Here is a 56,047-nt window from a genome sequence, read left to right on the forward strand (position 1 = left end):
ACCCACGAACACCGGTAGCTTCCCGATGATCAGGTTCCCCGACGAGCCGTGACCCACCAGGGGGCGTGCGGTCGCACGGCCCCAGGGGTCCACGGGGCCGCGGGACCCCGGCTCGTCACGGAGGCGCGGGGCCCTGGGACGTCACGGGGCGGCAGGGCCCGGGGTGGCGTCAGATGCTGACGCCCTCGGACCGAAGGAAGCTGGCCGGGTTGACCGAGGAGCCGTAGTTCGGGGTCGTACGGATCTCGAAGTGCAGGTGCGGGCCGGACGAGTTGCCGGTGTTGCCGGAACGGGCGATGAGCTGGCCGGTCTTCACCTTCGACCCCACCTTGACATCGATCTTCGACAGGTGGGCGTACTGGGAGTACGTGCCGTTCCCGTGCTTGATCACGACGGCGTTTCCGTAGGCCGGGCCGTCACCGCCGCCGTTGGGGCCGGCCTTCACGACGGTGCCACCGTGGACGGCCTTGACCGGGGTGCCGACCGGCACGGCGAAGTCCTGGCCGGAGTGCTTGTTCGTCCACATCGAGCCGCCCTGGTTGAAGCTGGCGGTCAGCTTGTAGCCGGTGACGGGCTTGACCCAGTCCACGGCCTTCTTCGCCGCGGCCTTCTTGGCGGCGGCCTTCTTCGCCGCGGCGGCCTTGGCGGCAGCCGCCTTCTTCGCGGCGACGGCCTTGGCCTGCGCCGCCTTCGCCTGGGCGGCGCCCTTCGCGAGGGTCTCGGCCTGCGCGGCGACGGCGGCGGAGGTGCTGACGGTGAGCGGGGCCACCCGCGGCTCGGCCACGGCGGCCGACGCACCTGCACCGACCACGGCCGCGGCCCCGATGCCGGCGGCGGCGAGGGCGACGACGGCGGTACGGGCGGAATGCTTGGCACGCTGCGACATACGGGGGAACCTCCGGGCTCGGGTGACTCGGGCAAGAAGCGGCCCGGCGCGAGGGGTGCGCCGGGCGTCTGGTCATCCTTGGTACCGGCTTCTCCCGGCCTGCCCCAAACGCCCCATCTACGAAAGCCGGCCGTAGCCGAGGCCCTGTGACGGGGACACTTGACGGCCGACGCCTACGCCATCCACACCTCCCCAAAAGCGCCTAAAAGGTGCACTCACCCCACTGTCCGAAGGCAGGCGGCCCCCGCATACCCCCCAAGTCACGGAACCACCGCGACACCGGCGCACGGTCTACGCGCGCAGACCCTCCGATGTCCGCAGCAAACAGCCCACAGCACATCGATCCTTCACTATTGCCGCTAGTACGTCCGAAATGCCCTGTGCGGCTTGTCACGCGACGCGGGCTTCTGGATCACCGTCCGGAGGGTGTCCGACCGCGTGGCCGGAAGCCGCTCCGCCGACTTCGCGCTCCGGTTACCGTCCGGCCATGACCGACAGCACCGACATAGAACTGGCCGACGCCATCGCTTCCGTTCGCGACCAGGTCCTGGAGGCCGCGCTGCGCGCGACCGGGCAGCCGGTGTCCTTCGAGCTGGGCCCGATCGAGATGGAGTTCGCCGTCGAGCTCCGCAGGGAGGTCACGGATGGGAAGAAGGTCACGGCGAGGGTGGTGGAGGCTGCCGGGGAGGGCGCCCGCGCCACGGGCGGCACTCACCGGGTGTCCTTCACCCTGAAGCCGCAGGACGCACGGACGGGCCGGCCGTGGAAGGTCGGCATCGAGGACCCGGTGGTGGACGTGGACGACTTCGGCACGTCCGGGTGCCATTGACCGCGGGATCCCGCCCTCACCCGTGGGGCGCTCGCCGTACCGGGGTCAGGCACGGCAGGCAGCGGGGTGCCTCCGACGCGGAACCCCGGGCCCTGACGGCGTTCCCCGCCGGCACGGCTGTCCGCGGCTCCGGCCTTCGCGGGGGACGGCCTCGCCTGCGAGCGGCCCCCTCTCCCGCAGCCGGCATCGTGAGCGGGCCCCCGCCGGACGCGGCCACCAGGGTGCACCACGGGGCCCCGACGGCACCGGCTCGCGAGGTGGACGCCCGCAGAACAGACGAGCCCACGATGGGGCTCGCGGCCCGCCCGGACGCCCACGGGGGAGAGCCCTAGCGGACCGTGCGGGCGCCGGGAGGACGCACCAGCCGCGCGCGGGCCCTGGACGCGGAGTGCCGCAGGGCGCGGATCCGTCATCAACGCAGGTCGGACGGTGCCGACGAGACGGCCAGGGCGACCGCCGGCGGTCGCCCTGACAGGGAACGGGTGTGCAGCACCCGGCGTGGCCCGACGCGTCCACGGCAAGCGCGTGCAGGTGACCGCCGGGCCCCTGCTGCCCCCCACCGGGCCGGCGGACATGGGGACGGCCCGGCGCACCCGGGCCCGTACGTGCTGCCGCCCCGCCACGGGGGACGCCCCCCGTCGGGACACACGGGACGACTCATCCATCCGGCCGGTGCGCTCAGCCGACCGCGCACACGAACGTTCGCGTACAGGGGGCTCCCGCGCGTTCGCGGACCGCTGGGGCGCCCGTTCGGGCGGGAAGCGCGCTCCCGCGGTCCTGCGGCACAGGGCGTGCCTTGCGGGCGCCTCAGCGGTGGGCCGGCTCTGCAGCGCCGCCCGGTCCTGAGTGAGGCGGATGCGCCGCGGACGCGAGGGCGCCCCCTCGGACCGGGATCCGGTCCGAGGGGGCGCCCTCGGTCAGTCACGCCCAGCGCAGCGGCTACGCGTCCTTCGACAGGTTCGGCCCCGGTCCGCCGGCCGCCTCGATGGGCGGAACGTCCGGGAGCGCGGACTTCTCCTCGCCGCGGAAGGTGAACTTCTTCTCCTCACCCTCGCCCTCGGTGTCCACGACCACGATGTGACCGGGGCGCAGCTCGCCGAAGAGGATCTTCTCCGACAGGATGTCCTCGATCTCGCGCTGGATCGTGCGGCGCAGCGGACGCGCGCCCAGCACCGGGTCGTAGCCGCGCTTGGCCAGGAGGATCTTCGCGTCCTGGCTGAGCTCGATGCCCATGTCGCGGTCCTTCAGCCGCTCATCCACCTTGGCGATCATCAGGTCGACGATCTGGATGATGTCGTCCTGGCTGAGCTGGTGGAAGACGACGGTGTCGTCGACACGGTTCAGGAACTCGGGGCGGAAGTGCTGCTTCAGCTCCTCGTTGACCTTGGCCTTCATCCGCTCGTACCCGGTCTTGACGTCACCCTGGGCGGCGAAGCCCAGGTTGAAGCCCTTGGAGATGTCCCGGGTGCCGAGGTTGGTCGTCATGATGATGACCGTGTTCTTGAAGTCGACGACCCTGCCCTGGGAGTCGGTCAGACGACCGTCCTCAAGGATCTGGAGCAGCGAGTTGAAGATGTCCGGGTGGGCCTTCTCGACCTCGTCGAAGAGGACGACCGAGAACGGCTTGCGGCGGACCTTCTCCGTCAGCTGGCCGCCCTCCTCGTAGCCCACGTATCCGGGCGGGGAGCCGAACAGCCGCGAGACGGTGTGCTTCTCGCTGAACTCCGACATGTCGAGGGAGATCATCGCGTCCTCGTCGCCGAAGAGGAACTCGGCGAGCGTCTTGGACAGTTCGGTCTTACCGACACCGGACGGACCGGCGAAGATGAACGAACCACCGGGACGCTTCGGGTCCTTGAGGCCGGCCCGCGTGCGGCGGATGGCCTGCGACAGGGCCTTGATGGCGTCTTCCTGGCCGATGACGCGCTTGTGGAGCTCGTCCTCCATGCGGAGCAGACGGGAGGACTCCTCCTCCGTCAGCTTGAAGACGGGGATGCCGGTGGCGGTCGCGAGGACCTCGGCGATCAGCTCGCCGTCGACCTCGGCGACGACGTCCATGTCGCCGGCCTTCCACTCCTTCTCCCGCTTGGCCTTCGCGGCGAGGAGCTGCTTCTCCTTGTCACGGAGGGACGCGGCCTTCTCGAAGTCCTGCGCGTCGATCGCGGACTCCTTGTCGCGGCGGACGCCCGCGATCTTCTCGTCGAACTCGCGGAGGTCCGGCGGCGCGGTCATCCGGCGGATGCGCATCCGGGAGCCGGCCTCGTCGATCAGGTCGATCGCCTTGTCGGGCAGGAAGCGGTCCGAGATGTACCGGTCGGCCAGGGTGGCCGCCTGCACGAGGGCCTCGTCGGTGATGGAGACCCGGTGGTGGGCCTCGTACCGGTCGCGCAGGCCCTTGAGGATCTCGATGGTGTGCGGCAGCGACGGCTCCGCGACCTGGATCGGCTGGAAGCGGCGCTCGAGGGCCGCGTCCTTCTCCAGGTACTTGCGGTACTCGTCGAGCGTCGTGGCGCCGATGGTCTGGAGCTCACCGCGGGCGAGCATCGGCTTCAGGATGGACGCCGCGTCGATGGCGCCCTCGGCGGCACCCGCACCCACGAGGGTGTGGAGCTCGTCGATGAAGAGAATGATGTCGCCGCGGGTGCGGATCTCCTTGAGCACCTTCTTCAGGCGCTCCTCGAAGTCACCGCGGTACCGGGAGCCGGCGACGAGCGCGCCCAGGTCGAGGGTGTAGAGGTGCTTGTCCTTGAGGGTCTCGGGCACCTCGCCCTTGACGATGGCCTGCGCCAGGCCCTCGACGACCGCCGTCTTGCCGACGCCGGGCTCGCCGATGAGCACGGGGTTGTTCTTGGTGCGGCGGGACAGCACCTGCATGACCCGCTCGATCTCCTTCTCTCGCCCGATGACGGGGTCGAGCTTGGACTCGCGAGCGGCCTGGGTGAGGTTCCGGCCGAACTGGTCGAGCACGAGCGACGTCGAGGGCGTGCCCTCGGCGGGACCGCCGGCTGTGGCGGTCTCCTTGCCCGTGGAGTAGCCGGAGAGCAGCTGGATGACCTGCTGCCGCACCCGGTTGAGATCGGCGCCCAGCTTCACGAGGACCTGGGCGGCGACGCCCTCGCCCTCGCGGATCAGGCCGAGCAGGATGTGCTCGGTGCCGATGTAGTTGTGGCCGAGCTGAAGGGCCTCGCGGAGCGACAGCTCCAGGACCTTCTTGGCACGGGGCGTGAAGGGGATGTGCCCGGACGGGGCCTGCTGGCCCTGGCCGATGATCTCCTCCACCTGCTGGCGGACCGCCTCAAGCGAAATGCCGAGGCTCTCCAGGGCCTTTGCGGCGACACCTTCACCCTCGTGGATCAGGCCCAGGAGGATGTGCTCGGTGCCGATGTAGTTGTGGTTGAGCATCCGGGCTTCTTCCTGAGCCAGGACGACAACCCGCCGCGCGCGGTCGGTGAACCTCTCGAACATCGTTAATCGCTCCTCAGAGCGGTCAGGCAGTAAGGGGTCGGTCCCCTCCCTGTCCTTCCGCAGCTTAGTCCCGCAAGCGGGGACCGCTCATTCCAACTGCCGACACCCTCGATGGCCTCCTGACCCCGAACGCCGACAACTGCTCCAACCCGATGGTGCGAGACGATGTTCCCGCAGGCCAGGCAGATACCCGGACCCGCAGTACGCCGATGGCGAACGGAAAGCCGTCCGCCGGTGCGTGTCGCCCCTCCCCACTAGGAATGTCTTACCCGTAAGCAGGGACAGTCCATGCGGCACACCCCCGTCGCCTCAGCTACGGGCGAACATCCTTGCGTCGCCGCATCCGTCCGCCTCTCGCACCTTGATCACTATGCGCGATGAGTCTCACACCGTGCGTAACTCGCACGGTGTGGCGGCAGTTCCCCCGACATGGCCTTCACCATCCCCGCGCCCCGCCCGGCCGCCGAGGCGCTTCCCGCCCCGGACGCCGGGGAGGTCGCGCACTGGTACGAGACCCGGTTGGGCTGGGCCACGGTCCCGGCGCCTGCTGTGTGCCCGGCGCCGCAGGAGCCCGCGGTCCGCGGCAACTGCCGGGGCCGCCCTGCCCGGAGCGCCGGTACGGACGGCTCGACAGGTGCTCACTGCCCGCCCTGCTCCGCTTGCGGCCCGTGCTCGACCCGGGAGCTCGCCGCGATGGGCCACGGCACCGCGGATCCCCGCGCCGCCGGAGGACGTTGCGGGGCAGTCGACCGCCACGGCACCCCGACGGGCGCCGGCACCGCGGCGGCAGCCGCGGTGTGGCTGGCGACCGGGCTGCGCTTCGACGCCCTGGACCTGCCTGCCGCAGCCGGCCTGGCGACACTGGCCCGCCTCCCCGGCCTCCGCGGTCCGGTCGCGCTCTCGGGCTGCCGGAACCGCATCCGGCTGCTCGTGGCCGCGGGCAGCGCCGAGGAACTGCCCGGACTGCTCGACTGGCTGGAGTGGAGCGGCGTCAGCCTGGACCTGGCCGCATGGGGAGCGGGCGGTCGCATGCCCGCGCCGACTCCCCCTGGGTGGAACGGTTCGGCTGCGCCCGGCGCCGCCGTGTGGCTGCGGGCGCCCGCGCCGGGGCACGAGGTGGAACCCACGCTTGCGGGGATGCCCGCCCTCTCGGGGCGCCCCTCACCCGGCGCGTACGGCTCCGAAGGCCCCGGACTCGTGCGGCTGGTCGCCGTGGCGGCGGCGGAATGCCACCGGCATCGGCTGCTCGCCGCGCGCGCCCGGTGCCGGGAAGGCACTCAGCGGTTGGCGTCCTCGTAGGCCTGCTTGATCTCCGCCGGCACGCGGCCGCGGTCGTTCACGTTGTAACCGTTCTCCTTGGCCCACGCGCGGATCTTCGCCGTGTCCGGGCTGCCCGCGGAGGTGGCGCGACCCTTGCCGCGGGCGCCGGCGGAACGGCCGCCGGTACGCCGGCCGCTCTTCGTGTACGGCTCCAGCAGGCCGCGCAGCTTGTCCGCGTTGGCGGTGGTGAGGTCGATCTCGTAGGTCTTGCCGTCCAGAGCGAACGTCACCGTCTCGTCCGCCTCGCCACCGTCGAGGTCGTCGACAAGAAGGACCTGAACCTTCTGTGCCACCGGATTTCCTTTCATCGAAAAAGCAGTACGCGGAAAGGAAACCGCTTTTCCTCGAAAAACACAAACCCCCGGAGCAGGTTCAGATGCCTGGCGGAGCGGGAAACATACGCGATTCGGACATAGGGATCGCGAGGGGCGGAAGGATCACAGGTGCAGAAGCATCCGACTGTTACCCAAGGTGTTCGGCTTCACCCGTTCGAGACCGAGGAACTCGGCGACGCCCTCGTCATAGGAACGGAGGAGCTCGGCGTAGACATCTCCGGCGACGGGGGTCTCGCCGATCTCGACGAAGCCGTACTTCGCGAAGAAGTCCACTTCGAAGGTCAGGCAGAATACCCGGCGCACCCCGAGCCAACGGGCGGTGTGCAGCAACTTGTCCAGCACCTGATGGCCGATGCCGGCGCCCTTGAAGTCGGGATCGACGGCAAGGGTGCGCACTTCGGCGAGATCTTCCCACATCACGTGGAGTGCTCCGCAACCGACGACGGCCCCGTCCTCGTCCCGTTCCGCGACCCAGAACTCCTGGATGTCCTCGTAAAGGGTCACCGTGGCTTTGTCGAGAAGGATGCCGCGGGACACGTACGGGTCGACGAGCCTCCGCACGGCGGGCACGTCTGAGGTCCGCGCCCTGCGGACGGTGACGGCTTTCGCAGGGGACGGTGAGCGCCCGGCGTCCGCGTTCCGTCCGGCACCGGCCCCGCCTGCGGTCGGAGAGAGCGGGGAATGCGGAGGACGCAGAGGACGCGAAGGACGCGGAGAAGGCGGCGGGGAGGGCTCGGAGGTCGTGGCGGCCCCGGTGGACTCCGCAGGCCCTGCGGCGCCCACCGCCTCGCCAGGCTCCGCCGGATGTACGGGCTCCGCGGCACCGGCGGGCCCCGCGGGCTGCACGGGCTCCTCCGCCTCCCCGGGGGGCTTGGGGCGGGCGGGCCGTACGGGCTCTTCGCTGCCCTCGTGCTGGGCGGGCTTCTCGGGTCCTGCGGGCACTGCGCCTGCTTCTGCGGGTTCTGCGGGGTGCACCGGCCTGCGCACCGGGTTGCCGGGGGGCGTCGGTCCGGAGGAGGCGGGCGGTGTGGGCGACGACATGGCTGGGAACGCTATCGCCCGCCGCCGGAGCCGCTGCCGGCGGCCTCACCGGTGCCGTCTGAGCCGCCGGGGCCTTCGGGGCCGCCAGAGTCTTCGGGGCCCTGGTGCGGGGCGGCGGGAGGCCGCGCGGGCTCCGCTGTTCCCACAGCGCGGTCGGGCTCTCCCCCGAGGCCGGGTTCGTCCGCCTGGGAGGGTTCTTCCTGGCCGGGCTCTGCTCCGTGGTCGTGCGCCACTCCGCGACCGGCCGAAGCGCGACCCCGCTGTTCCGGTGCATTGCGTTCCCCGCCGGGTTCCTTGCCGCGTACGCCTCCGTGCTCCGGCTGTTCCGGGGCTCCCTGTTCTCCGGCGTCTTCCCGGAGCTCTTCGGCGGGCTCCTCCGGCTCGCCTTCCGTCGCCGCTTCCGGCCCGCCTTCCCTGCCGTCCCGGGGCTTCCCTTCGGAACTGCTTCCCCCGCCGTTCCCCCCGGGCTGCGGAGGCTCTTGCGCAGCGCCTTCTCCCTGTACTTCCGACCGAGCCGGAACACTTCCTTCCGGGGCTTCTTCCTGCGGGTCGCGCTGCACGATGCGGATGGCGTCGTTCAGTGCTTCCCGCTGCTCCGGCGACATCATCCCGAAGAAGGCGACGAGGGCGGCGGCCGGGTTGTCGCTCTGCGCCCACGCCTCGTTCATCAGTGCGGCCGAGTACGCGGCCCGCGTGGAGACGGCCGTATATCGATAGGCGCGCCCGACGACTTCCCTGCGCACCCAGCCCTTCTGATGGAGATTGTCCAGGACGGTCATGACCGTGGTGTAGGCGATGGACCGTTCCTTGTGCAGATCCTCCAGCACTTCCCGCACGGTGACGGGCCGGTTCCATTGCCAGACGCGCGTCATGACGGCGTCTTCGAGTTCTCCCAATTGACGGGGCACACAGCCACCATAGTGGGAGCTTCACGTACGAACACCCATTGACGTAACAAAAAGGGCGTACAGCGGCGAATGCCGCTGTACGCCCTTCATGTGAGTCCCTACGGAGGGAGCGCCTCAGGCCCTCCCCGCCTCCGCGGAACCGTCCGCCTGTCGCGCCGCCTCGGCGCGTGCGAACGCGGCGTCCACAGCCGCGTCCTCCTTGGCCTTGTTGGGGCCGCCCTGGCTCTTCACGATCGTGACGATGACGGCGGTGAAGAAGACGGCCATCACCACGGGCGGCAGCAGCGCGGATACGTAGTCCATGCCCTCCAGAGTAGCTACCCGGCGGCCCGCTTCTCCGGCGGGGGCGCGCTGGGCGCTGGGCGGCGGCGCGGCGGGAACACCTCGGACGGCTTGGGCACCGGCCGCTGGGCGGGTGCCGGGGACGAGGGCTTCGGCGGCTGCGGCTGCGCCGGCCTCCTGGGCTGCTCCTCCCCGTCGCCACGACCGCCCTGGAGCACGTACAGCCGGGTGCGCGGGTTCGTCGGAGCGGGGATGGACGGGGCAGCCGGGAGCACCTGCCGGCCGGCCAGTCGGGCGCGCACGGACCGCTCGGCCAGAGTCTGGCAGCGGGCGAGCAGCGCGGCACCGCCGGGCCTGCCCCGCAGGCTGCGCAGGGCGGCCAGATCCTCCGGGACCGGGTCGTACCCGGCGGCCAGGGCGTCGGCGAGGAGGTCGAGGTAGCCGGTCGCGGCGCCGGGCAGGGAAGCCCGGTAGCGGACCAGGTCGGCCCGGACGAAGTCCCGCAACCTCAGGCCCTCGCGGGTGGCCTCGTCCACGGCGGCGGCAAGGTGCAGGCAGTCCCGGACATCCTCGTCGTCGAGCGGGGTCGGGTGGAGGGCGTGGCCCAGGGCGCAGCGCAGGACGCGCAGCTCGTCCGCGCTGAACGCAAGGCCGCCTCGTGATCCGTGTGGCGTGGGCATAATCCGACAATAAGGGCTTGTTGCCTGGTTTGCCCGTAGTGGGCGGGTGGCGCGGCGTGCCGCGCGGCCCGCCGCCACGGGCCGGGCTCGACAGTCACCGGAGCGGGGAGCACCGCAGTGCGGGCCCGGCGGCGGGCAGCGTCACGGGAACGGGGCGCGGCACGCGGAACGGCGGCGCGTACCGTACGAGGCGCCGCCGGTCACATGCGGGACACGTTGCGCTCGTACACCAGGCGCAGGCCGATCAGGGTGAGCCACGGCTCGTGCTCGTCGATGAGCCGGGACTCCCCCAGCACCATGGGCGCGAGCCCGCCGGTCGCGATGACGGTGACCTGGGACGGGTCGCCGCCGGGGCCGACGAGTTCCTGCCGCATGCGCTGGACGACCCCGTCGACCTGGCCCGCGAAGCCGTAGATGATGCCCGACTGCATCGCCTCGACGGTGTTCTTGCCGATCACTCCGCGGGGCCGGGTCACCTCGATCTTGCGGAGCTGTGCGCCGCGGACGCCGAGGGCCTCGACGGAGATCTCGATGCCGGGGGCGATCACCCCGCCCACGTACTCGCCGCGCGTGCTGACCGCGTCGAACGTCGTCGCCGTGCCGAAGTCGACGACGATCGCCGGGCCGCCGTACAGCTCGACCGCTGCGGCCGAGTTGATGATCCGGTCCGCGCCGACCTCCTTGGGGTGGTCCGTGAGGACCGGCACGCCCGTCTTGATGCCGGGCTCGACCAGCACCGCCGGCACGTCGCCGTAGTAGCGCCGGGTCACGTCCCGCAGCTCGTGCAGGACGGACGGGACCGTGGAGCAGATCGCGATGCCGTCGATGCCGTCACCGAGCTCCTCCCCGAGGAGGGGGTGCATGCCCATCAGTCCCTGGAGCAGGACGGCGAGCTCGTCGGCGGTGCGGCGGGCGTCCGTGGAGATCCGCCAGTGCTCGACGATCTCCTCGCCGTCGAACAGACCGAGCACGGTGTGGGTGTTCCCGACGTCGATGGTGAGCAGCATCGGTCAGCTCCGGGCCTCTCGCAGGTCGAGGCCGATGTCGAGGATCGGGGACGAGTGGGTCAGGGCGCCCACCGCGAGGTAGTCGACGCCGGTGGCGGCGTAGGCGGCGGCGTTCTCCAGTGTGAGGCGGCCCGAGGACTCCAGGACGGCCCGACCGGCGACGAGACCGACGGCCTCCTGCGTCTCCAGGGGCGTGAAGTTGTCCAGGAGGATCAGGTCCGCGCCGGCCTCCAGGACCTCGCGGACCTGGTGCAGGGTGTCCACCTCCACCTCGATCGGCACGTCGGGGAACTGCTCCCGCACCGCCTTGAACGCCTGGGCGACGCCGCCCGCCGCGATCACGTGGTTGTCCTTGACGAGGGCCGCGTCGGACAGCGACATGCGGTGGTTGACCCCGCCGCCGCAGCGCACCGCGTACTTCTCCAGGGCGCGCAGGCCCGGAGTGGTCTTGCGGGTGTCGCGGACCTTCGCCTTGTAGCCCTCCAGCGCGTCCGCCCACGCGCGCGTGGCGGTGGCGATGCCGGACAGGCGGCACATGATGTTGAGCGCGCTGCGCTCGCCGGTCAGCAGGTCGCGGGTGCGGGCCGTGACGGACAGCAGCTTCTGCCCGGCCGCCACGCGGTCGCCGTCGGCGACGTGCCGCTCCACCTCGAACTCGTGGGTGCAGACGATGGACAGCACCGCCTCCGCGATGTGGATGCCGGCGACGACCCCGGCCTCGCGGGCGGTGAAGTCCGCCGTGGCGACGGCGTCCTCGGGCACGGTCGCGACCGTCGTGACGTCGACGCCGCCGTCCAGGTCCTCCTCGACGGCCCGGTACGCCACGTCCTCGACGAGTACGGGGTCGAGCCCGGCCTCCGCGAGCAGCGCGGCCAGCACGGGGTCGAGCCCGCACTCGTACACCTCGCCTTCGCCGCCCGCCGCGCAGCCGCAACCGTCGCCGCAGCCGCCCGCGTCGGCGGCGGCGGTGGCACCGATGCTGATGAGGGGCACGTCCACAGGCTGCGGGCGTTCTTCGGGCGTACTCATGGTCAGGGCTCCCTGGGGGCGTCGGCGGGGGTTGCCGGGGCTTCAGCCGCTTCGGCGGCTGCGGCGGGTTCTGTCACTGCGGGGGTGGATGGCGCTCCGGAGGCTTCCGGGGTTCCGGGTGCTTCCGGCGCGTCGGCGGCTTCCGGGATTTCGGAGGCTTCCGGCGCCCACGCGGCGGCGGGGGCCGCCGGGGCTGTGCGGGCTGCTGCTGCTCCAGGCGCGCGGGCGGCACCCGGAGCGGGCACGGCCGCGTCCGTCGGGGGGAAGTCGTGCGTGGCGGTGGCCCGGACGTCCAGGCTCCGGTCCGGCTCCAGCCGTACGACGAGGTGGCGGCGCCACGCGGTGTCGTCGCGGTCGGGGTGGTCCTCCCGCCAGTGGCAGCCGCGGGTCTCCTCACGGCGGCGGGCGGCGGCAACCAGGACCCGCGCGACGCACAGCAGGTTGGTGGTCTCCCAGGACTCGACGCCCGGGACGCCGGCCTTGTGCTCACCGGAGCCCGAGTCGCCCGCGGCCTCACCGTGGATGGCGTCCAGCTCCTCGGCGGCCGCGGCCAGACTGGCGGCGGAACGCAGCACTCCGGCGCCCGCGGTCATCACGTGCTGGATACGGGTCCGGCTGGACGGGGCGAGCAGCGGCAACGCCAGGGGCGCGGGGTGCGGGACGGGCTCGCCGGCCCGTCCCCGGTGCGCCACGATGTCGTCGGCGATGCGCTCGGCGAAGACGAGCCCTTCGAGGAGGCTGTTGGAGGCGAGGCGGTTGGCCCCGTGCACGCCGGTGCAGGCCACCTCTCCGCACGCGTAGAGGCCCGGCACGGTGGTCCGTCCCCGGAGGTCGGTGCGGACACCGCCGGAGGCGTAGTGCGCGGCGGGTGCCACCGGGATGGGCTCCGTCACCGGGTCGTACCCGTGGGTGCGGCAGGCGGCGAGGATGGTGGGGAAGCGGGACTCCCACATGGCGGCGCCGAAGTGCCGGGCGTCCAGGTACATGTGGTCGACGCCCTGCTCCCGCATGCGCCGCATGATGCCCTTGGCGACGATGTCACGCGGGGCCAGCTCGGCCAGCTCGTGCTGCCCGACCATGAAGCGGACGCCGTCCGCGTCGACGAGGTGGGCGCCCTCGCCCCGCACCGCCTCGGAGACCAGCGGCTGCTGGCCCTCGGCGTCCCGTCCGAGGAAGAGGACGGTGGGGTGGAACTGGACGAACTCCACGTCGCTGACCTCCGCCCCGGCGCGCAGGGCGAGCGCGACGCCGTCGCCGGTGGAGACCGCGGGGTTGGTGGTCGCGGAGAAGACCTGGCCCATGCCGCCGGTGGCCAGGACGACGGCCGGGGCGTGGACGGCTCCCACGCCGTCGTGCTGGCCCTCGCCCATGACGTGCAGGGTGACGCCCGCGGTGCGGCCGTCGGCGTCGGTGAGCAGGTCGAGCACGAGGGCGTTCTCGATGGTCCGTACGCCCCGGTCGCGCACGGCGTCGACGAGGGCGCGGGATATCTCCGCGCCGGTGGCATCGCCGCCCGCGTGGGCGATACGGCGCCGGTGATGGCCGCCTTCACGAGTGAGCTCGATGGTGCCGGAGTCGTCCTTGTCGAAGCGGGCGCCGGTGGCGATCAGCCGCCGCACGGCGTCCGGGCCCTCGGTCACCAGGGCGCGCACGGCTTCCTCGTCGCACAGGCCCGCGCCCGCGACCAGCGTGTCGTCCATGTGCTGACCGGGGGTGTCGCCCTCGCCGAGGGCGGCGGCGATGCCGCCCTGGGCCCAACGGGTCGAACCGTCGTCGAGCCGCGCCTTGGTGACGACGACCGTACGGAGCCCGGCGGCCGTGCAGCGCAGGGCGGCGGTCAGCCCGGCCACACCGGAACCGACGACGACCACGTCCGCGTCGATGGCCCAGCCCGGCGCGGGGGCCTGGAGGCGTATACCGGTACCGGTCATGCGGAGGCTCCGTGGTCGGTGGGGGCGGTGGGATCGACGGGCCCGTCGGGGTCCGTGTGACCCGTCGCGGCTGCGGCGACCGGGGCGGTGGGGCCCACGGGGTCTGAGGCACCGGTGGCGGGCGGGCCGGACCGGGCAGTCGCGGCGCTGCTGGATTCGGCGGGCGTGGTGCGGGCCGGGGCGGTGCCCGGGCCGAAGGTGAGCGGGAGGTTGTCGATGAGCCGCGTGGTGCCGACACGGGCGGCGACCGCAAGGATCGCCTCGCCGGTGTGGTCGTCCCGCACCTCCGTGAAGTCCGACGGGTCCACGAGCGCCAGGTAGTCCAGCCGGAGCGGCGGATCCGCCTGGGCCGCCTCGTCCAGGACCACCCGGGCGGCGGCACGCACCGCATGGGCGCCTCCGCCGGCCACGTGCGCGGCCTGCGCCACCGCGTGGGCGTCGGCGGCTGCACGGGACTCGCCCAGCCGGGACAGCGCGTCGGCGCGGCTCTGCGTGGCGGGCGCCGAGGCGGCACGAGCGCGGAGGGCCTCCTGAGCGGCCAGCCGGTCGCGGGCCGCGAACAACGCGGCCGACAACGCGAGAGCGGTGCGCCGCTCAGTGGACGACAGGTAGCGGTTGCGGCTCGACAGCGCGAGGCCGTCGTCCTCCCGCACGGTCGGCACGCCGACGATCTCGACGGGGAAGTTCAGGTCCCGCACCATCCGGCGGATCAGCGCCAGCTGCTGGGCGTCCTTCTGTCCGAAGAACGCCACGTCGGGGCGGGTGAGGTGGAGCAGCCTGGCCACGACGGGGAGCATCCCGTCGAAGTGCCCCGGCCTGGACGCGCCCTCAAGGCGCTCCCCCATAGGGCCCGCAGCGATGCGGACCTGCGGCTCCCCGCCGGGGTAGACCTCGTCGACGGACGGCGCGAAGACCGCGTCGGCGCCGGCCGCGGCGGCGACCTGCATGTCGGCGTCGAGGGTGCGCGGGTAGCGGTCCAGGTCCTCACCCGCGCCGAACTGCAGCGGGTTGACGAACACCGTGGTGACGACGACACCGTCGTGCCCGACGTGACCGCGGGCGGTGCGCACGAGAGCGGCGTGGCCCGCGTGCAGGGCGCCCATGGTCATCACCACCGCTGCCCGGCGGCCCGCGGCACGGCCCGTGCGGTCCGCCTCGCCGCTGCGCTCCAGGAACGCGTCCAGCTCCTGCCGGGTGCGGACGAGGGCCAGGTCCGCGCGATCAGCGCTCCGGCCTCCGGCGTCGTTCGCGGGCGCGGCTTCTGGCGAGGGCGCGGCTTCGTTCGAGGGCGCGGCTTGGGGCGAGGCCGAGTGGGAGGAGCCGGTCCGGGCCGGCGTTGCGGGGCCGGTCGCAGCACTGGTCGGGGCCGCGTTCGACGAGCCGGCCGGGGGCGAGGCAGAGTTCGCAGCCTGGGTGCGGGGCGGCGTCGCGGCGCCGGGGGCGGCTTCCGGCGAGGCCGCGTTCACGCCACCCGTCTCGGGCGCCGTCGCGGCGCCGGGAGCACCGGCTGCCTTCGTTGCCCCAACGGTTCCCGCCGCCTGGGTCCGGCGGGTGCTGTCCGTGCCTCCGTGCGGCGTAGCGGTCCCGCCTGCGGACGTCCCGTGAGAGGACGTCCCGGTTCCGTGGGAGGACGTCTGGCTCATCGGCTGCTGTCTCCTTCCGCACCGTCGTCCCCGCCTCCGGCGTGGCCGGCGCCGGCGTTCTGGTCGGCGGCGAGGACACCGAGAAGGTCCTCGGCCAGCTCGGGCTTGAGCAGGCCGTGCGCGAGCGCGCGATCGGCGGTCGTCCGGGCCATCGCGAGATAGCCCGCGACGGTGCCGGGCGCGTGCTTGCGCAGCTCCGCCACGTGCGCGGCCACCGTCCCGGCGTCACCCCGAGCGACGGGGCCGGTCAGGGCGGCGTCCCCGGACCGCAGCGCGTTGTCGAGCGCGGCGCCCAGCAGGGGGCCCAGCATCCGGTCGGGCGCCGCGACACCGGCAGTGCGCAGCAGCTCCATCGACTGCGCCACCAGGGTGACGAGGTGGTTGGCCCCCAGGGCCAGGGCCGCGTGGTAGAGCGGCCGGGCCTCCTCGGCGATCCACTCGGGCTCGCCGCCCATCTCGATGACGAGTGCCTCGGCGGCCAGCCGAAGCTCCTCCGGGGCGGTGACGCCGAAGGAGCACCCGGCCAGCCGGTCGACGTCGACACGGGTCCCGGTGAACGTCATCGCCGGATGCAGGGCCAGCGGCAGCCCTCCGGCGCGCCGTGCCGGGTCGAGCACCGCGGCCCCGAACCGCCCCGATGTGTGAACGAGCAGCTGCCCGGGCCGCACGGCCCCGGTCTCCGCCAGCCCCGCGACAAGTCCGGGCAGTACGTCGTCCGGCACGGTCAGCAACACCAGCTCGGCCCGCTCCAGGACCTGCGCCGGCGGTACGACGGGCACTCCCGGCAGCAGCTCCGCAGCGCGCCGCCGCGACGCGTCGGACACACCCGACACGGCGACGGGCCGGTGCCCGGCCAGTTGCAGCGACGCGGCCAGGGCGGGGCCGACCCTGCCTGCGCCGACGACGCCGACGGTGAGCCGGGCGGGGCGGGGTTCTGGTGGTGGATTCACGGGGCGACGGCCTTCCGTTCCAGTCCGCGGCGGGTACCGGACGATTTCTCGTCATGCTACGCCAGCGTTTCGCGTGTCTTCCGCGCTGTCCACAGGCGATGGCACCCGGTCTGATAATCGCGTGCCCCTGTGGAAACGGCACGGCGATGATTCCCGCATGACTGGTGCAATGGCGGAGGGCTCGAAGCCGGAGGACGACGTGCGGCCCGGCGGCGGCCGGCACGAGGAGCGCGGCCGCGGTCCCGTGGAACACGGGGGCGCGGAGCAGGAGGGGGGAGGTGAGAGCCAGGGCGACGACCCGCGGCGCAGGCTGGCGGCGTGGCGGGGTGCCGGCCGGGCGCTGTCGCGGAAACCGGGTGAGAGGACGCTGCGGGAGCGGCTGACGGAGCTGGCGCACGACGGCGAGGAGGTGTACGACCTGGGCGGGTCCGTCGACCTGTACGGGGACGGGATCGTCGCGGAGTTGGAGCGGCGGGTGGCGGAGCTGCTCGGCTTCCCGGCGGCGGTGTTCTTCCCGACGGGAACGATGGCGCAGCAGGTGGCGCTGCGGTGCTGGGCCGGCCGGAGCGGTAACCCGGTGGTGGCGCTGCACCCGATGGCGCATCCGGAGGTGCACGAGCGGGACGCACTGAGCGTGGTGAGCGGGCTTCGCACGGTGCATCCGACCCGAGAGCCGCGGGTGCCGACGGCGAAGGAGGTGCGGGGCCTCGACGAACCGTTCGGCACGCTGATGCTGGAGCTGCCGCTGCGGGACGCGGGTTTCGTCCTGCCGGACTGGGACGAGTTGGTGGAGGTGGTGGAGGCCGCACGGGAGCGGGATGCGCTGGTGCACTTCGACGGTGCACGGCTGTGGGAGACCACGACCCACTTCGGACGGGGACTGAGCGAGATCGCGGGGCTCGCGGACAGCGTGTACGTGTCGTTCTACAAGTCGCTGGGCGGACTGTCCGGGGCGGCGCTGGTGGGGCCCGAGTCGTTCGTGGACGAGGCGCGGGCGTGGCGGCACCGCTACGGCGGCTCGGTGTTCCAGCAGCACCCGGCGGTGCTGGCCGCGCTCGTGGGACTGGCACGGGAGCTGCCCCGGCTGCCGGAGTACGTCGCGCGGGCCGCGGTGGTGGCGGAGGCACTGCGCGAGGGCCTGGAGGCCGGCGGGGCGCCGTGGCTCCGGCTTCAGCCGGAGCGGCCGCACACCCACGAGTTCTGCGTGTGGCTGCCGTACCCGCCGGATGTCCTGTCGGAGGCGGCGCTGCGTCAGTCGGAGCAGACGGGGGTGACGCTGTTCCACCGCTGGTTCGGCGGCGGCCCCGCCGGCCCGCCCGGCGTCGCCTTCACCGAGGTGTCGGTGACGGCACCGGGCCTGGAGTGGACGACGGACGACGTGAAGGGGGCTGCGGAGAGGTTCATGGGGTTCGTGCGGGAGGTGACGCAGAGAGGAGTGGCCCAGGAGGTATGACCGCCGACTCGCCTTGCGGCGGGTCTGGCAGCTTCGGACATCAGCTCGGCGGCTCGTCGGAGCAGCGGTGTGGTGGTGCGGCGGCCTCGCTGGGGCGGCGCCGGTGAGGCGGCGGACACGGCGAGAGCCGTGGGCGTGCGGCGGACACGGCGAGGCGGCCACGGTGGTACAGGGGTCTGCCCCTGCATCGCCCGTCCGCGGCGGGCGGTGCAGGGGAGACGGCGGCCTGCTGGCCTGACCGCTGCTCTGCTGTTCAACGAGCGGGTCCGTTCAGCTGATCAGGAGCGGCAGGATCCAGGCCCAGCTTGCTCCGGCATGAGTCGACGGCCCGAGCGGCGCTGGCAGTCACGGCGTCGCGATCTGGCGCGACCATGTGAAGCTCACGTGCCCTCCTCTGAGCTTCGGCCATCCACGGCGCCAGCGGGTCCTCTCGAAGGATGCGCTCGAAGTGATCGCGGGCCGTGTCCGGATCCCCGGCCAGGGCGGCTGCGATCCCCGAGTCGAAGCTGTCCCAGAGGAGTCCCCGCCGCACCGGCCTGGATGTCAGGTATCGGGCGACCTCTGGCAGAGCCGGGAACTTCTCCCTCAGCGCGGTCACGCTCGCAACCGCCTGTCGGCCGAGTTCGACTGCCAGTGGCGTGAACTGGTCCTCGGTGCGGAACCGCTCGGGGCTGACTCGGACTGCGTCCGCGTGAAAGGCCAGGTGGTCCACGTCGTGCCACAGCCACATCGCACCGACGTGCAGACCGCTGCCGGCAGTACGTGGCGGGGGGAACTCCACAACCCCGAGCCACCACCCGTGATCATCAATCCACAGCCGCGACCGCCCACGCTGGGCAAGGCCGAGCGGCTTCAGGACCTCTCGTGCCACCGAGTTGATGATCCGGGGCACCGGACTGAGATCTGCCATGTCCGGCATTGTCGACCGTCCTACCGACACTCCCGCCGGTACTGAGCGTCATCCTTCTACGGAAAGTGGACCAGAACCGGTTCTGGCAGACAAAGCCAGTTGGTCGTTGGTCAGTGGTTGGTTCTGGCGGTGCTGTGTCCGATGGTCATGCGGTCATGCGGTCGGGCAGAGGGGCGGAGAGGTGGTCGAGCTGAGGAGCGGGGATTGACGGAGATCGTCAAGCGGGCGGAAGGGGCGAAGGGAGGTACCGCAGGATGAGTACGTGAGCGTGACCATAGACATCACGGGCCTGCCGGCAGAGCGCATCGTGTTCGCCCTCTCCCCGCTGGCGGAGCTGGCCGCCGCCCTGCACGCGTTGGCAGAGCCGGCCCATCACCCGGGGCTGCACGGATGGGCGACGGCCACCGCGTCAGGGTTGAAGCCGGACCTGGCCGACCGGCTCCACGAGGCGAACTTCCTGTGGACGGGTTCGCTGTCGGACGTGTTCTTGCCGTACGCCGGTCTCCGCGGCGGAGACGGGCAGCCCGGTACCACGCTCGCGGAGGAGCTGGACCTGCTGGACCGGCTCGACGAGGAGCGGTTCGTCGCGGCCGCCCTGGAGTTCAGCTGCTCCGTGGCCCGGGTCACGGACGAGGTGTGTCGGCCGGCCCGCGCGCTGGAGCTGGCTGCAGGACGGGGACCACGGCAGCTGGAGTTCACCCGTCGGCTGCTGGATGATCCGAGTGGCGTGCGGGCGTGGCTGCGGCGGCTGTTCGAGGACTGCGACGAGGCGTTCTTCGCGGACACGTGGCGCCGCGTCCAGCCGACACTGGCCGCCGACGCCCGGGAGAAGAGCGCGCTGCTGCGCCGCACGGGGGTGGACGAGGCGGTGCGGGCGGTGTCACCGGCGGTGGCGGTCGCCGAGGAAGACGGGCGCCGACGGATCCGCGTGGACAAGATGGCGCAGGGCCACACCTCGGCCGTGGACTCCGAGCTCGGGCCCGGGGTGCTGTTCGTGCCGTCCCGGTTCGGCTGGCCGCACCTGCTGGTGCTGCACGCGCCGCGCTGGCGACCCGTCGTGCACTACCCGGTCGGGGTGCCGGGGGTGCCCGGCGCCGCTTCCGTGGAGCTGCTGCAGCGGCGCATGGAGGCGCTGGCCCACCCCCTGCGGATGCGGCTGTGCCGACAGTTGGCGCGCGGTTCGTACACGACGAGCGAGCTGGCCGGCATCTACGGGATCACGTCCCCGGAGGTGTCCCGGCACCTGTCGGTGCTGAAGAAGGCGGACCTCGTGACGGTCCGGCGCCGCGGCCGCTACGTGCTCCACCAGCTCGACGTGGCGGCGGTCGCCCGCATCGGCGGGGACTTCCTGGAAACCGTCCTGCGGTGACCTCGGGCCGAGGACCGGCACGGCTTCACCGACCGCGGCCGGCCGAGGAGCAGCCCGCGCGGCCGCACGGAGCGCTCCCCCGGCTTGCGGTCCCTGCCCCTTCGACCGCCAGGGTCGCCGGGGCCGTCCGGCCACGCCCGACCACACCGCACACCCACGCCGCACGTGCCCAAGGGCGTCTCAAGGACCCCTGTGCAGGGCCTCGCCGAAACCGCCCCCGACGACGCCGAGCCACCGGCACCCGGCCCCGGCCGCCGGTGCCCGCCGCCCAACGCGGTACCGCCGACCGTCGCCCCGGCCCGCAAGCCCCGGCCTCGCACCTCAGGGCCCCGGCCCATCCCCACGCGCCGCAGCGGCACCTCGCCGCCCGCCACCGCCCACGCCGCCGGTCACACAGGTACCGCACCCTGCACCCCACACCCCCGCTCGTACGCGGTCTGCGTCTTGCCGCCGCCGCAGGGGCCGTTGAGCCAGATCAGCATGTCAGGGCCGGGGGCCGCCGCCCGCGCGGACCAGGCCGGTCTCGTAGGCGAGGACGACGACCTGCACCCGGTCGCGCAGCTCCAGCTTGGTGAGGATGCGCCCCACATGGGTCTTGACAGTGGCCTCGGACAGGACGAGCCGCGCGGCGATCTCGCCGTTCGACAGCCCTTGGGCCACCAGCAGCATGACCTCACGTTCGCGGTCCGTGAGCCGGTCCAGCGCCCTGTGCTGCGGCTGCCCGCTGCCGGCGGTCGGCAGCATCGACGAGAAGCGGTCCAGCAGCCGCCGCGTCGTCGACGGCGCCACGACCGCGTCCCCGCTGTGCACGGCCCGGATGGCGGCCAGCAGCTCGTGGGGCGGCACGTCTTTGAGCATGAAGCCGCTCGCGCCGGCCTTCAGCCCGGAGAACGCGTACTCGTCCAGGTCGAACGTCGTGAGGATGAGTACGCGCGGGGCGCCCGGCGCCGAGCAGATGCGGCGGGTGGTCTCCACGCCGTCCAGCTTCGGCATGCGGACGTCCATGAGGACCACGTCGACCGGTGTGGACCGCAGCACCTGCAAGGCCTCCACGCCGTCGCCCGCCTCCGCGACGACCTCCATGTCCGGTTGGGCGGCGAGCACCATGCGGAAGCCGGTACGGAGCAGCACCTGGTCGTCGACCAGCATCAGACGGATCGTCATGGGGTCTCATTCCTCGAGGGGTCGGGGCGTGGCGCACGGGGGTGCTCACGGGGCGGGCTTCAGGGGCAGCAGGGCGCTGATCCGGAACCCGCCGCCCGGGCGGGGCCCCGCGTCGAGCGTGCCGCCCACCATGCCGACGCGTTCGCGCATACCGATGAGGCCGTGGCCGCTGCCGTCAGCACCGCCGTCCTCGTACATCTCCTGGGCCGCGCCGCGGCCGTCGTCCTCGACGAGCAGGCCGAGCCCGTCGTCGAAGTACATCAGCCGGACGCTGGCGCCGGCGTCGGGGCCGCCGTGCTTGCGGGTGTTGGTGAGCGCCTCCTGCACGATGCGGTAGGCGGTGAGCTCGACGCCGCTCGGCAGGGGCCTGGGGCTGCCCTCGACCTTGAAGTCGACGGGGAGCCCCGCGGTGCGGACCTGCTCCACCAGGTCCTCGATCTGCCCGACGTCGGGCTGCGGCACGTACTCGCCGGCCTCCTCGTGCTCGCCGGTGCGCAGGATGCCGAGCAGCCTGCGCATCTCCGCGAGGGCCTGCCGACCGGTGGAGGAGATGGTCTCCAGGGCCTGCCGGGCCTGGTCGGGTGCGGCGTCCATGACGTACGCGGCGCCGTCGGCCTGCACGACCATGACGGACACGTTGTGGGCGACGACGTCGTGGAGTTCCCGGGCGATGCGGGCCCGCTCGGCGGCGACGGCGACCTTGGCCTGGGCTTCCCGTTCCCGTTCCAGTCGGGCCGCCCGCTCCTCCAGCTGCGCGAAGTACGCGCGCCGGGTGCGCATCGAGTCGCCGAGCACCCAGGCCAGCACGAACGGCACGGTCATGAACACGGTGAACGCCACCACGCCGAGCGGCGACAGGTCCGGGCCCGGCCAGCGCAGCCCCGCCAGCGGCGCGGCCACCACCCCGCCGGCCAGCGCGAACCGCGAGGCCCAGCGCGGCCCGTCGTCGGCGGCCACCGTGTAGATGATGACGAGCATCGCGAAGTCGGCCGGGTTGACATGCACGTCGAGGGCGAGCTGCGCGACCCCCACGGCCGCCGTGAGGAGCAGCATCTGCCGGGGGGCCCGGCGGCGCAGTGCCACGACGAGGCAGAGCAGCAGCACGATGACGACGTTGACTGCGAGGTTCCCCGACATGCCGGACATGGACACCGCGGCGAGGCCGAGGAGCATCACGGCCCAGAAGCTGTCGACGCCCGTCGGGTGCCGGCGAAGGAAGTCGTAGAGGCGCTGCACGTAACCCAGCGTAGGGAAGGCGGACAGGTGCCCGGGTCAACCGGGAGTGCGATCCAGGGGAAACCGCCCTACTCCCCAAGGTGGACACTGGGCGCGTGACGGATGAGACGGACGCGACACCGGACCCGGGCCGGGACCCCGCACCCGACGGTGCACCGCTTCCCAGCCCGTGCCCGGACCCCGCACCCGACGGTGCACCAGTGCCCACCCCGAGCCCCGACAGCTCACCGGCCCCACTCCCGCACCGCCTGCACCAGGGGACATCAGCCCCACCCCGGCACCCTGCACCGCACGGGGCGTCGGGCCGGGCCGGGGCCTGGCGCGGGTGGCGCGAGGCCGCTGGAGCCGCGCTGTACGGGCCCGGCGGCTTCTATCTGCGTCCCGAGGGCCCCGCGGGCCACTTCCGTACGTCCGTGCACGCCTCTCCCCTCTTCTCCTCCGCCGTCGCCCGGCTCCTGGAGCGCACGGCGCGGGAGCTCGGCACGGACGAGGTCGCGTTCGTCGACATGGGCGCGGGCCGGGGCGAGCTGGTGGCGGGGGTGCTGGCGGCCGTGCCGGCGGGGCTGCGGGTGCGGGCGTACGCCGTGGAGCGGGCGGCCCGCCCGGAGGGGCTGGACCCGCGGGTGGAATGGACGGACGCCCCGCCTAAGGGGGTGCGGGGGCTGCTGTTCGCCAACGAGTGGCTGGACAACGTGCCCGTCGACGTCGCCCAGGCCGACGCGTCCGGCACCGCGCGCCGCGTCGACGTGCGGGAGGACGGCAGCGAGCGGCTGGGAGCGCCGGTGACGGGGGCGGACGCCCGGTGGCTGGAGCGCTGGTGGCCGTTGCGCGAGCCGGGGACGCGGGCCGAGATCGGGTGGCCCCGCGACGAGGCGTGGGCGGCCGCCGTCGGCACGCTGGCCGCCGGGCTCGCGGTCGCCGTGGACTACGCCCACCGGGCGGAGGCGCGGCCTCCGTACGGGACGCTGACCGGGTTCCGGGAGGGACGTGAGGTGGCGCCGGTGCCGGACGGCAGCTGCGACATCACCGCGCACGTGGCGCTGGACGCGTGCGCGGCGGCGGCCGCGGTCCCCGGGGCGGCGGCCGAGCTGACCAGCCAGCGGGAGGCCCTGCACCGGCTGGGCGTGTCGGGTGGGCGCCCGCCGCTGGCCCTCGCCTCCCGTGACCCGGCCGGCTACGTCCGGGCGCTGGCCGCCGCCGGAGAGGCCGCCGAGCTGACCGCCCGCGGCGGGCTGGGCGACTTCACCTGGCTGCTCCAGCGGGTGCCGGGAGGGGGATACTGTCCGGCATGACGCAGACGCAGGCCCCTCGGCCCAGGGAGACCACGGTCGGCATCGGAGGTGCCGCCGAGAGCACCGACATGGTGTTGAACATCGGCCCCCAGCACCCGTCCACGCACGGGGTGCTGCGGCTGCGCCTGGTCCTGGACGGCGAGCTGATCCAGCACGCCGAGCCGGTGGTCGGCTACATGCACCGGGGTGCGGAGAAGCTGTTCGAGGCCCGTGACTACCGGCAGATCGTGATGCTGGCCAACCGGCACGACTGGCTGTCGGCGTTCTCGAACGAGCTGGGCGTCGTCATGGCCGTCGAGCGGATGCTCGGCATGGAGGTCCCGGAACGGGCCGTGTGGCTGCGGACGCTGCTGGCGGAGCTGAACCGGGTCCTGAACCACCTGATGTTCCTGGGCTCCTATCCGCTGGAGCTGGGCGGCATCACGCCGATCTTCCACGCCTTCCGGGAACGGGAGGAGCTCCAGCATGTGATGGAGGAGGTCTCCGGCGGCCGGATGCACTACATGTTCAACCGGGTGGGCGGGCTGAAGGAGGACCTTCCGGCGGGCTGGCTCGGCCGCGCCCGCGAGGCCGTCGCCTCCGTCTCCTCCCGGATGGACGTGTACGACCGGCTGGTCCTCGGCAACGAGATCTTCCGGGGCCGCACGCGGGGCGTGGGCGTCCTGTCGGGGGAGCTGGCCCACGCGTACGGGGTGAGCGGGCCGATCGCGCGGGCGTCCGGCGTCGACTTCGACCTGCGGCGCGACGAGCCGTACCTCGCGTACGGGGAGCTGGCGGACGTCCTGAAGGTGGTCACCCGGCAGGAGGGCGACTGCCTGGCGCGGTTCGAGTGCCTGCTGGAGCAGACGCACAACGCGCTGGAGCTGGCCGCGGCCTGCCTGGACCGGCTCGCGGAGCTGCCGCCGGGACCGGTGAACCAGCGGCTGCCGAAGGTGCTGAAGGCACCCGAGGGCCACACGTACGCCTGGACCGAGAACCCCCTCGGCATCAACGGCTACTACCTGGTGTCGAAGGGCGAGAAGACGCCCTACCGGCTGAAGCTGCGCTCGGCGTCGTACAACAACGTCCAGGTGCTGACCGAGCTGCTGCCGGGCACGCTGGTGTCGGACATGGTCGCGATCCTGGGCTCGTTCTTCTTCGTCGTGGGCGACATCGACAAGTGAGGGCCGGGGCGCACGGCGCCCCGGCCCTCACAGCGGCCGCGTCCCCGCCCGTCAGGAGCTGACGGCGTTCCGCAGGCCCATCACGTCGATCTGCTCCGTCTCGTCGTGCGCGGTGAGGTCGATGACCTCACCGACGGCGTGGTCGGCGCCGCGCGGCCTGACCGGCTGCGGCCGGCCCTCCGGCCGCTCCTCGCCCCGGGGCTCCGCCGGGTCCTCCGCCCGCGCCCCAGCCGGGTCCTCCGCCCGGGTCTCCGCCGGCTCCTCCGCCTGGTTCTCCGCCTCGGCGAGCGCCTCCTCGCCCACGACGTCGGCCAGGTCCTCCTGCTGCACCGCCTCGATGGCGGGGGCGGGCTGCTTCGCCGTGAGCTGCTTGCCGCCGCCCTGCTTGCGCAGCGCCTTCTCGCCTTCCATGCCGAAGAAGTCGAAGCTGCCCTCGGGGCGGGGCGCCGGGCGGCGCTGCGGCGTCGGCGGCACGATGGCAGCCGCCGCGGGCACGTGCCGCATCGCGGACGCGGCCGAGGCCGAGGAACCGGGAGCCTTGCGCAGCGCCGCCTCCGCGATACGGCGGGCCTCCTGCGCGGCGGCGTTGCGGGTGAGGTTCTGCAGGGCCCGGGCCGCGCGCAGGTAGTCGCCGGGCGTGGGCGCGGTGGTCGCGACGACGAGTTCGGCGCCGGTGGCCCCGGCCGCCGCCCCCGGCTCGGCGGAGCCGGGGACCGCGTCTGCGTCGCCGGTGGTTCCGAGAGCCAGTTGGCGGCGGCCTTCGAGAGCGCTGGCCCGCTCGGTCTCCGCGGTGGCGTAGCGGCGCAGCAGTCCGGCGTGCTCGTTGCGCAGCTTGGCGAGCTCGACGCGCTTGGCGCGCAGCTTCGCGTCGAGCTTGGCCCGCAGCTCGCGGGCCTCCTCCAGGTCGGCCTCCAGCTCGGCTATGCGCTCCTCGGTGCGCCACTCGTCGCTGGCGCGGGCCCGGGTGAGGTCCGCGACCCGGCGGCCCGCGGTGCGGTCCCAGTTGCGCATGAGCACCGCGCCGGTGACGGCCGCGGCGGCCGCGGCGGCGACCAGCAGGCGGAGCACCAGGGGGTCGGCCAGGAGCCAGGCCCCTCCGGCGCACAGAACGGATGCTCCGGCCACCGCGGTGGGCGGAAGGAGCCGGTGCAGAGGAGGGGAATGGCGGTGGCGTCCACGTGGCATGGCCTGAAATTTACCGTGCGTAGGGGGTCTCTGGGGTGTCGGCCCGGCAATGTTTTGCCCACGCGTTCCGTTTCCCCGTCGGCCACCCCACTCGGTCATGCTCGCGCAGCAGTTCGCGCGGGTGCCGCTACTTCCGGATCAGCCCCTTCTCGACCAGGTAGTTCTTCGCCGCGTCGGCGGGCTTGGCCCGCTCCGCGTCCACCTTCCTGTTCAACTCCACCAGATCCGCCGTCGTCAGCGCTTCGGTGACCTTGGCGAGGGCGGCGGCGATCTCCGCGGAGCCCGCGTCGCGCGCGTTGACGACCGGCAGCACGTTGTCCGCGTTCTGCAGCTTCTTGTCGTCCTCCAGCAGCACCAGGCCGAAGGCATCGAGCGTGGCGTCGGTGGTCGTGGTCAGCACGAGCTGGTCGATGCCGTCCTTCACCGCCTGCTTGGCCTGCGGCGTGCCGACGCCCTTGGGGTCCACGCCCGCCACGTCGATTCCGTACACCGACTTCAGCCCCGGCGCGCAGAACGGCCGCACGGTGCACTCGTCACCGGCGGCGATCTTCACCTTGATCTCGGACCGGCCGAGGTCGGAAAGCGTCTTCAGACGGTTCTTGTCGGCGAATTCCCGGGTCACCGCGAAAGCGTTCTGGTCGACCGCCTCGCCCGCCGGGAGCACCTTCAGTCCGCGCGGCTCCGCCAGCTTCTCCAGGGCGGCCACGGTGGCCGCCACATCGCTGGACGCGACGGGCTTCTCCTGGGGTGCCTCAGGGCCGTTCGTCTTCGCGTTGAGGAATTCCGCAAGCGTAGCCGCGTATTCCGGTACGACGTCGATCTCGCCCTTCTCCAGCGACGGTGCGTACAGCTCCCGGTTCTCCACCGTTCTGATGGTCGTCCGGTACCCGGCGTCCGCCAGCACCTGCGCGTAGAGCTCCGCGAGCACCTTGGACTCGGTGAAGCCCGCGGAGCCCACCACCAGCTCCTTGCCGGACCGCGACGATCCGCCGCCGCTCTCCTCCAGGCTCTCGCCGCCGCACGCACCCAGCACGGCGGTCAGCACCAGCGCGCCGGCCGCGGCACCGGCGGTCCGCGTACCCCTGTTGTTCCTCGGCATCATCGTCTTCTCCGTCTCTTCGGTCCATGGCCCACGAGCGCCCGGCTCACACCGGCCAGCGCCCCCTCCACCAGCAGCGCCAGCGCGCCGACCAGCAGGGCCCCCGCGAACACCTGCGCGGTGTCGTACGTGTGGAAACCCGCGGTGATGATCCGGCCGAGACCGCCCTCCCCGGCCATGGCCGCCAGCGTGGCGGTCGCGACGACCTGCACGGCCGCCAGCCGCAGCCCCGTCAGCACCAGCGGCAGGGCGAGCGGCAGCTCGACGGTACGGAACAACTGCCCCCCGGACATGCCCATGCCGCGGGCCGCCTCCACCACCGCACGGTCCACCTCGCGCACTCCCAGGTACGCGTTGGTCAGCAGCGGCGGCACCGCGAACAGCACCAGCGCGACGATCGTGGGGACGCCCCCGTACCGCCCCAGCGGGGTCAGCGTCAGCAGCACCAGCACCGCGAGCGTCGGCACCGCGCGCCCCACGTTCGACACGTTCACCGCCAGGGCCCCGCCCCGGCCGACGTGCCCCAGCCAGAACGCGAGCGGAAGCGCGATCAGGCACGACAGCAGCAGGCACACGCCGCTGAACCACAGGTGCTCACCGAGCCTGTGCCACACGCCCGACTCGCCCTGCCAGTTGGCCCCCGTGCCCAGCCATCCCAGCGCGTCCAGCACCACACCCATCGCCCTAGCCCGCCTCCCCCGCCCGCGCCCGCAAGCCCGCCCGACCCCGCGGCCGGCCCGCCCGCCCCGTGCTCCGCGCCCACGGCGTGAGCAGCCGCTGCACCCCCAGCAGCAGCACGTCGGCGGTGACGGCCAGCAGCACGCACAGCAAGGACGCGGTCAGCACCTGCGCCTTGAAGTTGCTCTGCAGACCGCCCATGATCAGCGTCCCGAGGCCGCCGTGGTCCACCAGGGCGCCCACCGTCGTCAGGGCCACGGTCGACACCGTCGCCATCCGCACCCCCGCCATCAGCGCGGGCAGTGCGAGCGGCAGTTCGACCTCCCACAGCAGCCGGCCGGGTCCGTAGCCCATCCCCCGGGCGGCCTCCCTCGTCTCCTGCGGCACCGCCGCAAGACCCGCCAGGATGTTCCGGACCAGGATCGTCAGCGAGTACAGCACCAGACCCGTCACGACCAGCGCCGCGGACAGCCCGAACACCGGAAGCAACAGCGAGAACATCGCCAGCGACGGCACCGCGTACAGCAGCGTCGTCAGGCCCAGCACCGGCCCGGCGAACGCGGGCCGCGCCCGCACGAGCAACGCCAGCGGGAACGCCACGGCGACCCCGATGAGCACCGACACGACCGTGATCCACACATGCTGGCCTGTCGCCTCCAGCAGCTCCGGTGCGCGGGAGCGCACGTACTCCCCGCAGATCCAGTCGTTGGCCGCGAGGCATCCGCCGCCGGCCGCGGCGCCGGCCGCGCCGTCACCGGCGACGGCCGCCCATCCCGCACCGCTCATGGCTCCCCCACCTCCCCCGGCGTGACGACGGACAGGGCGTCACCCGCCCCTCCTTCGCAGCAGTGTTCGACCCGCAACGACCCTACGCCCCGGCACTGACATGCACCGCCCGACGCCCCGAAGAGGCACCATAGGCCCCAGCCTCACCACAGGTCACCGAGGGCCACAAGGGGGAACAATGATCCGGTTCGAGAACGTCACCAAGCTCTACCCGGACGGCACACGTGCCGTCGACGACCTGACCTTCGAGGTCGCCGAAGGCGAACTCGTCACCCTCGTCGGCCCGTCCGGCTGCGGCAAGACCACCACCATGAAGATGGTCAACCGCCTCGTCGAGCCCACATCCGGCCGCATCCGCGTCGCCGACCGGGACATCGCCGACACCGACCCCGTCGAGCTGCGGCGCCGCATCGGCTACGTCATCCAGCAGGTGGGACTCTTCCCCCACCGCACCGTCCTGGAGAACACCGCGACCGTCCCGCGCCTCCTCGGCACCGGCAGGGCCAAGGCCCGTGCCCGCGCCGCCGAACTGCTCGACCTGGTCGGCCTGGACCCCGCCACCTACGGCGACCGCTACCCCGACCAGCTGTCCGGCGGCCAGCGCCAGCGCATCGGCGTGGCCCGCGCGCTCGCCGCCGACCCGCCCGTCCTGCTGATGGACGAGCCGTTCGGCGCCGTCGACCCCGTCGTCCGGGAGCGGCTGCAGAGCGAGTTCCTCCGGCTCCAGTCCCGGATGCGCAAGACGGTGCTGTTCGTCACCCACGACCTGGAGGAAGCCGTCCGGCTCGGCGACCGCATGGCCGTCTACGGACAGGGCCGCATCGAGCAGCTCGACACCCCCGCCACCGTCCTCGGCGCCCCCGCCACCCCCTACGTCGCCGAGTTCGTCGGCGCCGACCGCGCCCTCAAGCGGCTCGCCGTCACCCCCGTACGCGAGGCCCATCTGGAGCAGCCGCCCACCGTGGGCCTGGACGACCCGCTGACGACCGCGCCGGACGACGGACCGGCCGTGGTGCTGGACGCGGCGGGACACCCGTACGGCTGGCTCCCCGCGGGCAGCGCGGGCGCCGCGGGCGGCGTACGCGACCGCGCCCACCCCACGGCGGCCCGCGTTCCGCTCGGTGCCTCCCTGAAGGACGCGCTGTCGGCGCTGCTCCAGGACGACGCGGGCTGGGTCGCCGTCGTCGCACCGGACCCGGAGGACCGGAACCCGGACGGCGGGGACGGCGGGCGCTACCTCGGCGTCCTCACGCCCGAGCGGCTGCACGAAGCGCTGCGCGACTCCGTGCGCGCCGAAGCCGCCGCCGTCACGCCGCGCTGAGGCGGCCGCTCATCCACACCAGCGCCGGCGGGATCTCCCGGTTCCACGTGCCGAAGTTGTGTCCCCCGCTGTCCAGCATGATCGACGAGACCCTGGCGGGGGACTTCACCCTCTCGACGAACTCCAGCGTCCCCTTCAAGTTCCCCTCGCCCTGCCGCGACGACGCGACGAGGAAGGACGACTTCCCCAACGGCACGTTCTCCAGGCTCCACAGCAGGTCCGCCCGCTTGCGCAGCGCGTCGTCGCCGCGGAACAGATCACCCGTCGTCACGTCCTCGGCCGCCTTGTAGTACGCGGACAGGCCCGCACCGGCCGCGAACTGCTCCGGGTGGTGCAGCGCGATCTTCAGCGCGCAGTAACCGCCCGTCGAGTTCCCGATGAAGCCCCAGTTCCGCGGCGCGCTGCCGACCCGGTACGCCTCCGACACCGCCTTCGGCAGGTCCTTCGCGAAGTACGTCTCCGTCTGCGGCCCGCCCGGCACGTCCACGCACTCCGTGTCCCGCGGCGGCGCCACGGTGGGCCGCAGCATCACCAGCACCATCGGCTGCATCTTCCCGGCCTTGACCTGCTCGTACGCGGTACGCGGGTAGCGCAGCCCCTTCAGCAGGTTCTCGGCCGTACCCGGATACCCCGTCAGCACCACCGCCGCCGGGAAGGTCCGCTTCGCGTTCTCCGGCAGGAAGTACTCGGGCGGCAGATAGACGTAGGCGGGACTGTCGATCCCCGACCTCTCGCCGGAGACGACCACCTTCTGGATCTCCCCGCCGATCTCCGGCCGCTGCCCGCCCGGCACCTCAAGGCCCCGCCGCTCCAGCACAGTGACGTTTCTGCTACCCGCCGAGTGATCCACGACCACCCCCATCTCCTGCTCCTGACCGAACAGATCGGCCCACGACCCGTAGAACAGGAAGTAGTTGTTCGCCGCCAGCCCCACCGCCGCGAACAGCGACAGTTGCGTGGCCACCAGGAGCCCCACCCTGCCCAGCAGCACCCGCCAACCGCGCCCCGACAGCCGCGGCCACAGCCACACCGTCACCGCGAACAGCGCCACGGCCACCACAGCGGCCAGCGCCAGAACCTTGTTGCTGGTGAGACCCATGCGTCGTCCAAGCTTTCCTGTCGAATCGGGGGAGGGCGAGATTTTTCCGGCGGGCCGATGAACCCGGGCCGCGGACGCGTCGTCCTAGAGGGCGCACACCGTCCGGTCGTCCCGCACCGGAGCCGCACCGAGCGGCTCCCGGACGCCAGGGACGCCACGACCTCTCGCAGAGCCACGGGAAGCCATGTCTGTCACGCAAGATGGGGATAAATCAGGATCGGTTCCGCCTCGCATGCGCCGGATCCTGCGGGGCCCCCGCCCCGAGAAGGTGCCCGCGATCGTCGGCACGGCCTGCACGTTCATCGGCCTCGTCGACATCGCGGCCGGTGTGTTCCCCCGATTCCGCGCCAGCCGCATCCACGACCTCGTCGAATTCCTCCCCGGCACCCTCGGACCGCTCTCAGCGGCCCTCTCCGTCAGCGTCGGCGTCCTGCTGCTCCTCCTCGCCCACGGCCTCAAGCGCCACAAGCGGCGCGCCTGGCGGGCCGCCGTCGTCCTCCTGCCGATCGGGGCCGCGGCCCAGTTCACCTACCGCCACTCGGTCCTCGGCGCCCTCTTCTCCCTCGCCCTGCTGGCCCTGCTGCTCCAGCACCGCAAGGAGTTCGCCGCCCTGCCCGACCCGCGCAGCCGATGGCGGGCCCTCGCCAACTTCGTCCTCATGGGCGCCGGCTCCATCGGCCTCGGCCTCGTCATCGTCAGCGCACACCCCGGCAAGGTCATCGGCGACCCCGGCCTCACCGACCGCCTCACCCACGTGCTCCTCGGCCTCTTCGGCGTCGAAGGCCCCGTCTCCTACGGCGGCAGCGTCTCCTGGACCGTCGGCTACTCCCTCGGCGCCCTCGGCCTCCTCACCGCCATCACCACCGTCTACCTCGCCTTCCGCCCCGAACACCCCGTCGCCAGGCTCACCGAGGACGACGAGGCACGCCTGCGCGACCTCCTCGCCCGACACGGCGGCCGCGACTCCCTCGGCCACTTCGCGCTCCGCCGCGACAAGGCCGTCGTCTTCTCCCCCAGCGGCAAGGCCGCCGTCACCTACCGCGTCGTCTCCGGCGTCATGCTCGCCAGCGGAGACCCCATCGGCGACGTCGAAGCCTGGCCCGGCGCCATCGAACGCTTCATGGACGAGGCCAAGGCCCACTCCTGGACCCCCGCCGTCATGGGCTGCTCGGAGACCGGCGGCCACGTCTGGACCCGCGAAACCGGCCTCGACGCCCTGGAGCTCGGCGACGAAGCAGTCGTCGACGTCCCTGGCTTCTCCCTCGCCGGCCGCGCCATGCGCAACGTACGCCAGATGGTCAAGCGCATCGAACGCAACGGCTACCACACCCGCGTCCGACGCGCCCGCGACATCCCCGACACCGAGATGGAACACATCCGGCAGGCCGCCGCCGACTGGCGCGGCACCACCACCGAACGCGGCTTCTCCATGGCCCTGGGCCGCATCGGCGACCCCCAGGACGGCGACGCCGTCATCGCCACCGCCCACAAGACGGACGAACACACCGGCACCTCCCCCTACGGCGACCTCAAAGCCGTCATCCACTTCGTCCCCTGGGGCGACGACGGCATGTCCCTCGAACTCATGCGCCGCGACCGCACCGCCGACCCCGGCATGAACGAGCTCCTGATCGTCGCCGCCCTCCAGGCAGCCCCCCAGCTCGGCGTCGAACGGGTCTCCCTCAACTTCGCGATGTTCCGCTCCGCCCTCGCCCGCGGCGAGAAGCTCGGCGCCGGGCCCGTCCTGCGCGTCTGGCGCGGCCTGCTCGTCTTCCTCTCCCGCTGGTTCCAGATCGAGTCGCTCTACAAGTTCAACGCCAAGTTCCAGCCCCGCTGGGAACCCCGCTTCGTCGTCTACCGCCGCACCGGCGACCTCCCCCGGATCGGCCTCGCCGCCATGCAGGCCGAAGGCTTCGTGGACCTCACACCGCCCCGCCCCCTGCGCCGCCGACGCCCCCGGCCCGCCCGGCCGTGCCCCCACATCACCCCGCCGCCCGGCGAACACGTCCGCGCAGCCTGACCGCCCACCCCGCGCGCCGCACACCCGCGGCGCCCCCGGCGGCCCACGGGCCTAGGCTGGGGGCATGAGTACGCTGCGTGCACGGGGCACAGTCCCAGGCCTGCCGGAGTGGGACCGCTGTGCGGTCATGGGCGTCGTCAACGTGACACCCGACTCCTTCTCCGACGGCGGCCGCTGGTTCGACACCACCGCGGCCATCAAACACGGCCTGGAGCTCGTCGCCCAGGGCGCCGACCTCATCGACGTCGGCGGCGAGTCCACCCGCCCCGGCGCCACCCGGGTCGACGAGGAGGAAGAGCTGCGCAGGGTCGTACCCGTCGTACGGGGCCTGGCCTCCGAAGGCGTCACCCTCTCCGTCGACACCATGCGCGCCGGCGTCGCCCACAAGGCCGTCGAAGCCGGCGCCGCACTCGTCAACGACGTCAGCGGCGGCCAGGCCGACCCCGACATGATCGCCACCGTCGCCGCCACCGGCGTCCCCTTCGTCGTCATGCACTGGCGCGGCTTCAGCGAGAACATGAACAGCCTCGCCGTGTACGACGACGTCGTCACCGACGTCCTCGGCGAACTCCGGACCCGGCTCGAAGCCGTCACCGCCGGCGGCATCGCCCCCGAGAACCTCATCGTCGACCCCGGCCTCGGCTTCGCCAAACAGGCCCACCACGACCTGGCCCTCCTCGCCCGCCTCGACGCCCTGCGCGCCCTCGGCCACCCCCTCCTCGTCGCCGCATCGCGCAAGCGCTTCCTGGGCCGCGTCCTCGCAGGAGGCGACGACCACACCCCGCCCCCCGCACGCGAGCGGGACGCTGCCACCGCCGCGGTCTCCGCGATCGCCGCCCACGAAGGCGCCTGGGCCGTCCGGGTACACGACGTACGGGCGACCGCCGACGCCGTCCGGGTGGCCCGCGCCATCGAAGGCGCGACCCCATGAGCGAGGCACGCACCGACACGGAAGCCGTCGAGCTGGCCAACACCGCCTTCTACGACGCGGTGGAACGCGGCGACTTCGAGAAGGTCGCCGACCTCTGGCTGGACGACGGCCACGGCGACGTCTCCTGCGTCCACCCCGGCTGGCCCGTACTCTCCGGCCGCGGCGAGGTCCTCCGCTCCTACGCCCTGATCATGGCGAACACCGAGTACATCCAGTTCTTCCTCACCGACGTGCACGTCTCCCTCGCCGCCGACACCGCCGTCGTGACCTGCACCGAGAACATCCTCAGCGGCGGCCCCGCCGAAGACGGAGCCGAGCTCGGACCCCTCGTCGGCCAGCTCGTCGTCGCCACCAACGTCTTCCGCCGCACCCCGGACGGCTGGAAGGTCTGGTCCCACCACGGATCACCCGTCCTCGCGGAATCCGACGACGAAGAAGACGACGAGGACACCGTGTGAACCTCGCGATGCCACCGCGCCGAGTGGGTAAGCGAAGCCATGTGGGCCCCCGGCAGGGGCCGCGTACGGACCGCGTCAGTACCCGAAGGTAGATTCGAACCGTGGCACCCGAACCGTCCGCACCCGGCCGAGTGCCCGCCAGACCTACGACAGCAGGAGTGATTCGTGTGGATCGTGTCGCGCTGCGCGGCCTGAGGGCCCGCGGGCACCACGGCGTCTACCCCAGGGAGCGGGAAGAGGGCCAGACGTTCATCGTGGACCTGGTCATGGGCCTCGACACCCGGCCCGCCGCCGCCGACGACGACCTGGCGAAGACCGTGCACTACGGCATCGTCGCCGAAGAGGTCGTCGACGTCGTGCAGGGCGAACCGGTCGACCTGATCGAGACCCTCGCCGAACGCATCGCCCAGCAGTGCCTCAAGCACGACGGCGTCAAGGAGGTGGAGGTCTGCGTCCACAAGCCGGACGCCCCCATCACCGTCCCCTTCGACGACGTCACCATCACGATCACCCGGAGCCGCGCATGAACCGCACACCCAGCGACCCGACGGTCCAGCCGGTCCCCGCCTCCGTGACCGCCCAGGTCGACGCGGCCGACACCACGCTCTCCAATCCCAAGCGAGCCGTCCTGTCCCTCGGCGGCAACCTCGGGAACCGCCTGGAGAACCTCCAGGGCGCCATCGACGCCCTGGAGGACACCCCCGGCGTCCGCGTCAAAGCCGTCTCCCCCGTCTACGAGACCGAGCCCTGGGGCGTCGAGCCGGGATCCCAGCCGTCCTACTTGAACGCCGTGGTGATCGTGAAGACCACCCTGCCCCCCTCCTCCCTCCTGGAGCGCGCCCACGCCGTGGAGGAAGCCTTCCACCGGGTCCGCACCGACCGCTGGGGCGCCCGGACCATCGACGTCGACATCGTCGCCTACGCCGACGAGACCTCCGACGACCCCGCCCTCACGCTCCCGCACCCGCGCGCCCGCGAACGGGCCTTCGTCCTGCGCCCCTGGCTCGACGTGGAGCCCGACGCCACCCTGCCCGGCGCCGGCCGGGTCGCGGACCTCCTGGCAGGCGTGGGCGAGGCAGGCGTGGTCGCCCGCGGCGACCTGGAACTCCGACTGCCCGACTGACCGTTGTCCCCACAGCACGTCGACACCACCGCACGGAACGGACACGAGGGACACCGGTGAAGCAACTGCGGGTCAAGGTACTGGCCGGACTGTTCCTGGCGGCCGGCGTCCTGTCCTGGGGCGGCGCACGCCTGTGGGACTCGCTCGGCACCCTGCCGAGCGTCCCCCTGGCCGCTCCGATCGTCCTCGCAGCCATCGCCGCGGTCCTCCTCGCCACGGCGCTGTCCCTGCGCGCCCGGCTGAAGGCCCAGCGCGAACGCCGCCCCGGCGCGAAGGGCGTGGAACCCCTGATGGCGGCCCGCGCCGTGGTCTTCGGCCAGGCCAGCGCGCTGGTCACGGCCGTGGTCAGCGGCATGTACGGCGGCGTGGGCGTGTTCCTGCTGGGCTTCCTGGATGTCCCCGCCCGCCGCGACCAGGCCCTCTACGCCGGGCTGGCCGTCGCCGCAGGCATCGCGGTCATCGCGGCCGCCCTCTACCTGGAGCGCGTCTGCCGGCTCCCCGAGGACGACGAACCCCCTGGCGCCTCGCCCACAAGGGCGTGAGGCCCCCCGCTACCAGGGCTGCCGCACCAAACGCCCGTTCGCCGGGAAGCCGGGGTGCGGGTCGGGCCGGTAGCTGGAGAAGGTGAACGGCTTCGCCCCCGGAGAGGGGCGGGGCCGTGCTTCTCGGACCTGTACCCGGGTGGACTCATGCAGGTGCAGCGGGTGCTGCTCGGGCACGAAGGTGCCGCGGCTCGCCCAGCGGTCGGAGATGTAGAGCCGCGAAGCCCGCCCTCGCACCTTGCTGGGCGTGAAACGGGCTCCGATGATCGCGGCCCATTCACGGAGAAACGGAACATTGGCGCTCACCACGACACGCCCCCCTGAGGGCAGCTTGACCTCACAGCCGTCGCCGTCAACGTAGCCGTCCATGAAACCCGCGAAGGTCTCGGAATCCCGCAGGACCACTCGGGGGAAATACTGCCGCATATGATGCGGATCCCCGCCCACATATTGCCTGACCAGATCGGACAGGTACGAAGACACCACCCGGACCCGGAAACCGGGCACGTCGCGCTGGAGATACCCCGACGGCCGCGTCACGCTCTCCAAGCGCGCAGGCAGCCCCGTACACGCCGTCGTAGCGGCCGCGAAGCGGGAGGCGAAATCCTCCTCGTTCACGATGAGGGAGATGTAGTTCTTGCCGACCGTCCCGTCGGCACACAGGGCGCCGACGAAATAGCCGAACGCGTAGCCCGACGTGATCGTGAGCCGCTCCCGGCACAGCTTCCGCGCCGGCGTCCACGCGACGGGCAGCCCCGCGGCGTCGCGAGCGGTGACCCAGCCGTAAGGCGTCGCGAGCAGGAGATCGGGGCCGGCGAGGAAGGCCGCCCTGCCCGTCACCACCTCCACGGCATCCCTGGCCTTGACGGCCGCCACGCCCACCACCGTGGTCGGTACGGTCCGCATGCCATTCAGCGTCCACAGGGCCTGCCCTGCGGTGACCGTCTTGGCCTGGGCGCAACCACCGACGAGATTCACCAATTGCTTGCTGGTAAGCCCATACCCCATATCGCACCACCCCTTGACCAGCGATCCGCTCCACTGATCAAGACGATATGGGGCACCGGCAGCAGGCTGCCCTTTTCCCTGCCTATCCGGCCAGTATCAGAGACATCGCCTCGGCGCGCGTCGTAGAATCCCGCAGCTGTCCGCGCACTGCGGACGTCGTCGTCTTCGCCCCCGGCTTGCGGACGCCTCTCAGCGACATGCACATGTGCTCGGCCTCGATCACGACGATGGCGCCGCGCGCTTCCAGGATCTCCATCAGGGAATCGGCGATCTGCGTCGTCAGCCGCTCCTGCACCTGCGGCCGCCGGGCAAAGACATCGACCAGACGGGCCAGCTTGGACAGCCCTGTGATTTTGCCCGATTCGGCGGGAATGTAACCAATATGAGCTACGCCATGAAATGGTAGGAGATGATGCTCACATGTCGCTGTCACGTCAATATCCTTGACGAGCACCATTTCATCATGCCCGATATCAAAGGTCGTGGTCAGAACTTCCTCGGGCTTCTGCCAAAGCCCCGCGAAAAGCTCCCGATATGCCCGCGCCACGCGCGCGGGCGTTTCCCGCAGGCCCTCGCGATCGGGGTCCTCTCCGACCGCGATGAGGAGTTCGCGTACGGCATTCTCGACGCGCTTCTCGTCGTACTCGCCGATCGTGCCGTCGCCGTCCAGTGTCACCGGGTCGGTCATGTGTGCCTCGTTCCGTCTTGCGTGAAGTGCCTGGAGTGGAAATGCCGCGCCCCCACAGGCTAGAACCTGGGGGGCGCGGCATGCATTCCGGGGCCGGGTGCGAGGTCAGCCCTCGGGGCGCTCCTCGGGGGCCGGCTCGGCGGCCTTGGTGGTGTCCACCGCGGTGGCCGAGGCGGCCGTGGCGGTCGACGGGGTGGCGCCGTTGGTGAGGGCCAGTTCCTTCGGAGAGAGGACCGGCGGACGCGTGGAGGGCGTGCGCCGGGAGGAGCCGGTCCAGGCCGGGCGCGGCGGGCGCTTCACGATGGGGGCGAAGATCTCGGCGATCTCCTCCTTGCCCAGCGTCTCCTTCTCCAGGAGGGCGAGGACCAGGTTGTCGAGGACGTCGCGGTTCTCGACGAGGATCTCCCAGGCCTCGTTGTGGGCGGCCTCGATGAGCTTCTTGACCTCTTCGTCGACCAGCGCGGCGACTTCCTCCGAGTAGTCGCGCTGGTGGGCCATCTCGCGACCGAGGAAGGGTTCGGTGTTGTCGCCGCCGAACTTGATCGCGCCGAGGCGCTCGGTCATGCCGTACTGGGTGACCATCGCGCGGGCCGTGGCGGTGGCCTTCTCGATGTCGTTGGCGGCGCCGGTGGTCGGGTCGTGGAAGACCAGTTCCTCGGCGGCGCGTCCGCCCAGCATGTAGGCGAGCTGGTCGAGCATCTCGTTGCGGGTGGTCGAGTACTTGTCCTCGTCCGGGAGGACCATCGTGTAGCCGAGGGCACGGCCGCGGGACAGGATGGTGATCTTGTGGACGGGGTCGGAGTTGGGGGAGGCCGCGGCGACGAGGGCGTGTCCGCCCTCGTGGTAGGCGGTGATCTTCTTCTCCTTGTCCGACATGATGCGGGTGCGCTTCTGCGGACCTGCGACCACGCGGTCGATCGCCTCGTCGAGCATGTGGTTGTCGATGAGCTTCTTGTCGCTGCGCGCGGTGAGCAGGGCGGCCTCGTTGAGGACGTTGCTCAGGTCGGCTCCGGTGAAGCCGGGGGTGCGGCGGGCGACGGCGGCCAGGTCGACGTCGGGCGCGACGGGCTTGCCCTTCTGGTGGACCTTGAGGATCTCCAGGCGGCCCTGCATGTCGGGGCGGTCGACGGCGATCTGGCGGTCGAACCGGCCGGGGCGCAGGAGTGCCGGGTCGAGGATGTCGGGGCGGTTGGTGGCGGCGATGAGGATGACGCCGCCCTTGACGTCGAAGCCGTCCATCTCGACGAGGAGCTGGTTCAGGGTCTGCTCGCGCTCGTCGTGGCCGCCGCCGAGGCCGGCGCCGCGGTGGCGGCCGACGGCGTCGATCTCGTCGACGAAGACGATGGCGGGGGCGTTTGCCTTGGCCTGCTCGAACAGGTCGCGGACACGGGAGGCGCCGACGCCGACGAACATCTCGACGAAGTCGGAGCCGGAGATCGAGTAGAAGGGGACGCCGGCTTCGCCTGCGACGGCGCGGGCCAGGAGCGTCTTGCCGGTGCCGGGGGGGCCGTAGAGCAGGACGCCCTTGGGGATCTTGGCGCCGACGGCCTGGAACTTGGCGGGTTCCTGGAGGAACTCCTTGATCTCGTGGAGTTCCTCGACGGCTTCTTCTGAGCCGGCGACGTCGGCGAAGGTGGTCTTGGGGGTGTCCTTGGTGATCAGCTTGGCCTTGGACTTCCCGAAGTTCATGACCCGGGAGCCGCCGCCCTGCATCTGGTTCATCAGGAACAGGAAGACCAGCACGATGAGGACGAACGGCAGCAAGGACAGCAGGACGGAGACGAAGGTGCTCTGCTTGGTCGGTGAGATCGTGTAGCCCTTGTCGATCTCACCTGCCTCGAACTTCTGCTGCAGTGTGGCGGCCAGGTCGGAGCCTTGGGTTCCGATGTAGCTGGCCTGGACCTTCTCCTTGCCGTCGATCTTCTGGCCGTCCTTGAGGTCGACCTTGATCATTTGTTCGTCGCCGGTGGTCAGCTTGACCTGCTCGACCTGGTTCCTGTCGATCGCCTGGACGACCTTGCCGGTGTCCACCGTCTCGTAGCCAGTGCCCGAGCCGACGACCTGCATCAACACGACCACGGCGAGGACGGCCAGCACGATCCACATGACCGGCCCACGGAAGTATCGCTTCACGTCCATCCATACGGAGCGGTGCCGCCCCGTCCCTCCTGCCCGTAGGTAAATGCTGCTGTGAGAGTAAGCGGTGCTGTCAGTTCAGCACTGGTGTGGGGGATAGCTGTTCTTCGGACGGTACCCCAGCGCGGCCGTCATGGCTGCTTTCCCCTCGTCCAACGCCGGGGGAGGGGTCAGGGTTCCCCGTGCCGCCCGCAGCCGGAGGGGCCGCGGGCGGACGGGGTCCGCGCGGGTGCCGCACCGCGGTGTCAGCCGCCGTAGACGTGCGGTGCGAGGGTGCCGACGAACGGCAGGTTGCGGTACTTCTCGGCGTAGTCGAGCCCGTAGCCGACGACGAACTCGTTGGGGATGTCGAAGCCGATCCACTTCACGTCGATGGCGACCTTGGCCGCCTCGGGCTTGCGCAGCAGGGTGCAGACCTCCAGGGAGGCCGGCTCGCGCGAGCCGAGGTTGGAGAGCAGCCAGGACAGGGTCAGTCCCGAGTCGATGATGTCCTCGACGATCAGGACGTGCTTGCCCTTGATGTCGGTGTCCAGGTCCTTGAGGATGCGGACGACCCCGGAGGACTGGGTGCCGGCGCCGTACGAGGAGACGGCCATCCAGTCCATGGTGACAGGGGTGGACAGGGCGCGGGCCAGGTCCGCCATCACCATGACGGCGCCCTTGAGGACGCCGACGAGGAGCAGGTCCTTGCCGGCGTACTCGGCGTCGATCTTGGCGGCCAGCTCGGCCAGCTTCGCGTCGATCTCTTCCTTGGTGATGAGCACCGACGCGAGGTCGGCACCCATGTCGTTCTGGTTCACCCGGGTCACTTTCGTTGCGGCCTGCGGCGGCCTTCGGTCAGCCTTGCCGGATGACCAGTCTGCCACCCTGGCGGCGCGCGACGACGCGGCCGGGCAGATTGATGGCTCCCTGGCCCCGCCAGCCGGTGATCAGCCGGTCGAGTTCCTCGACGTGCCGGGCGAAGAGGGAGCCGGCGGGGGCTCCTTCAGCGATGGCGGCGCGGCGCAGGACCCGGCGGCGCACGGCCGGGGGCAGGGCGTGGAGCTTGGCGCATTCCAGTCGGCCGGCTTCGTCGCGTACGGTCGCGTCGGCCTGGGCGGCCCAGGTGTCGAGGGCGTCGGCGTCGTCGCGGCAGAGCTGCGCGGTGCGGGCAAGGGCTTCGACGACGCCTTTGCCGAGGGACTTCTCCAGGGCGGGGAGCCCTTCGTGCCGGAGACGGGACCGGGTGTAGGCGGGGTCGGCGTTCATGGGGTCGTCCCAGACGGGGAGGGACTGCGCGAGGCACGCCGTGCGGGCGGTCTGCCGGTCGAGCTGGAGGAAGGGGCGGCGGTAGCGGCGGGCGGGTCCGGTGACGGCGGCCATGCCGGACAGGGAGCGGATGCCGGAGCCCCGGGCGAGGCCGAGGAGGACGGTCTCGGCCTGGTCGTCGCGGGTGTGGCCGAGGAGGACGGCGGCGGCGCCGTGCCGTTCGGCCGCTTCGTCGAGTGCGGCGTAGCGGGCGTCGCGGGCGGCGGCTTCGGGGCCGCCCGTGCGGCCGACGGTCACGGTGAGGGCCTCGACGGGGTCGAGTCCCAGGGCGGTGAGCCGGGAGGCGACTTCGGCGGCGCGGAGGTCGGAGCCGGACTGGAGGCCGTGGTCGACGGTGATGCCGCCCGCGCGGACGGCGAGCTTGCGGGCCTCGAAGGCGAGGGCGGAGGCGAGGGCCATGGAGTCTGCGCCGCCGGAGCAGGCGACGAGGACGAGGGGACGGCGGCCGTCGCCGGTGGTCTCGGAGTGTTCGGAGAGGACGTCGTGGAGTACGCGGCGAACCGCCAGGCGTATCGCCGCGACCGCAGGATGGGGACCCATGTCCGGTGCCCTTCGTGGAGTTGGGGGGTGCCTCGGTCGGAGTCTTAACGGTCGGAACGGGGGGTTCGGTCACTCACTCCGTCACGCAGAGTGCGTCGATGGTGACAGAACAGGGCCGTTTCCCCGAGGATCGCACGCCTATCCCTCGCCCACGGTCCCTCGGATGGGTGATGGGCGGCGTTTCTGCGGTCCTGGACCGGAATTGTGCCCTCCGTATCCTGCTCGGTTGCTGCGTCGTACTGTTCGGTTGCGGCGGCCCGGACACCGGTCCGCCGCGGCCCGGGGGCGCCGTCAGTCGGCGCGGCGGTGCACGCGGGCGATCCAGTCCGCGGGGCGGGCGATCTCCGCCTTCGTGGGCAGGGTGTTCGGCGAGGTCCAGACGCGGTTGAAGCCGTCCATGCCGACCTCGTCGACGACCGCGCGGACGAAGCGCTCGCCGTCGCGGTACTGGCGGAGCTTGGCGTCCAGGCCGAGCAGCTTGCGCAGGGCCTGGTCGAGGCGCGAGGCGCCGCGGGCGCGCCGCTGCTGGAACTTCTCGCGGATCTCCAGCACGGACGGGACGACCTGGGGGCCCACTCCGTCCATCACGTAGTCGGCGTGGCCTTCCAGCAGCGACATGACCGCGGTGAGCCGGCTGAGGATCTCGCGCTGCTCGGGGCTCTGGACGAGGTCGACGAGGGAGCGGCCGTCGTGGCCGTCGTCTTCCGGGCGGGCTCCGGTGAACGCCTGGGCGGCCTCTCGGAGGCGCTCCAGCACGGTGGCCGGGTCGACGTCGGTGGCGCCGAGGAAGGACTGGATCTCGCCCTGGAGGTGGTCCCGCAGCCAGGGCACTCCGGTGAACTGGGTGCGGTGCGTCTCCTCGTGAAGGCTGACCCAGAGGCGGAAGTCGTGGGGGTCGACGGCGAGCTCCCGCTCGACGTGGACGATGTTCGGCGCGACCAGGAGGAGTCGGCCCGCTCCGTCCGGTCCGGCCGGGAGTTCGCCGGTGCCGGGCGCGAAGGTCTCGTACTGGCCGAGGACGCGGGAGGCGAGGAAGGACAGCAGCATGCCGAGTTCGACGCCGGTGACCTTGCCGCCGACGGCTCCGGCGACGGCGCCCCCGGCGGTGCCGGAGCGGCGCTCGGCCATCTTGTCGAGGAGGGGTTTGAGGAGCTCCCGGAAGCCGGCGACGTTGGCGCGGATCCAGCCGGGGCGGTCGACGACGAGGACGGGGGTGTCCGCGGGTTCGTGGCCCTCGGGGATCATGCGGGTGAAACCGCGGACGTGCTCCTCGGACGCCTTCGCGTGGCGTCGCAGTTCCGCGACGACCTGGCGGGCTTCGTCGCGGCTGACCTCGGGCCCCGGGCGTACGAAGCGGGTCGCGGTCGCGACGGCGAGGTTCCAGTCGACCATCCCGTAAGAAGCGGCACCACCGATGCTCGTCATGCGTCAACCGTACGTGCTCCGCGGCACATCGGTGAGGGCGCGAGGGCGGGCGGAGTACGGCTCGTGGGGGTCTACGCGCGCGTGGCGGATGTGGTCAGGGCGGTGGCGAGGGCGTCGAGGGCCGGCTGGGCGGCGTACGGGGAGGGGGTGTCGGAGGCGAGGAAGGCGAAGGCCAGGAGCCGGCCGTCCGGAGTGGCGGCGAGGCCGGAGAGCGCGTTGACGCCGGTCAGGGTGCCGGTCTTGGCGCGGACGAGGCCGGCGCCGGGCGAGTCGGGGCCGTAGCGCTCCTTGAGGGTGCCGCTGAAGCCTCCGACGGGGAGACCGGTGAGGACCGGGCGCAGGGCTGGGCGGCCGGGGTCGGCGGCGCGGACGAGGAGGGTGGTGAGGAGGCGGGCGGAGAGGCGGGTGCGGCGGTCCAGGCCGCTGCCGTCGGTGATGCGGGCGCCGTCGAGGGGAATGCCGAGCCGGGCCAGTTCGGCGCGTACGGCGGCGCCGGCGCCGCTGAAGGTGGCGGGGTGGCCCGTGGTGCGGGCGGTGTGCCGGGCGAGAGCCTCCGCGAGGTCGTTGTCGCTGTGGGTGAGGGTGCGTTCGACGAGGGCGGAGAGCGGCGCGGAGCGGGTGCGGGCGAGGACGGTGGCGCCCTGGGGGCTGCGGGCGGCCTTGGGGACGCCGGTCAGGGCGACGCCTTCGGCGCGCAGTAGCGCGGCGAAGGCGCGGGCGGTGTCGCCGGCGGGGTCGGTGGAGCGGGGGGCGGGGCCGTGGGCGGAGCCGTCGAGGCGGGCCGCGTCGGTCATGAGCGCGGTGACGGGGGCCAGGTTCGGGTTGACGCCGATGGGGTGGCGGGCGGGGCCGGTGAAGAGGGAGGTGTCGTAGGTGAGGGCGGCGGGCCGGGGGGCCTTCGCGCCGTCCGGGGGTGCGGTGCGCAGGGCGCGGGCGGTGTCGCGGGCCAGGACCGCGAGGCGGGAGCGGTCCAGGGTGGGGTCGCCGCCGCCTACCAGGGTGAGGCGCCGGGGGTCGGCCGGGTCTGCGGTGACGGTGGTGGTGAGCCGGTGGCCGGGTCCGAGGGCGGAGAGCGCGGCTGCGGCGGTGGCGAGCTTGACGGTGGAAGCGGGGGTCATGGGGGTGGTGTCGCCGCTGCCGTACAGCGGGCGGCCGGTGGTCGCGTCGACGACGGAGGCGGTGCGCAGGGGGCCGAGGCCCGGGTCGCGCAGCAGCGGGCCGAGCGCGGCGGCGAGACCGGCTTCGGTCGTGGCGGTCGCGCCGGGCGGGGCCGTCGCTGCGGGTGCGGCGGGGGCCGTGAGGGCGGTGAGGACCGGGGGCGCGCTGGGGGCGGGCTTCGGCGCGGGCCGGGTGGGCGCGGGCGCCGGGGCGGGTGTGCCGGGCCCGTGATGTGCGCCACCTGTGCGGCCGGGGGCGGCCGCGCGGAGCCGCTCGGCCGTACGCTGGCCCCCGTCCCAGGGCCCGGCCAGTCCGGCCGCCGTGGCGGCCAGGACCAGTCCGAGGACGGCGGAGACCGCCGTCAGACGCAGGACCTTCCGCTCCGGCACGGCTGACCAGCCCCTTTCGCGAGCACGTGGTGGCGTGAGGGACACTTAACCACCGAGCTGGGCCGCGATCACGACCTGCCGGAGCCTTCGGCGCCGGGTCGCGTCCGTCCAGTCACCCGACACTGTGCTGATCCTTGGAGGAGCCACCCGTGGAGTTCGACGTCTGCATCGAGATTCCGAAGGGTTCGCGGAACAAGTACGAGGTGGACCACGAGACCGGTCGTATCCGTCTCGACCGCCACCTGTTCACGTCGACGGTCTACCCGGCCGACTACGGCTTCGTCGAGGGCACCCTGGGTGAGGACGGCGACCCGCTGGACGCGCTGGTCATCCTCGACGAGCCGACCTTCCCCGGCGTGCTGGTGAAGTGCCGCGCCATCGGCATGTTCCGCATGACGGACGAGGCCGGCGGCGACGACAAGCTGCTGTGCGTCCCGGCGGGCGACCCGCGGATGGACCACCTGCAGGACATCCACAACGTGCCGGAGTTCGACCGTCTGGAGATCCAGCACTTCTTCGAGGTCTACAAGGACCTGGAGCCCGGCAAGTCCGTCGAGGGCGCGAACTGGGTGGGCCGCGCCGAGGCGGAGGCCGAGATCGAGGCGTCCGTGAAGCGCCTGGCGGCGCAGGGCGGCGCTCACTGAGCAGGCCCTCTTGGTCCGTGTGGCGGGCGGTGCACCTGTGAGGTGCGCCGCCCGCCTCGCGTTGTGTCGTGGTTCCGTGCCCATACTGGGCGGGGCGGGGGGCATACGAGGGGGACGGGGGCGAACGGACGGGCAGCGGAAGTGAGGGCAGGGCGCGAGTGGTGGCGGAGCAGCCGCACGGTGACGAGGAGGACCGCAAGCCGCAGTCGGACGAGGCGCACAGCGCCTTCACTCCGCCTGCCGGGGTGCAGGCCCCCGGGCTTTCCGAGGACGATCACCCGACGTCGGAGTTCGCCCTCCCGGAGGGTCTGGAGGGGCTGACCGAGCACGCGGACGAGCAGGAGGGGTCGGCGTTCGCGCCGCCGTCGACCTGGACGACCGCCACGTTCGACGCGCGCCTGGCCCATCCGGCGTACACGCCGGCGCAGGGCGGGCCCGCGGTGCGGCTGTCGAAGGACGCGCCGTGGCAGGACCGGATGCGCACGATGCTGCGGATGCCGGTGGGCGACCGGCCGGTGCCCGAGGCGATCCAGCGGCAGGAGGAGGGCAGCGGCCCGGCGGTGCCGCGGGTGCTGGACCTGACGCTGCGCATCGGTGAGCTGCTGCTGGCCGGCGGTGAGGGCGCGGAGGACGTCGAGGCGGCGATGTTCGCGATCTGCCAGGCGTACGGCCTGGACCGCTGCGAGCCCACGGTGACGTTCACGCTGCTGTCGGTGACGCACCAGCCGTCGCTGGTGGACGACCCGGTGACGGCCAGCCGGACGGTGCGGCGGCGGGGCACGGACTACACGCGGCTGACCGCCGTCTACCAGCTGGTCGCGGACATCAGCGCGACCGATCACGACGTGACGCTGGAGGAGGCGTACCGGCGGCTCGCGCTGATACGGCGCAACCGGCACCCGTACCCCGGGTGGGCGCTGACGACCGCTGCGGGCGGCCTGGCCGGGGCGGCCTCGGTGCTGCTGGGCGGCGGTCTGTGGGTGTTCCTGATCGCGGCGGCCGGGGCGATGCTGGGCGACCGGCTGGCCTGGCTGGCGGCGGGGCGCGGCCTGCCGGAGTTCTACCAGTTCGCGGTCGCGGCGGTGCCGCCCGCGGCGCTGGGTGTGACGGTGAGCCTGCTGCACTGGGACCTGCGGCCGTCGGCGGTGATCACCGGTGGGCTGTTCGCGCTGATCCCGGGGCGGGCCCTGGTGGCGGCGGTGCAGGACGGACTGACGGGCTTCTACATCACGGCGTCGGCGCGGCTGCTGGAGGTCGCGTACTTCTTCGTCGCGATCGTGGTGGGCGTGCTGACGGCGCTGTACGTGGGGGTGCAGCTCGGCGCGAAGCTGAACCCGGAGGGCACGGTCGCGCCGGTGGAGCGGCCGGGGGTGCAGATCGCGGCGGCGATGGTGCTGTCGCTGACCTTCGCGGTGCTGCTCCAGCAGGAGCGGTCCACGGTGCTGTTCGCGATGCTGAACGGGGCGGTGGCGTGGGTGGTGTTCGCAGCGATAGCGGTGACGGCGAACGGGTCGGCGGTGCTGGCGACGGCGGTGGCGGCCGGGCTGGTGGGTCTCTTCGGGCAGCTGACGGCGCGGTACGAGCACACGTCGTCGCTGCCGTACGTGACGGCGGCGATCGGTCCGCTGCTGCCCGGTTCGGCGACGTACTACGGGGTGCTGAACATCGCGCAGAACCGTATCGACGCGGGCTTCGCGTCGCTGGCGCGGGCGGCCGCGCTGGCGCTGGCCATCGCGATCGGCGTGAACCTGGGCGGTGAGCTGGCGCGGATGTTCCTGCGTGCGCCGGGCTCGGCGGCGTCGCGCCGGGCGGCGAAGCGGACGAGGGGCTTCTGACCGGTGCCGGCCACTGCCGGCCGCACGTCGGGGCCGCCCCGGCCGCACCGGCCGGGCGGTCCTCCGTACCGTCGCGTGCGGCGGTAGCGGGCGGGCTCCCGGAACGGCCGCGCGGGGGCGAACGGGCGCCGGGTGACGGCCTCGTGCGCGCGGACAGGCGCTGGGGGTGACAGCCGCGCGCGGGGGCGGACGGGCGCCGGGGTGAACAGCCGCGACGACAAGCGGGCGCCCGTGACCGCCACCGGAGCGGGCGGGCGACCCGGTGCGGCCCCGCCGGCAGGGGGCGCCCGGTGAAGGCAGGGGGCGCCCGGCCGCGACCGCCGGGAGGAGCAGGTGCGCCCAGTGGGCGGACGGGAGCAGCGGGTGCCCGGTGGGCGGGCGCAGGAGCAGGTGCCCAGCGGGCGGACGGGAGGAGCAGGCACCCCGTGGGCGGGAGCCGGGCGAGTGCCCCGGTGCGCGGACGGCCGGGCTTGGCTGCGGAGCCGGGCGGTCCGCGCACCGGGGCCGGGAGCGCCGACAGGTGGACCTCCTAGGATGGTTGTCACCCTCCACCCGCCTCCAGGACGGTCCGCGCTGGCGCCGTCCCGCTACGAAACCGGGAGACCATGGCTAAGCTGGCCGGCCCCCATCTCTTCAACATGTTCCGCGGCTCCCTCATCGGGGCTGCCGAGGCCGTGCCGGGCATCAGCGGCGGCACCGTCGCCCTGATCACGGGCGTGTACGAGAAGCTCATCGGCGGTGCGGGCCACCTGACGAGCGCCGTGCGCATCGCCGCGTCGGACCTGCCCCGTGGCAGGGGCGGGGCGAGGGCCCGCGCCGAGGCGGGGAAGGTCGACTGGCAGGTCGTCGTCCCGCTGCTGATCGGCATGGGAGCGGCGCTGGTGCTGGCCGCGAAGCTGCTCGCCCCGCTGATCAAGGAGCACCCGCAGTACGCGTACGCGGTGTTCTTCGGCCTGGTGCTGGCGTCGCTGTACGTGCCGTACTCCAGCTCCGGTCGGCGCTGGCGTCCGCTGGACTACGTGCTGGGGCTCGCGGTGGCCGTGGGGAGCTTCGTGCTGACGGGGCTGCCGCCCGCGCAGGTGCCCACCCACCCGCTGATCGTTGCCGCCGCGGGCGCCGTGGCGATCTGCGCCCTGGTCCTGCCGGGGGTCTCGGGCTCCTTCCTGCTGCTGACGCTGGGCCTGTACGAGCCGACGATCGACGCCGTCAACGAGCGGGACTTCGGCCACCTCGGGGCGTTCGCGATCGGCTGCCTGATCGGGCTGGCGCTGTTCGTGAAGCTGCTGAAGTGGCTGCTGGAGAACTACCACCACATGACGCTGGTCGTGATGACCGGTCTCATGGCGGGCTCCCTGCGGGCCCTGTGGCCGTGGCAGGACGAGGACCGCACGCTGCTCGCCCCGAGCGGCGAGGTGGCCCTGACGTTCGGGCTCGCCGCGGTCGGCGCCCTGGTCGTGATCGCCGTCCTGGTGGTGGAGCACCGGGCGAAGGCCCGCGCGCTGTCCGCCCCGGCCGGGCGCGGCCGGCACGCGCGCGTCCCGGCGCCGGACCAGCAGTACGCCGGTGACGGGGCCCGCAGGGGCTGACCTCCACCGGCGGTGGACACGGCGCCGCCCGGCCCCCTCGCGGGGTGCCGGGCGGCGCCGCACTCGTGTACGGGCACCCCGGGGAAGGGCCGCCGGCCCGATCCGGGACCGGACGGACCGATCCGGGACCGGCGGCCGGGGCCGGTCGAACCGGTTGCGCACCGGCGGGCCCGCCGGGATCAGCGGCCCACCGGTGCGGCCTCCCGCGCCTCCCCTGCGGACGCGGGACGGCTCCGCCTGCGTACGGCTCCGGCACCGCGCCCGGTCAGCCTGCCGCGCACGGCGAGGCGGGCGTACCGGAAGTCGGCGAGGCGGGCCGCGAGCAGACCGGCCCGGCCCCGGTCGGCGCCGTCCGGCAGCAAGTCGGACATGCCCCCGGACGGCCCGGCGTGCCGCACGCCCCCGGGCGCGGGCGGGCGTCAGGCGCTCCTGCGGTCCGCGTTGGCGTGGATCGCCGCACGCAGGTGCTCGGCGAGCCCCGGACGCATCGCGTCGTAGAACGCCTTGAAGCGCTCGTCCTCCACGTACATGTCCGCGAGGCACCGCTGCATCGCGTAGGGGCACTCGTAGTACCAGCGGTTGATGCTCTGCCGGTGCTCCTCGGCCATGTCCATGGCCCGCTCGGAGGTCGGCTCCTCGCCGTCCTCCATGAGCGCGGCGTAGCGCGCGCCCCAGTCCTTCGCCTCGTCCTGGACGCGCTGCCAGTCCTCCTTGGTGTAGCGGGAGGTGCGGCGCTGCGACTCCTTGTACGCGTCGGTACCGCCCCAGCGCTGCTCGGTCTCCTCGGCGTACTGGTCGGGGTCGTGGTCCCCGAACACCTCGAACTTCTCCTCAGGCGTGAGATTGATGCCCATCTTCCTGGCCTCCAAGGCGTGTTCGACGGCCTCGGCCATCTTCTGCAGTTCGTCGATCCGCGCGGTCAGCAGGCGGTGCTGGCGCCGCAGGTGCTCCTGCGGGTCCGCGTCCGGGTCGTCGAGCAGGGCCGTGACCTGGTCGAGCGGGAAGCCGAGCTCCCGGTAGAACAGGATCTGCTGCAGCCGGTCGAGGTCCTCGTCCTCGTAGCGGCGGTGCCCGGAGGCGCTGCGGCCGCTCGGGCGGAGCAGCCCGATCTCGTCGTAGTGGTGCAGGGTGCGCACCGTGACCCCGGCGAAACCGGCGACCTGTCCCACGGAATAGCTCATGGCCGTCCCGCTCCCTTCCTTCGGTACGTCCTCAAGCCTGGGTCCTCACGCCACGTGAGGTGCAAGCCGGAAGAGCGGGCCGCTGTCAGATGCGGTCGCCGGGGTGCGGCACGCCGGTCGCGTACGGGTTGTCCTGGCCGTCGGCGAGGACGCCGCGGAAGGGCTCGCCCTCGCCCGCGAAGGTGTACGCGCCGCCCTCGATGCGGTCGATGAGGCCGCGGGTCCAGGCGGCCCCGGCGTCGGCCTGGTGCAGCCACAGGTGCATGATCTCCCCGATGTGGCCGAGCTGCTCGGCACCGCCCTCGGGGAGGTACTCCCCGGTGACCGTCGCCCGCCACCGCTCCAGGCCCTCGACGCGGCGCCGCAGCAGGGCGACGACCTCCCCGCGCGGCAGGTCGACGAGGAAGCCCAGAGCGGCCGTGAGGCTGTCGGGCTTCTGGTCGTGGGCGGTCAACGCCTTCCGCAGGAGCGCGAAGTACTCCTCGGTGCCCTTGTCGGTGATCTCGTACTCGGTGCGCGGCGGGCCCCCGGCCGTGCTGGGCGCGGTCTCGTGGGCCCGCAGCAGCCCCTGCTTCGCCATCTGCTTGAGCGCGTGGTAGATCGACCCCGGTTTGGCGTTCGACCACTCGTGGGCGCCCCAGTACTCCAGGTCGTTGCGGACCTGGTAGCCGTGCGCCCGCCCGTGCTGGCGCACGGCCCCGAGGACCAGGAGCCGGATCGCCGACATGCCCGCACCGTCCCTTCACGCCTGTCATGGGCTGTGGGACGAGGGTACGGGCACGCCGCGGCCGCTACGACGCCTGCCCGTCCCGCTCCAGGGCGATGAGCTCGAACGACGTCTTCCCGTCCAGGGACTCGCGGATGATGTCGGCGTGGCCGGCGTGCCGCGCGAACTCCTGCACCAGGTGCAGCGCGAGCCAGCGCACGGAGACCCGGCCGTCCTTGGGGAACCAGGGCGCCTCGGGCAGCGGGAACGTGTCGTCCAGGCTCGGCACCGCGCGGACGAACTCCTCGGTCTCCTTGACGACGCCGTCCCAGTACGCGAGCACGCCGGGGACGGTCTCCTCGCCGATCAGCCGGAACCCCTCGTGCCAGGTGTCCTGCGTGCGCTGCCGCTCGTTCGGCCGCTGCTGGGCCAGCCGGAGCCAGTTCAGCTCCACCTCGGCCGCGTGCTTGAGCAGGCCGGACAGGGACAGCTCGCTGGCGCTGGGGCGGCTCGCCGCCTGCTCCTCGGTGAGCCCGAGCACCGCGCGGCGGAGCGCGTCGCGCTGCGCCGCCACGAAGGAGAGCAGCGCGCCGCGCTCGTCGCCGTGCGCCTCTGCGGGGACAAGAGCAACCATGACGGGTCCGCCTTTCGTTCCGTATCGGCGTGCCGCCCACCTGGCGGCACGCCCGTCGGCCGGTGCGACCTGGCGTCCGCCCCGCCGCACCGCCGACCTGACGGGGCTCACGTTACGGACCGAAGAGGTCAGATCCTGTCCGCTTCGCCGGACGGTCGGCGCCCGGAGGGGATCAGAACGGGAATCCGCTGCGCCGGTGCTGGATGGAGATCCACTTGTAGGTGGTGAAGGCGTCCACCGTGGCCTCGCCGTTGAGGCGGCCGACGCCGGAGTGCTTCTCCCCGCCGAAGGGGACGATGGGCTCGTCGTGGACGGTGCCGTCGTTGATGTGGATCATGCCGGTGCGGATGCGCTGGGCGAGGCGCACGCCGCGCTCGATGTCCCCGGTGTGGACGGCGCCGCTGAGCCCGTACGGGGTGTCGTTGGCGATCCGCACGGCCTCGTCGTCCCCGTCGAACGGGATGATCAGGGCGACCGGGCCGAAGATCTCCTGGGACAGGACGGCCGCGCCCTCGGGCACGTCGGTGAGGACGGTCGGGGGGACGACGTTGCCCTGGGTGCGACCGCGCACCAGCGGGGTGGCGCCCGCGGCGACCGCCTGCTCCACGATGGACGTGACCGCCTCGGCCTGGGCGGCGCTGATGAGGGGGCCGACGTGAGTCTCGGGGTCGGCGGGGTCGCCGCTCCTGAGCGTCTTCACCTTGGCGACGTACTTCTCGGTGAACGCGTCGGCGACGGAGCGGTCCACGAGGACGCGGTTGGCGGCCATGCAGACCTGGCCCTGGTGCACGAACCGGCTGAAGACGGCGGCGTCGACGGCGTAGTCCAGGTCGGCGTCGTCGAGGACGACGAGGGCGCTGTTGCCGCCGAGCTCCAGCACGGCCCGCTTGAAGTGGGCGGCGCAGACGCCGGCGACGTGCCGGCCGACCCGGTCGGAACCGGTGAAGGAGATCACCGACGGCACCGGGTGCTCCAGCAGCGCGTCCCCGATCTCCGCGATGTCGGTCACGACGACGTTGAGCAGACCGGGCGGCAGGCCCGCGTCCTCGAAGATCTTCGCGATGAGCGTGCCGCCGAGGACGGGGGTGTTCTGGTGCGGCTTGAGCACGACGCCGTTGCCGAGGGCCAGGGCCGGGGCGACCGACTTGATCGACAGGAAGAAGGGGAAGTTGAAGGGGCTGATCACGCCGACGACCCCGGCGGGGATGCGGTAGACCCGGTTCTCCTTGCCGTCGATGGGCGACGGCAGGATGCGGCCCTCGGCCCGCAGCGCGAGGCTCATGGACTCCCGTATGAACTCCTTGGCGAGGTGGATCTCGAAACCCGCCTTGAGGCGCGTCCCGCCCAGCTCCGCGACGATCGCCTCGGTGATCTCGGCCTCGCGGTCCTCGATCAGCCGCAGCGCGCGCTCGAAGACGGTGCGCCGGGCGTACGGGTTGGTCTCGGCCCAGGCGCGCTGCGCTCTCTCCGCGGCGCGGTACGCCTGGTCCACCTCGTCGACGGTGGCGACGGTGAGGGAGGCGAGCTTCTCCTCGTTGTACGGGTTGACGTCGATGATGTCCCAGGAGCCGCCGCCGGGCCGCCACTCGCCGTCGATGTACTGCAGGGCCAGATCTGTGAAGTAGGACATGCCATCCCTTCCGGAGGCCGACGGAAGGACCGGGGTGAGGCCCTCCGAGCCGGCTGCGCCGAGCGCCTGTGATGGAACGTCATCCTACGTGTGGGGCAGACGAGTTGGAGGTCACCGGCAGATGAACCGGGGGGACGGCTCAGATCAGCTGGAGCAGCCCCCTGAGGACGTCGCGGCTCCCCTCGGGGTCCGGGCTGTCCTCGCGCAGCCGGTCCATCGCCCGCTCGTACTGGGCGACCTCCTCGGGCTTGTCGATGTACAGCGCGCCCGTCAGCTGCTCCAGGTACACGATGTCGGAGAGGTCGGACTCGGGGAACCGCAGCATGGTGAAGGCACCGCTCTCCCCGGAGTGCCCGCCGAAACTGAACGGCATCACCTGGAGGGTGACGTTGGGCTGCTCGGAGATCTCGATGAGGTGCTTGAGCTGCTCGCGCATGACGGCCCGGTCGCCGTACGGGCGGCGCAGCGCCGCCTCGTCGAGAACGGCGTGGAACTGCGGGGCGCGTTCGGACACCAGGACCTTCTGCCGCTCCAGCCGGAGTGCGACCCGGCGGTCGATCTCGGCCTGGGGTGCGCCGGGCATGCCCCGGGCGACGACGGCGTGGGCGTACGCCTCCGTCTGGAGCAGTCCGTGGATGAACTGCACCTCGTAGATGCGGATGAAGGAGGCGGCGCCTTCGAGGCCGATGTAGGTCTGGAACCAGCCGGGCAGCACGTCGCCGTAGCTGTGCCACCAGCCCGCGATGTTGGCCTCGCGGACGAGGCCGAGGAGCGCCTCGCGCTCCTGCTCGTCGGTGACGCCGTAGAGCGTCAGCAGATCTTCGACGTCCCTCGCCTTGAAGCTCACCCGGCCCAACTCCAGACGGCTGATCTTTGATTCGGACGCGCGGATCGCGTATCCCGCGGCCTCGCGCGTGATGCCGCGCGACTCGCGCAGTCGCCGGAGCTGGGAGCCCAGCAGTATGCGGCGTACGAGGGAGCCGCCCGATTCCTTCGCGGTCACCTTTCCAACCCTCCCCATCGCTGGTGTGTACGACGGAGCGCCCCCAAGCCCCGAGGAAGCGGATTCTGCCACCAAAACGCTTCAGCCCGTACGCGAACGATTACAGAGTGAGCAACTCTTCGGCCACACCCGGAAGTTGGGCCGGGGGAAGATATGGCCAGAAACTCCGTGCGCCGGGACACGTCGGGCGCGTGCACGTGCATCTGCCCTTGCATCTGCCCCTGCCTTTCGGAACGATGGTCCCCGCGCACCTGCGTAACCGTTCGTGTTGTAGCACCACAGCCGCGAAATCGGGGAGTGCCTCGCATGGGGACGAATGGATCGACCATGCTCGCGCCGTTAAGGCAGGGGCTTCCTCCGATCGACGCCGCGTCCGTGTCCAGCTCCGCGTCCTGCGCGCTGCCCGCCCGGTACGAGGCCGTGCGCGGTGCCCGCCAGTTCACGGACACGACCCTGGCGCAGTGGAACCTGAGCGACCGGTTCGATGACGTGGCGCTCGTCGTGTCGGAGCTGGTGACCAACGCCCTGCGGCACGCGCTGCCCGCCGACACCCCGCGGGACCACCCGCACGACCCGCCGGTACGGCTGCACCTCATACGCTGGGCGAGCCGCCTGGTGTGCGCGGTGCGCGACCCGAGCCCGCAGACGCCGCGGACGCCGGAGCCCCGGACGGCCGAGGAGGACTTCTCGGCGGAGTCCGGGCGCGGGCTGTTCCTCGTCGAGTCGTTCAGCGACAGCTGGGGCTGGCACCCCCTGGCGGGAACCCTGCACGGCAAGGTGGTCTGGGCGCTGTTCCGACTGCCGGACGGCCCGTAGGACACAGGTACGGCGAGCGCACGGCACCGCGAACACGAGGGGCTCCGGGACCGGGGCCCCTTTTCCCGTACCCCGTACCCCGTACCCCGTGCCCCGTGGCGCGTCACGCCCGTCGGGACCGGTACGGACCGGCCGGGACCGTACGCACCCGTCGCGACCGGTACGGGTAGCGGGGCGAGCGCACACCGGGCAGCCGCCCCATGCCGCCGGGCCGGGCGCCCCCCGGGCCGGGCGCCCCCCGGGCCGGGCGCCCCCCGCCGCCCGGGCAGCCCACAGCAGGCGGGGACCGCACGCCGAGGAGGGGCCGCCCAGCGCGAGGGCGGCCGCGCGCGGGCGCGGCCGGACCGCCCACCGCGCCACCCGCCCCGCGTGGTGCAGCCCGCCCCTCGGGTCAGATGTCGACGAGGTGGTCGAACTCGCCGTCCTTCACGCCGAGCAGCATCGCCTCGATCTCCGCGGGCGTGTAGACGAGTGCGGGCCCTTCGGGAAACCGGGAGTTGCGCACGGCCACGCCGCCTCCTGGCAGTTTCGCGAACTCCACACACGAGCCCTGGGAGTTGCTGTGCCGGCTCTTCTGCCAGACGACCCCATGAAGCTCTGTGGCTGCCATGCCGTTGTACACGTGGTGCACAGGACGCTCCCCGAGTCACATGAGTTGCATGAGTTGCCTTGAGTCACTGCTGTTGCACTAGTCAACTATCCGGGATCATAGTCGCGTTCACTTGCAGGTGCATGAGCAGATGCACGTGCACGGGGGGTGGTCCTCCGACTACACAGACGCGCGAGAAGCCCCCCAGGCTCCCTCCACTTGTACCCATACGGAAAACGCCCGCCGACCGGCGGGCGCACAGGAGGCAAAAAAGGGGCCCTCACCGCGGCGGACACGGTGAGGGCCCCGGGTGGGCCCCGGCGGGGAGGACGACCGGGACCCGGCGGATCCAGGTCACATGGATCCGAGCCGGAAAAGGCGGGTCAGCGGGCCGGGGACCCGTACGGCAGCAGCGCCATCTCGCGGGCGTTCTTGACGGCGCGGGCGATCTGCCGCTGCTGCTGGGCGGTGACGCGGGTCACCCGGCGGCTGCGGATCTTGCCGCGGTCGGATATGAACTTCCGCAGCAGGTCGGTGTCCTTGTAGTCGATGTACGTGATGCCGTCGCGGTCCAGCGGGTTGGGGCGGGACTTGACGGGCTTCCGGTCGCCGGAGCGGCGCGGGGGCATGGTTCAG

At 72.5% G+C, this 56,047-nt stretch carries 51 protein-coding genes and 2 pseudogenes (1 of these 53 running past the window's edge); 17 read left to right on the forward strand and 36 right to left on the reverse strand.

The features are described from left to right. Positions 1–169: 169 nt before the first annotated feature. The gene (locus BJP40_RS09835; protein ID WP_071268536.1) at positions 170–886 is read right to left on the reverse strand and encodes a M23 family metallopeptidase; all 717 of its coding nucleotides are present in this window, start codon (positions 884–886) and stop codon (positions 170–172) included. Positions 887–1,373: 487 nt separating this feature from the next. Here BJP40_RS09835 and BJP40_RS09840 point away from each other — a divergent pair, with 487 nt between their 5' ends. Beyond that, positions 1,374–1,715, forward strand: a complete 342-nt coding sequence (locus BJP40_RS09840) for a trypco2 family protein (RefSeq protein WP_071280042.1) — start codon at positions 1,374–1,376, stop codon at positions 1,713–1,715. 939 nt (positions 1,716–2,654) lie between these two features. Here the strand turns inward: BJP40_RS09840 and BJP40_RS09845 are convergent. Continuing rightward, the gene (locus tag BJP40_RS09845) at positions 2,655–5,180 is read right to left on the reverse strand and encodes an ATP-dependent Clp protease ATP-binding subunit (RefSeq protein ID WP_071268538.1); all 2,526 of its coding nucleotides are present in this window, start codon (positions 5,178–5,180) and stop codon (positions 2,655–2,657) included. A gap of 693 nt (positions 5,181–5,873) precedes the next feature. Between BJP40_RS09845 and BJP40_RS35430 the strand changes: the two genes are divergently transcribed. Further along, complete coding sequence (locus BJP40_RS35430; RefSeq protein ID WP_226962522.1) at positions 5,874–6,479, forward strand: SCO3374 family protein; 606 nt, start codon at positions 5,874–5,876, stop codon at positions 6,477–6,479. Here the strand turns inward: BJP40_RS35430 and BJP40_RS09855 are convergent. From BJP40_RS09855 to BJP40_RS09900, 10 genes and pseudogenes are all read right to left on the reverse strand, one after another. Further along, on the reverse strand, positions 6,458–6,793 hold the full coding sequence (locus tag BJP40_RS09855) for an Lsr2 family protein (protein ID WP_071280043.1): 336 nt from the start codon (positions 6,791–6,793) through the stop codon (positions 6,458–6,460). The genes BJP40_RS35430 and BJP40_RS09855 overlap by 22 nt on opposite strands. Before the next feature lie 144 nt (positions 6,794–6,937). Further along, entirely contained in the window at positions 6,938–7,531 is a 594-nt protein-coding gene (locus BJP40_RS09860) for an amino-acid N-acetyltransferase (RefSeq protein WP_079171056.1), read from the reverse strand. Between the two features lie 889 nt (positions 7,532–8,420). Further along, positions 8,421–8,748, reverse strand: a pseudogene (locus BJP40_RS31615) (BlaI/MecI/CopY family transcriptional regulator); the annotation flags it as partial. Positions 8,749–8,898: 150 nt separating this feature from the next. Next, positions 8,899–9,087, reverse strand: coding sequence for a hypothetical protein (locus BJP40_RS09870; RefSeq protein WP_071265760.1), 189 nt, complete (start codon positions 9,085–9,087; stop codon positions 8,899–8,901). Between the two features lie 14 nt (positions 9,088–9,101). After that, positions 9,102–9,746: a hypothetical protein gene (locus BJP40_RS09875; protein ID WP_071280046.1), complete on the reverse strand. Its 645-nt coding sequence runs from the start codon at positions 9,744–9,746 to the stop codon at positions 9,102–9,104. A gap of 200 nt (positions 9,747–9,946) precedes the next feature. Continuing rightward, positions 9,947–10,753: a type III pantothenate kinase gene (locus BJP40_RS09880; RefSeq protein WP_071265756.1), complete on the reverse strand. Its 807-nt coding sequence runs from the start codon at positions 10,751–10,753 to the stop codon at positions 9,947–9,949. A gap of 3 nt (positions 10,754–10,756) precedes the next feature. Beyond that, positions 10,757–11,782: a carboxylating nicotinate-nucleotide diphosphorylase gene (gene nadC, locus BJP40_RS09885; protein WP_071280047.1), complete on the reverse strand. Its 1,026-nt coding sequence runs from the start codon at positions 11,780–11,782 to the stop codon at positions 10,757–10,759. 233 nt (positions 11,783–12,015) lie between these two features. After that, positions 12,016–13,713 (reverse strand): annotated as a pseudogene (locus tag BJP40_RS09890) (L-aspartate oxidase); the annotation flags it as partial. Then, positions 13,710–14,924: a pantoate--beta-alanine ligase gene (gene panC, locus BJP40_RS09895; protein WP_079171057.1), complete on the reverse strand. Its 1,215-nt coding sequence runs from the start codon at positions 14,922–14,924 to the stop codon at positions 13,710–13,712. The pseudogene BJP40_RS09890 and the gene panC, both read right to left, overlap by 4 nt. A gap of 428 nt (positions 14,925–15,352) precedes the next feature. Further along, positions 15,353–16,306 carry a Rossmann-like and DUF2520 domain-containing protein gene (locus BJP40_RS09900; protein WP_071280048.1) on the reverse strand — a complete coding sequence of 318 codons (954 nt, stop codon included), beginning with the start codon at positions 16,304–16,306 and terminating at the stop codon, positions 15,353–15,355. A 157-nt stretch (positions 16,307–16,463) separates the two neighbouring features. On the opposite strand from BJP40_RS09900, the gene BJP40_RS09905 reads away from it, so the two are divergent. After that, positions 16,464–17,759 (forward strand): low specificity L-threonine aldolase, encoded by a 1,296-nt coding sequence (locus tag BJP40_RS09905; protein ID WP_226962523.1) that lies wholly within the window; start codon positions 16,464–16,466, stop codon positions 17,757–17,759. Positions 17,760–18,012: 253 nt separating this feature from the next. Here BJP40_RS09905 and BJP40_RS09910 read toward each other — a convergent pair whose 3' ends face one another. Further along, positions 18,013–18,669, reverse strand: a complete 657-nt coding sequence (locus BJP40_RS09910; protein WP_143065929.1) for a hypothetical protein — start codon at positions 18,667–18,669, stop codon at positions 18,013–18,015. Between the two features lie 268 nt (positions 18,670–18,937). On the opposite strand from BJP40_RS09910, the gene BJP40_RS09915 reads away from it, so the two are divergent. Then, positions 18,938–20,038: a DUF5937 family protein gene (locus tag BJP40_RS09915; RefSeq protein ID WP_079171058.1), complete on the forward strand. Its 1,101-nt coding sequence runs from the start codon at positions 18,938–18,940 to the stop codon at positions 20,036–20,038. Positions 20,039–20,521: 483 nt separating this feature from the next. Here BJP40_RS09915 and BJP40_RS09920 read toward each other — a convergent pair whose 3' ends face one another. Beyond that, positions 20,522–21,202 (reverse strand): response regulator transcription factor, encoded by a 681-nt coding sequence (locus tag BJP40_RS09920; protein WP_071280051.1) that lies wholly within the window; start codon positions 21,200–21,202, stop codon positions 20,522–20,524. 45 nt (positions 21,203–21,247) lie between these two features. Then, on the reverse strand, positions 21,248–22,438 hold the full coding sequence (locus BJP40_RS09925; RefSeq protein ID WP_071280052.1) for a sensor histidine kinase: 1,191 nt from the start codon (positions 22,436–22,438) through the stop codon (positions 21,248–21,250). Positions 22,439–22,788: 350 nt separating this feature from the next. On the opposite strand from BJP40_RS09925, the gene BJP40_RS09930 reads away from it, so the two are divergent. Further along, complete coding sequence (locus BJP40_RS09930) at positions 22,789–23,730, forward strand: SAM-dependent methyltransferase (RefSeq protein ID WP_071280084.1); 942 nt, start codon at positions 22,789–22,791, stop codon at positions 23,728–23,730. Then, positions 23,727–24,893 (forward strand): NADH-quinone oxidoreductase subunit D, encoded by a 1,167-nt coding sequence (locus BJP40_RS09935; RefSeq protein WP_071280053.1) that lies wholly within the window; start codon positions 23,727–23,729, stop codon positions 24,891–24,893. The genes BJP40_RS09930 and BJP40_RS09935 overlap by 4 nt, the downstream gene beginning before the upstream one ends. Positions 24,894–24,944: 51 nt before the next feature. Here the strand turns inward: BJP40_RS09935 and BJP40_RS09940 are convergent, their stop codons facing one another. The 4 genes from BJP40_RS09940 to BJP40_RS09955 form a co-directional block, all read right to left on the reverse strand. Then, entirely contained in the window at positions 24,945–26,078 is a 1,134-nt protein-coding gene (locus BJP40_RS09940) for a hypothetical protein (RefSeq protein WP_079171053.1), read from the reverse strand. A 127-nt stretch (positions 26,079–26,205) separates the two neighbouring features. Beyond that, positions 26,206–27,180, reverse strand: coding sequence for an ABC transporter substrate-binding protein (locus BJP40_RS09945; protein WP_071280054.1), 975 nt, complete (start codon positions 27,178–27,180; stop codon positions 26,206–26,208). Then, the gene (locus BJP40_RS09950) at positions 27,177–27,857 is read right to left on the reverse strand and encodes an ABC transporter permease (RefSeq protein ID WP_071268124.1); all 681 of its coding nucleotides are present in this window, start codon (positions 27,855–27,857) and stop codon (positions 27,177–27,179) included. The genes BJP40_RS09945 and BJP40_RS09950 overlap by 4 nt, the downstream gene beginning before the upstream one ends. A gap of 4 nt (positions 27,858–27,861) precedes the next feature. Then, positions 27,862–28,641: an ABC transporter permease gene (locus BJP40_RS09955; RefSeq protein ID WP_071280055.1), complete on the reverse strand. Its 780-nt coding sequence runs from the start codon at positions 28,639–28,641 to the stop codon at positions 27,862–27,864. Positions 28,642–28,819: 178 nt separating this feature from the next. Between BJP40_RS09955 and BJP40_RS09960 the strand changes: the two genes are divergently transcribed. Next, positions 28,820–29,962, forward strand: coding sequence for an ABC transporter ATP-binding protein (locus tag BJP40_RS09960; protein WP_071280056.1), 1,143 nt, complete (start codon positions 28,820–28,822; stop codon positions 29,960–29,962). Here BJP40_RS09960 and BJP40_RS09965 read toward each other — a convergent pair. Further along, positions 29,949–31,061 carry an esterase family protein gene (locus BJP40_RS09965; protein WP_071280057.1) on the reverse strand — a complete coding sequence of 371 codons (1,113 nt, stop codon included), beginning with the start codon at positions 31,059–31,061 and terminating at the stop codon, positions 29,949–29,951. The genes BJP40_RS09960 and BJP40_RS09965 overlap by 14 nt on opposite strands. 184 nt (positions 31,062–31,245) lie before the next feature. Between BJP40_RS09965 and BJP40_RS09970 the strand changes: the two genes are divergently transcribed. The 6 genes from BJP40_RS09970 to BJP40_RS09995 all read left to right on the forward strand — a co-directional run bounded on the left by BJP40_RS09970 (position 31,246) and on the right by BJP40_RS09995 (position 36,135). Continuing rightward, entirely contained in the window at positions 31,246–33,081 is a 1,836-nt protein-coding gene (locus BJP40_RS09970; protein ID WP_071280058.1) for a phosphatidylglycerol lysyltransferase domain-containing protein, read from the forward strand. Between the two features lie 64 nt (positions 33,082–33,145). Next, complete coding sequence (gene folP, locus BJP40_RS09975; protein WP_071280059.1) at positions 33,146–34,012, forward strand: dihydropteroate synthase; 867 nt, start codon at positions 33,146–33,148, stop codon at positions 34,010–34,012. Continuing rightward, positions 34,009–34,470 carry a nuclear transport factor 2 family protein gene (locus BJP40_RS09980; protein ID WP_071280060.1) on the forward strand — a complete coding sequence of 154 codons (462 nt, stop codon included), beginning with the start codon at positions 34,009–34,011 and terminating at the stop codon, positions 34,468–34,470. The genes folP and BJP40_RS09980 overlap by 4 nt, the downstream gene beginning before the upstream one ends. 167 nt (positions 34,471–34,637) lie before the next feature. Then, on the forward strand, positions 34,638–34,997 hold the full coding sequence (folB, locus tag BJP40_RS09985; RefSeq protein ID WP_071266198.1) for a dihydroneopterin aldolase: 360 nt from the start codon (positions 34,638–34,640) through the stop codon (positions 34,995–34,997). Continuing rightward, positions 34,994–35,593: a 2-amino-4-hydroxy-6-hydroxymethyldihydropteridine diphosphokinase gene (folK, locus tag BJP40_RS09990; RefSeq protein ID WP_071266196.1), complete on the forward strand. Its 600-nt coding sequence runs from the start codon at positions 34,994–34,996 to the stop codon at positions 35,591–35,593. The genes folB and folK overlap by 4 nt, the downstream gene beginning before the upstream one ends. A 56-nt stretch (positions 35,594–35,649) precedes the next feature. After that, positions 35,650–36,135, forward strand: a complete 486-nt coding sequence (locus BJP40_RS09995; protein ID WP_071266194.1) for a DUF3180 domain-containing protein — start codon at positions 35,650–35,652, stop codon at positions 36,133–36,135. A gap of 9 nt (positions 36,136–36,144) precedes the next feature. On the opposite strand, the gene BJP40_RS10000 is transcribed toward BJP40_RS09995, so the two are convergent. The 7 genes from BJP40_RS10000 to dacB form a co-directional block, all read right to left on the reverse strand. Then, a complete protein-coding gene (locus tag BJP40_RS10000; RefSeq protein WP_226962892.1) occupies positions 36,145–37,113 on the reverse strand; it encodes a hypothetical protein in 969 nt (322 codons plus the stop codon). 112 nt (positions 37,114–37,225) lie between these two features. Next, a complete protein-coding gene (gene folE / locus BJP40_RS10005; protein WP_071266192.1) occupies positions 37,226–37,831 on the reverse strand; it encodes a GTP cyclohydrolase I FolE in 606 nt (201 codons plus the stop codon). 105 nt (positions 37,832–37,936) lie between these two features. Beyond that, positions 37,937–39,970, reverse strand: a complete 2,034-nt coding sequence (gene ftsH / locus BJP40_RS10010) for an ATP-dependent zinc metalloprotease FtsH (RefSeq protein ID WP_071266190.1) — start codon at positions 39,968–39,970, stop codon at positions 37,937–37,939. Positions 39,971–40,212: 242 nt separating this feature from the next. Then, on the reverse strand, positions 40,213–40,752 hold the full coding sequence (hpt, locus tag BJP40_RS10015) for a hypoxanthine phosphoribosyltransferase (RefSeq protein WP_071266204.1): 540 nt from the start codon (positions 40,750–40,752) through the stop codon (positions 40,213–40,215). Between the two features lie 52 nt (positions 40,753–40,804). Further along, positions 40,805–41,815: a tRNA lysidine(34) synthetase TilS gene (gene tilS, locus BJP40_RS10020; RefSeq protein ID WP_071280061.1), complete on the reverse strand. Its 1,011-nt coding sequence runs from the start codon at positions 41,813–41,815 to the stop codon at positions 40,805–40,807. 291 nt (positions 41,816–42,106) lie between these two features. Then, positions 42,107–43,240 carry a zinc-dependent metalloprotease gene (locus tag BJP40_RS10025; protein ID WP_071280062.1) on the reverse strand — a complete coding sequence of 378 codons (1,134 nt, stop codon included), beginning with the start codon at positions 43,238–43,240 and terminating at the stop codon, positions 42,107–42,109. A 71-nt stretch (positions 43,241–43,311) separates the two neighbouring features. After that, a complete protein-coding gene (gene dacB, locus BJP40_RS10030; RefSeq protein WP_071280063.1) occupies positions 43,312–44,787 on the reverse strand; it encodes a D-alanyl-D-alanine carboxypeptidase/D-alanyl-D-alanine-endopeptidase in 1,476 nt (491 codons plus the stop codon). A 149-nt stretch (positions 44,788–44,936) separates the two neighbouring features. Between dacB and BJP40_RS10035 the strand changes: the two genes are divergently transcribed. The 3 genes from BJP40_RS10035 to BJP40_RS10045 all read left to right on the forward strand — a co-directional run bounded on the left by BJP40_RS10035 (position 44,937) and on the right by BJP40_RS10045 (position 48,852). Then, positions 44,937–45,431, forward strand: a complete 495-nt coding sequence (locus BJP40_RS10035) for an inorganic diphosphatase (RefSeq protein ID WP_071274243.1) — start codon at positions 44,937–44,939, stop codon at positions 45,429–45,431. 158 nt (positions 45,432–45,589) lie between these two features. Beyond that, positions 45,590–47,266, forward strand: a complete 1,677-nt coding sequence (locus BJP40_RS10040) for a threonine/serine exporter ThrE family protein (protein WP_071280064.1) — start codon at positions 45,590–45,592, stop codon at positions 47,264–47,266. Between the two features lie 605 nt (positions 47,267–47,871). After that, on the forward strand, positions 47,872–48,852 hold the full coding sequence (locus BJP40_RS10045) for a DUF368 domain-containing protein (protein WP_071280065.1): 981 nt from the start codon (positions 47,872–47,874) through the stop codon (positions 48,850–48,852). Between the two features lie 179 nt (positions 48,853–49,031). Here BJP40_RS10045 and BJP40_RS36260 read toward each other — a convergent pair whose 3' ends face one another. The 6 genes from BJP40_RS36260 to BJP40_RS10075 all read right to left on the reverse strand — a co-directional run bounded on the left by BJP40_RS36260 (position 49,032) and on the right by BJP40_RS10075 (position 54,024). Continuing rightward, positions 49,032–49,223 carry a hypothetical protein gene (locus BJP40_RS36260; RefSeq protein WP_371258620.1) on the reverse strand — a complete coding sequence of 64 codons (192 nt, stop codon included), beginning with the start codon at positions 49,221–49,223 and terminating at the stop codon, positions 49,032–49,034. Between the two features lie 48 nt (positions 49,224–49,271). After that, on the reverse strand, positions 49,272–50,033 hold the full coding sequence (locus BJP40_RS10055) for a MerR family transcriptional regulator (protein ID WP_071280067.1): 762 nt from the start codon (positions 50,031–50,033) through the stop codon (positions 49,272–49,274). Positions 50,034–50,118: 85 nt separating this feature from the next. Beyond that, positions 50,119–50,760, reverse strand: coding sequence for a PadR family transcriptional regulator (locus tag BJP40_RS10060; RefSeq protein ID WP_071280068.1), 642 nt, complete (start codon positions 50,758–50,760; stop codon positions 50,119–50,121). Between the two features lie 64 nt (positions 50,761–50,824). Continuing rightward, positions 50,825–51,373, reverse strand: a complete 549-nt coding sequence (locus tag BJP40_RS10065; RefSeq protein WP_071280069.1) for a DinB family protein — start codon at positions 51,371–51,373, stop codon at positions 50,825–50,827. A gap of 172 nt (positions 51,374–51,545) precedes the next feature. Further along, positions 51,546–53,003 carry an aldehyde dehydrogenase family protein gene (locus BJP40_RS10070; protein WP_071280070.1) on the reverse strand — a complete coding sequence of 486 codons (1,458 nt, stop codon included), beginning with the start codon at positions 53,001–53,003 and terminating at the stop codon, positions 51,546–51,548. 139 nt (positions 53,004–53,142) lie between these two features. Then, positions 53,143–54,024 (reverse strand): helix-turn-helix transcriptional regulator, encoded by an 882-nt coding sequence (locus tag BJP40_RS10075; RefSeq protein WP_071280071.1) that lies wholly within the window; start codon positions 54,022–54,024, stop codon positions 53,143–53,145. A 288-nt stretch (positions 54,025–54,312) separates the two neighbouring features. Here BJP40_RS10075 and BJP40_RS10080 point away from each other — a divergent pair, with 288 nt between their 5' ends. Next, complete coding sequence (locus BJP40_RS10080) at positions 54,313–54,822, forward strand: ATP-binding protein (protein ID WP_071280072.1); 510 nt, start codon at positions 54,313–54,315, stop codon at positions 54,820–54,822. Positions 54,823–55,213: 391 nt separating this feature from the next. On the opposite strand, the gene BJP40_RS10085 is transcribed toward BJP40_RS10080, so the two are convergent. The 3 genes from BJP40_RS10085 to BJP40_RS10095 form a co-directional block, all read right to left on the reverse strand. Continuing rightward, positions 55,214–55,453: a DUF397 domain-containing protein gene (locus tag BJP40_RS10085; RefSeq protein WP_071272976.1), complete on the reverse strand. Its 240-nt coding sequence runs from the start codon at positions 55,451–55,453 to the stop codon at positions 55,214–55,216. A 341-nt stretch (positions 55,454–55,794) separates the two neighbouring features. Further along, positions 55,795–56,040, reverse strand: coding sequence for a 30S ribosomal protein S18 (gene rpsR, locus BJP40_RS10090; protein ID WP_071280073.1), 246 nt, complete (start codon positions 56,038–56,040; stop codon positions 55,795–55,797). Between the two features lie 3 nt (positions 56,041–56,043). Next, positions 56,044–56,047, reverse strand: partial view of a GTP-binding protein gene (locus BJP40_RS10095; RefSeq protein WP_071280074.1) — the final stretch only. Its footprint extends 1,136 nt past the window's final position; 4 of the gene's 1,140 nt are visible here — the last part of the coding sequence; its start codon lies beyond the right edge, outside the window; its stop codon occupies positions 56,044–56,046.

Source organism: Streptomyces sp. CC53 (genome assembly GCF_001865245.1).
GTDB lineage: Bacteria > Actinomycetota > Actinomycetes > Streptomycetales > Streptomycetaceae > Streptomyces.

Bases quoted from the DNA above. Each gene is read 5' to 3' on its own strand.
- nadC (WP_071280047.1), bottom strand. From the start codon at position 11,782: ATGAGTACGCCCGAAGAACGCCCGCAGCCTGTGGACGTGCCCCTCATC.
- folK (WP_071266196.1), top strand. From the start codon at position 34,994: ATGAACCGCACACCCAGCGACCCGACGGTCCAGCCGGTCCCCGCCTCC.
- BJP40_RS09935 (WP_071280053.1), top strand. From the start codon at position 23,727: ATGACGCAGACGCAGGCCCCTCGGCCCAGGGAGACCACGGTCGGCATC.
- BJP40_RS09960 (WP_071280056.1), top strand. From the start codon at position 28,820: ATGATCCGGTTCGAGAACGTCACCAAGCTCTACCCGGACGGCACACGT.
- BJP40_RS10025 (WP_071280062.1), bottom strand. From the start codon at position 43,240: ATGACGAGCATCGGTGGTGCCGCTTCTTACGGGATGGTCGACTGGAAC.
- BJP40_RS10045 (WP_071280065.1), top strand. From the start codon at position 47,872: ATGGCTAAGCTGGCCGGCCCCCATCTCTTCAACATGTTCCGCGGCTCC.
- BJP40_RS09870 (WP_071265760.1), bottom strand. From the start codon at position 9,087: ATGGACTACGTATCCGCGCTGCTGCCGCCCGTGGTGATGGCCGTCTTC.
- BJP40_RS09980 (WP_071280060.1), top strand. From the start codon at position 34,009: ATGAGCGAGGCACGCACCGACACGGAAGCCGTCGAGCTGGCCAACACC.
- tilS (WP_071280061.1), bottom strand. From the start codon at position 41,815: ATGGGTCCCCATCCTGCGGTCGCGGCGATACGCCTGGCGGTTCGCCGC.
- BJP40_RS10075 (WP_071280071.1), bottom strand. From the start codon at position 54,024: ATGGGGAGGGTTGGAAAGGTGACCGCGAAGGAATCGGGCGGCTCCCTC.
- BJP40_RS09845 (WP_071268538.1), bottom strand. From the start codon at position 5,180: ATGTTCGAGAGGTTCACCGACCGCGCGCGGCGGGTTGTCGTCCTGGCT.
- BJP40_RS10080 (WP_071280072.1), top strand. From the start codon at position 54,313: ATGGGGACGAATGGATCGACCATGCTCGCGCCGTTAAGGCAGGGGCTT.
- BJP40_RS09920 (WP_071280051.1), bottom strand. From the start codon at position 21,202: ATGACGATCCGTCTGATGCTGGTCGACGACCAGGTGCTGCTCCGTACC.
- rpsR (WP_071280073.1), bottom strand. From the start codon at position 56,040: ATGCCCCCGCGCCGCTCCGGCGACCGGAAGCCCGTCAAGTCCCGCCCC.
- BJP40_RS09875 (WP_071280046.1), bottom strand. From the start codon at position 9,746: ATGCCCACGCCACACGGATCACGAGGCGGCCTTGCGTTCAGCGCGGAC.
- BJP40_RS10070 (WP_071280070.1), bottom strand. From the start codon at position 53,003: ATGTCCTACTTCACAGATCTGGCCCTGCAGTACATCGACGGCGAGTGG.
- folE (WP_071266192.1), bottom strand. From the start codon at position 37,831: ATGACCGACCCGGTGACACTGGACGGCGACGGCACGATCGGCGAGTAC.
- folP (WP_071280059.1), top strand. From the start codon at position 33,146: ATGAGTACGCTGCGTGCACGGGGCACAGTCCCAGGCCTGCCGGAGTGG.
- ftsH (WP_071266190.1), bottom strand. From the start codon at position 39,970: ATGGACGTGAAGCGATACTTCCGTGGGCCGGTCATGTGGATCGTGCTG.
- BJP40_RS10060 (WP_071280068.1), bottom strand. From the start codon at position 50,760: ATGTCGGCGATCCGGCTCCTGGTCCTCGGGGCCGTGCGCCAGCACGGG.
- BJP40_RS09835 (WP_071268536.1), bottom strand. From the start codon at position 886: ATGTCGCAGCGTGCCAAGCATTCCGCCCGTACCGCCGTCGTCGCCCTC.
- BJP40_RS09970 (WP_071280058.1), top strand. From the start codon at position 31,246: ATGTCTGTCACGCAAGATGGGGATAAATCAGGATCGGTTCCGCCTCGC.
- BJP40_RS09965 (WP_071280057.1), bottom strand. From the start codon at position 31,061: ATGGGTCTCACCAGCAACAAGGTTCTGGCGCTGGCCGCTGTGGTGGCC.
- BJP40_RS09950 (WP_071268124.1), bottom strand. From the start codon at position 27,857: ATGGGTGTGGTGCTGGACGCGCTGGGATGGCTGGGCACGGGGGCCAAC.
- BJP40_RS09945 (WP_071280054.1), bottom strand. From the start codon at position 27,180: ATGATGCCGAGGAACAACAGGGGTACGCGGACCGCCGGTGCCGCGGCC.
- BJP40_RS09880 (WP_071265756.1), bottom strand. From the start codon at position 10,753: ATGCTGCTCACCATCGACGTCGGGAACACCCACACCGTGCTCGGTCTG.
- BJP40_RS35430 (WP_226962522.1), top strand. From the start codon at position 5,874: ATGGGCCACGGCACCGCGGATCCCCGCGCCGCCGGAGGACGTTGCGGG.
- BJP40_RS36260 (WP_371258620.1), bottom strand. From the start codon at position 49,223: ATGTCCGACTTGCTGCCGGACGGCGCCGACCGGGGCCGGGCCGGTCTG.
- BJP40_RS10065 (WP_071280069.1), bottom strand. From the start codon at position 51,373: ATGGTTGCTCTTGTCCCCGCAGAGGCGCACGGCGACGAGCGCGGCGCG.
- BJP40_RS09840 (WP_071280042.1), top strand. From the start codon at position 1,374: ATGACCGACAGCACCGACATAGAACTGGCCGACGCCATCGCTTCCGTT.
- BJP40_RS09905 (WP_226962523.1), top strand. From the start codon at position 16,464: ATGACTGGTGCAATGGCGGAGGGCTCGAAGCCGGAGGACGACGTGCGG.
- hpt (WP_071266204.1), bottom strand. From the start codon at position 40,752: ATGGGTGCCGACCTCGCGTCGGTGCTCATCACCAAGGAAGAGATCGAC.
- BJP40_RS09940 (WP_079171053.1), bottom strand. From the start codon at position 26,078: ATGCCACGTGGACGCCACCGCCATTCCCCTCCTCTGCACCGGCTCCTT.
- BJP40_RS09910 (WP_143065929.1), bottom strand. From the start codon at position 18,669: ATGGCAGATCTCAGTCCGGTGCCCCGGATCATCAACTCGGTGGCACGA.
- BJP40_RS09955 (WP_071280055.1), bottom strand. From the start codon at position 28,641: ATGAGCGGTGCGGGATGGGCGGCCGTCGCCGGTGACGGCGCGGCCGGC.
- BJP40_RS10055 (WP_071280067.1), bottom strand. From the start codon at position 50,033: ATGAGCTATTCCGTGGGACAGGTCGCCGGTTTCGCCGGGGTCACGGTG.